This is a genomic window from Collinsella aerofaciens, from assembly GCF_015557435.1.
Lineage (GTDB): Bacteria > Actinomycetota > Coriobacteriia > Coriobacteriales > Coriobacteriaceae > Collinsella > Collinsella aerofaciens_Z.
In genome coordinates, this window is record NZ_JADNOH010000063.1 from 1 (window position 1) to 43,902 (window position 43,902).

Sequence of the window (43,902 nt, forward strand, 5' to 3'; positions counted from 1 at the left end):
GGAGGCCACTTAATGTGGCCTCCGTCGTGAGCAGGACTGTAGAGCAGGAAACTTAACCCCCGCCCCGGAGCCCAGCGGGCAACCCCTCCCTTGTACTTTATCAAGGTAGAGTGTATTATTCTGAACGTTACATGACTCACTTTATCTAACTAAAGTGCCATCAAGGGGGATACCATGAATACCGATATGTCTCGTCGTCAGTTTGTTGGTCTAGCCGGCTCGCTTGCCACGGTGCTCGGCCTTGGCCTGGTAGGCTGTGGCGGCAGTGCCGACAAGGGCTCCGCAGCTGGCTCTGCCGCAGCCAAGGACGTGAAGGGCGCTGCGGAGTCCAAGAAGCTCGTGGTGGGCTTTGACAAGTCCTATCCTCCGTATGGTTTTGTGGGCGACGACGGTGAGTACACCGGCTTTGACCTCGACCTTGCTAAGGCTGTTGCCGACAAGCAGGGCTGGGACGTTGAGTACGAGGCTATCGACTGGGACGCCAAGGACACACTGCTCAACTCGGGTGCCATCAACTGCATCTGGAACGGCTTTACCATGGAGGGCCGCGAGGACGACTACACGTTCTCCGAGCCGTATATGCTCAACGAGCAGGTGCTCGTGGTCAAGAAGGACGCGGGCATTAAGAGCTGGGACGACCTTGCCGGCAAGACCGTGATTACCCAGACTGATTCCGCTGCGCAGGATGTGCTCGAGGGCGATCAGAAGGATTTGGCCGCGACGTTTGCCACGCTCGATACCATCGGCGAGTACAACACGGCCTTTATGCAGCTCGAGAGCGGCGCGGTCGATGCCGTGGCTTGCGACCTTTCGATTGCTCAGTATCAGCTTGCCGCCAAGCCCGATGCCTATACGCAGCTTGATGAGCCGCTGTCCAGCGAGCACTATGCCGTCGGCTTTAAGAAGGGCGACACCAAGTCTGCCGACGCCGTGACCGAGTCGCTCAAGGCACTCTACGAGGACGGCACGGTCAAGGACCTGTGCGACAAGTATGAGAGCTATGGACTCTCTTTTGATAATTGGGTGCTTAAGTAATGTCAATTCAGGTCATGATGCAGATGCTTGGCCAGGGGTTCTTGGTCAGCCTGCAGCTATTTGTGCTGACGTTGCTGGGGTCGATTCCGCTGGGAATTCCCGTGGCGTTTATGCGCATGAGCAAAATCGCGCCGCTTCGTTGGATTGCGCGCATCTACATCTCGGTCATGCGCGGCACGCCGCTCATGCTGCAGATGTTTGCCATCTACTTTGCCCCGTACTACGTGTTTGGCATTTCGCTCACTCCCGATTCCAAGTGGACGGCGTGCGTCGTGGCGTTCATCATCAACTACGCCGGCTACTTTGCCGAGATCTATCGCTCGGGCTTGCAGTCGATTCCGCGCGGTCAATATGAGGCCGCCGAGGTGCTGGGCTACTCGCGCATGCAGACGTTTCTGTATATCGTGATGCCGCAGGTCGCCAAGCGCATTTTGCCGGCGATGGGCAACGAGATCATCACGCTGGTCAAGGACACGTCGCTGGCGTTTGCCATTGGCGTGGGTGAGATGTTCTCGACGGCCAAGGCGCTGGTCGCCTCGCAGGTGAGCATGGTGCCGTTTGCGATCGCGGCGCTAATCTACTGGGTCTTTAACTTCGTCGTCGAGATGCTGCTGGGCGCCGCCGAGAAAAAATTGGATTACTACCATGATTAATTCGGTAATGAATATATCGAACGCGCGTAAGGCGTTTGGCGGCAATGAGGTGCTCAAGGATATCTCGCTTGAGGTGAAGCGTGGCGAGGTCGTGGCGATTATCGGGCCTTCGGGTGGCGGCAAGTCCACGCTGCTGCGGTGTGCCACGCTGCTCGAGACACTCGACGGAGGCTCGCTCTCGTTTGGCGACCTTGCCGTTGCGACGGATGCGGGTTCGGGCGCGGTCTATGCGAAGGGCGATGTGCCCAAGCAGGCGCGCTCGCGATTCGGCCTGGTGTTCCAAAATTACAACCTGTTCCCGCACTATACCGTGATGAAAAACATCACCGATGCGCCGATTCGCGTGCTTAAGCGTCCGCGCGAGCAGGCGGAAGTCCGCGCTCACGAGCTGATTGCGCAAATGGGGCTGACGGGCAACGAGAACAAGGTGCCGTGTGAGCTCTCGGGCGGTCAGCAGCAGCGCGTGAGTATTGCCCGCGCCCTAGCGCTCGACCCGGAGATCCTGTTCTTTGACGAGCCGACCTCGGCGCTCGACCCCGAGCTGACGGCCGAGGTGCTGCGTGTCATTAAAGACCTTGCGGCGCAGAACATGACGATGGTGATCGTGACCCACGCAATGCAGTTTGCGCGCGATGTTGCCGACCGCGTGGTCTTTATGGATGGCGGCCGCATTGTCGAGGAGGGTCCTGCCGAGCAGGTTATCGACCATCCGCGTGAGCAGCGCACCCGTGAGTTCTTGAGCCGTATCGAGGGGTAGGCTCAGGTATTTACTCAACTATTAATTGAGGCGAAGCCGCCGCAGGTCTTACGGTCTGTGGCGGCTTTTTGTTTGCATCGACGGGGTTCAATAATCGCCTCACAAGCTTGTCTCTTCCTCTCGCCGCCTGTATTCATACGTGCGCCGAAAGGTATGCATGGACAGCCGCCCGTGAGGGTAGGGTGGTGGCATAGGACATTTGGAGGGTGAGTCGGCTCGGCTGCCGACCATGCTGCTCCCGGGATGGCACCGACCGCGAACTCTCCCCGTTGGCGTCGCGCATTGAGCGCGGCCCTGCAAGGAGGTCATCATGGGTGCTCCCAAGACCGGTAACGTAAGGAACGTGGTGCTCGTAGGCCAAGGCGGGGTGGGCAAGACTTCACTCGCCGAGGCCATGCTCCACCTTTCCGGCAAGACCGCCCGCCTGGGCGGCCACGACGGCACCAAGCCCACGCTCGACTATGACCCCGAAGAGGTCAAGCGTTCATTCTCCATCTCGACGACCATCGCGCCAATCGACTGGAAGGGTGCCCGCATCAACGTGCTCGATGCCCCGTGCTACCCCGATTTTATCGGCGACGCCTTTGCCGCGATGAGCGTCTGCGAGACGGCTCTGTTTGTGGTTGACGCCGAGGCCGGCCCGCAGCCTACGACCGTCAAGCTTTGGTATGCGGCGGAGGATCTGCGTCTGGCGCGTGCGGTGTTCGTGAACCGCTTGTCGCGCTCCGAGGCCAGCTTTACGACCACCATGGACCTGCTGCAGGAGCGCTTTGGCACGCGCCTGGGCGCCGTGACCCTTCCCTGGGGCGAGGGCGAGGACTTTGACGGAATCATCGACCTGGTGCGCATGAAGGCGCGCCATTGCAACGGCGCCGAAGCCGTTGAGTCGGAGATTCCCGAGGAGTATCGTGCCCAGGCGGAGGAAGCCCATGACCATCTGTGCGAGCTGGTGGCCGAGGCTGACGACGAGCTGATGATGAAGTACTTGGAAGGCGAGGAGACGCTAACTCAGGAGGAGCTTGAAGGCCTGCTGTCGAAGGCGATCGCCGAGCGCATCTTTGTGCCGGTCTTTGCGGGCGATTGCATTAAGGAGCAGGGCGTCAACTCGCTGATGGACGACATCGCGACGTACTTCCCAGCGCCGACCGACTATGGCGAGATGCCGCTTATCGACGGCGATTCGCTCAAGATTTCGAGCGACGATGACCGCCCGGTGGCGTTTGTGTTTAAGACGCTGGCCGATCCGCAGCAGGGTCGCATCAGCTTTATCAAGGTGCTGACGGGCACGCTTGAGCCGGGCCTTGAGCTGATCAACGCGCGTACCCGCAAGAGCGATCGTCTGGCTCACCTGTATGTGATGTGCGGCCGCGACATGACCGAGGTCGGTCACGCCTATGCCGGCGACATTATCGTGGCGCCCAAACTGGCTGCCGAGACGGGCGATACGCTCTCCATTACCGGTAAGGTCGAGGCTGCGGCGTTTAAGTTCCCCAACTCGCAGTACCGCATTGCCATCGAGGCCGAGAATCGCGGCGACGAAGAGAAGCTCTACACGTTTATCGAGAAGGCCTGCAGGGCCGATCCGACCATGAGCATCGACCGCGACGAGGAGACCGGCCAGACCATTATCTCCGCCGTTGGTGAGGCGCAGGTTTCGGTGCTGCTCAACCGTCTGGAGGACCGCACCAAGGTCGTGGCCAAAAGCGTGCCGATCCGCATTCCGTATCGCGAGACCATCCGCCGCACGGCGAGTGCCCAGGGCCGCCACAAGAAGCAGACTGGCGGTGCCGGTCAGTATGGCGACTGCTGGCTGCGCGTTGAGCCGCTCATTGGGCCCGACGGCACGAGCGACGGCTACGAGTTTGTGGACGAGGTCGTGGGTGGCCGCATCCCGCGCTCGCTCATCCCCGCCGTGGACAAGGGCGTCCAGGAGACCATGAAGGACGGTATTATTGCCGGCTATCCGCTCACGGGCATTCGCGTGGCTGTGTACGACGGCTCGTATCACAGCGTCGACTCCAACGAGATGGCGTTCCGCGCGGCGGCTCGCATCGGCCTGCGCAAGGCATGCGCCGATGCCGACCCGGTGGTGCTGGAGCCCATCGAGGAAATCACGGTGACTATCCCCGAGAGCTACGCCGGCGCCGTGATGGGCGACATCTCGGCATCGCGCGGTCGCGTGACGGGCATGGAGACCGATGAGCGCGGCGACACCGTGGTCATCGCCCAGGCGCCGCTGGCCGAGTTGACGGATTACTCGACGCGCCTGCGCTCTATCACGCGCGGCACGGGTGACTTTACCATGAAGCCCGCTGGCTATGAGCAGGTTCCCTATGACGTTCAGGCCAAGCTGGTCGAGCGCTATGAGGAGGGTCGCGCCAAGTAGCGTGCGATTTTGCCTGCAATGTAGGTGCTGACGAAAGGGCCGCCTTGGGTAACAGGGGCGGCCCTTTTTGGTCCCCGGTGGGTTGCAAATCGGTTCTTGTCGTGGCTTGGGGCTAGTTCCCCGAGGCCTGGTTGCGGCCGGTGACGTAGTCGATCTGAACGTGCGGCTGTAGGTTATAGCAGTACACGTGGAAGCACAGGGTCTTGCCGTGGTCTTCGACCGATTGCGCCTCAAGGCGCACACCGCGGCAGACAAGTTCCTCTTCGTTATACATGGGCGTGACGCGGTAGAGCACATGGTTGCCCGTGTCGCGGATGTAGCCGAGAATCTGCTCCTCAAACGGCAGCATGCCCGTTTCGTTGAGATAGCGCGTGCCGGTGAGGAGATTTTTGCGGTTGGCGTTTTCGCCGCAGAGCGACCAGGCGATAAGGTGGCAGCGGTTGTAGAGGCTCTGGCCCGGAATAAAGTCGTAGCGCTGCTGGTGCCAACCGGCAGGATGGATACGCGAGATATCGCCGCGCTCGCCTTGACCGAGTGATTCGGGGCCCACGCAGGCGAGTGCTTTGCGGGTGCGGCCCAGGCTGTCGAGCTTGGAGAACTTCTTAAAGCAGCCCTCTTCTGTAGCGCGCTCGTATTCATCGAGCGTGAATGATGGTGTGCCGAGCGGGTGGGTGCTATCGGCGCGAAGGGCAACGTAGGGGTTGCCGGCGTAGTCGGGAATGCTGCTGAGATAAACACCGCGGGCGCGGTTGAGGTTGGGGTTTTCCACCTCGTCGATGGGGGCGGTGGAGCTGTCCTCGGCAACGTTATCGTTGGTGTTGGTCGCGGCGGATTCAGGGCCATCGCCAGAGTCGTGGCTATTTTGAGAGTCCGAGGAACTCGCTGTTCCCGATTCGAGCCGGGCGACCAGGTCCGCCTCGTCGTCGGTGCGGCTGGGGCTCTCGTTTTGTTTTTCGGCCAGAGCCGCCGCCTGTTCATCGCTTTGCGGCGACAGCAGCTTGGGAGCTCCGTCGAGCGATCCCGTAAACAGCGCAAACCCCAGCACCACGGCGGTGCCGATGGAAAGTACTTGCTTGTAGGTGGACTTGCGCGACATTGAGGCTCCTGGATGGACGGTTGGGAATCTACCAGTCTAGCAGGTGCCGTCGCGGGTCATTCGATCGAACAAATACTTAAGATTTGGGACAAACACTTCTGATAACTTTGCCCCAAATAAAGTTGCGGTGGAATAGTTCCTGTTTGGCCGTAAAAAGCCGTTAAACAGGAACTATTTCACCGCAACTTAGGGATGTTGGGGGTGCTGGTGGGCTTGTTCTGTGGGCTAGATTGAGGTGGAGTCGAGCCAGTTGAGCTTGCACTCGAGAATGCGCTGCTCGCCGGGTTCGCTGCTTCCGTCAAGTAGGGCGAGCAACATCTCGGCTGCTTCGCGACCTTCTTGGTCGACGGGCTCGATGATGGTGGAGACGGTCGGTGTGGTGAGATTAGTCCAGTCTTCGCAGTTGAGTCCCAAAAGACCGATTTGCTGCGGAAGTAGATGGGCCATGGGCTGAAGCGCCTTGTAGACGCGGGGGAGCGCCCATTGGTTTTGGACAAAGACGAGCGTACGCTTGGCGGGATTGAACTTAAATTTAAAGTATTCGGTGAGCTCGTTGATTGACGGCTTGTTGTGATCGATGGGAATCGCTTTGTAGAGCTGCCCATTCGCTGCCAGTGCCTCGGCATACCCCTGAAAACGCTCCATGCGGGTGCGCATCTCGGTCATGTTGGCGGCAATGGAAAAGAAATCTTCGTAGCCGGCGTCGAGGAGTGCCTGTGTGGCGTTGTACACGCCGTCGTAAAGGTTGGTTTTGATCCAGCTGGTACCTGGGCTATAGATGGCCGCATCGAAAAAGACGACCGGCTTGCCGGCGCGTCTAATGCGGTCGTGCACAGCTTTGAAATTTGCCGTGGGTTGGATGATAAAGCCATCGACGCCCAGCGAGAGCATCTTGTCGACGTACATGAGCTCGGTCTCGGGGTTAAAGTTGCTCGTGCAAACGACCGTCTGGTAGCCCGCGGGGAGCATGACCTGCTCCATGCCATTGAGAACGAGCCCCGCCCATTTGTTGGTGTTATCCAAAATGATGATGGCGATGACGTGGGTTTGTTTGCCGGTGAGCGTTTGCGCCTGGGCATTGGGAACGTATCCGAGTTCCTTAATGACGCGCGCAATCTTTGCCTGCGTCTTTTCGCTAAGTTTTTCTCGTTTGTCGTTGAGGTAATACGAGACGCTTGCCGTCGAGGTTCCCGCCTCTCGAGCGACGTCTGCGATCGTAACGCGCTGTTTTGCCACAGCGACTCCTTCCGACAGATGAGCATTTTCCAACATGATGACTTTGAGTCTTGGTGAGGGATACGCTTCGGTGAGCGACCCTTTCCTTTCATATGAGTATGCAACAAATGAGGTATACGGGTGGGGTCGAAATTTGTGACCGGCATGCGCATCTGCCGTCTACCGAGAAAATCAAATACTTCTTGACTTTTGAAATCGAGGGTAAAATCGCAGGATTTATTTTTGGTTAAACGCATAACCAAATTGCATAACCAACGCTCTGACCTGCGCGTTTACCGAAATAAGCTGGCATTAAGAAAAACGAGCACCTATATTGGTCTTGTCGAAAAGACAGCAAGTCCAAACGGCAGGGGATGCTCCGGAGGCCTCCGCAAACGGTGTCTTGCGCACGCAACTCTATGAAAAGAGGGAAGCAATGAAGATCGTAGGCGTTGCCGCCTGTACTGTGGGTATCGCCCACACGTATATGGCCCAGAAGGCGATTCAGGATGAATGCGCCGCCCGTGGCATCGAGTGCAAGGTCGAGGCTCAGGGTGGCCTGGGTATCGAGAATGAGCTCACGCAGGAAGACGTGGACTCCGCCGACCTAGTCCTGGAGTCCGTCGACGTGGGTGTCGAGAACGAGGACCGTTTTGAGCAGAAGATGGCCGAGGGCAAGTTCCTCAAGGTCGGTACTTCCGATGTGATCGCCGATCCGGTCAAGATCATCGACCAGGCTGTTGAGATTATCAAGGCGACGGGTGGCGCCGTTGACGCGCCCAAGGCCGAGGCCAAGGCAGAGAAGAAGGCCGTCTCCGCTGCCCCGCAGGCCCCGACACCGGCGTCCAAGCAGTCTATCTTTGCCGATCCTGGCAAGACGCTGCTCAATGCATTCAATACCGGCGTTTCCTATTTTATCCCCATTGTCGTTATCGGTGGCGTGTTCCTCGCCTTCTCGTTGGCATCCGGTACCGCCGGCGCCAACGGCATGGAGGTTACGAACCCGCTGATGGTGAGTCTTAACACCATCGGCATGGCTGGCATCTCCATGATGATCCCGGTGCTTGCGGCATACATCGCCTACTCGATGGCTGGCAAGCCCGCGCTCGCCCCCGGTTTTGTCCTGGGCTACCTGGTCAACAACGCCGTCGTTACCCCGAGTGGCAACAGCGTCTCGACCGGTTTCTTGGGCGCCATGATCATGGCGGTCATCTGCGGCTACTTTGTCCGCTGGATGAAAACCTGGAAGGTCAACAACACCATCCAGACCATCATGCCCATCCTGATCATCCCGATTCTGACCTCGCTCGTCCTGGGCATGGCCTACATCTACATCCTGGCCACGCCGCTTGGCTTTGTGATGGATTGGCTCACCAACGTGCTCGGTAGCCTGCAGGGCGGCTCCGCGGTTGTCCTGGGCCTGGTCATTGGCGTTATGACCGCTTTCGATATGGGTGGCCCCATCAACAAGACCGCCTCGACCTTTACCATGGCCATCATGGCCTCTGGCATCTATGGCCCCAACGGCATGTTCCGCGTCGCCGTCGCCATTCCCCCGATCGCCTGCGGCCTTGCTGCGCTCATCGCCAAGAACAAGTTCGATGACGCCGATCGCCAGATGGGTATCTCCGCGCTGTTCATGGGCTGCATCGGTATTACCGAGGGCGCTATTCCCTTCGCGGTCAAGGACCTTGGCCACACCCTGCCCGGCATCTGCATCGGCTCTGCCGTGGGCGCGGCGCTTGCCGCCTTCCAGGGTATCGACTGCTACGTTCCGCACGGTGGCTTTATCGTCGCCCTGGCCACGAACAATGTCGCGCTGTTCTGCCTGGACATCGTGATCGGCTCCGTGGTCGCCGCTGCAATCCTGATTGCCATGAAGCCCACGCTCGATAAGCAGGCCAAGTAAACCTTTAAGGACTCCGGTTGTGCGGAGGGATGGATTTGACTCCGCGCAACCGGCCCTAAACAACGAAATCCATACGTACTGAAAGGGTCCGAACCTGGACCCCAGGGAACTTTTGTCAAAAATCCTTAGGAGAAGGAGAACAAAATGTCCAACCTCACCATCCGCCAGGCCGTTCAGGGCATGCTCAAGCTGCAGGACAGCGGCGACCACGCAACTATGGTCGGCATTGGCCCCATGAGCCCCAATCTGATCCAGGCCGTGTTCGAGCTTGCCCGCGACGAGGACTTCCCGCCCATGTTCATCGCCAGCCGCAACCAGGTCGATATGGACGAGATGGGCGCCGGCTACGTCAACGGTTGGGACCAGACGCGCTTTGCCGCCGACATCAAGAAGGTTGCCGACGAGGTTGGCTACACCGGTCCGTACTACCTGTGCCGCGATCACGGCGGTCCGTGGCAGCGCGACGAGGAGCGTAACGCCCACCTGCCCGAGGACGAGGCCATGGAGCTCGCCCGCAAGTCCTTTGTCGCCGACATGGAGGCGGGCTTTGACCTGCTGATGGTCGACCCCACCAAGGACCCCTATCAGATCGGCAAGGTTATTCCGCTCGACGTGGTGCTTCGCCGCACGATTGATCTTATCGACTACCTTGAGCAGTACCGTCGCGAGCATAACCTGCCCGAGGTTGCCTATGAGGTCGGTACCGAGGAGACCAATGGCGGCTTGACCTCTACCGATAAGTACGAGGAGTTCATTTCTCAGCTGCAGCCCGAGCTCGAGAAGCGCGGCTGCCCCATGCCCACCTTTATCGTCGGCCAGACCGGTACGCTCACCCGTTGGACCGAGCAGGTCGGCCATTACAACTTCAAGAATGCCCGCGAGCTCGCCGACATGGCTAAGCGCTACGGCGTGGGCCTGAAGGAGCACAACGCCGACTATCTGGACGACGCGACGCTGCTCGAGCACATCCCGGCTCACGTGACGGCCTCCAATGTCGCCCCTCAGTACGGCACCGAGGAGACCCGCGCCTACCTCAAGCTCTGCGCTACCGAGCAGATTCTGGTCGACAACGGCCTGTGCGACGATCCCTCCGACTTGTATCACACGCTGCTGGTCAAGGCTATCAAGACCGAGCGCTGGCGCAAGTGGATGACCGGCGACGACGTTAACCTGCAGGTTGATGACATCCTGGCTGACGACGAGCTCAGCCTGAAGATTCTGGATGTCTCCGGCCACTACGCCTTCAACGATCCCGAGGTCAAGGAGCAGGTCGAGAAGCTTTACCGCAACCTCGCCGCTCAGGACATCGACGGCAAGCGCTTTGTGATCGAGCACATCAAGCGCCCGATCAAGCAGTACGTCGTCGGTCTTAACCTCAAGGGCGTCACGAGCCGCATCGAGGCCGCTCTTGCCGAGTAAGTAGCTTTTCCTACGCGACGCCGGGCCTGGGGCATGTCCCAGCTGCAGGCCCGGCACATGGGACAAAGGGGCAGTCCCTTTGTCCCATTCTTTTGAGTTTTAGCTTCCTTTGAAGGGGTTCACCATGAAGTTCTTTATCGATACCGCCAACCTGGACGAGATCGCCGAGGCCAAGAGCTGGGGTTGCCTGGCCGGTGTTACCACCAACCCGTCCCTGTACGCCAAGACCGGCGGCAAGCTTGCCGACTTTGAGCCTCATATGCTCAAGATCGCCGAGCTCTGCGAGGGTCTGCCCGTTTCCGCCGAGTCTACCGCTACCACGGCCGAGGGCATGATCGAGGAGGGCAAGCGCCTTGCCGCCCTCGCCCCCAACATCGTGGTCAAGCTTCCCGTGTGCGAAGCCGGCCTTGCCGCCTGCCGTGCGCTGGCCGATGCCGGCGTGCGCGTCAACATGACGCTCGTCTTTTCGCCGACGCAGGCCCTTATGGCCGCCAACGCCGGCGCTCGCTACATCAGCCCGTTCGTCGGTCGTTTCGACGACATCGCCGAGGACGGTATCTCGCAGCTCGACAACGTCGTGACCTGCATTAAGAACTACGACTGGACGGGCAAGAACGTCGACGACACCGTCGAGATCATCACCGCTTCGGTTCGTACGCCCAACCACGTGACCCAGGCAGCGCTGCTTGGCGCCGACATCGCGACCGTGCCCATGGCAGCCCTTAAGAAGTGCCTGCACCATCCCCTGACCGATCAGGGCCTCGCGAGCTTCGAGGCCGACTGGCAGAAGGTCGTCAGCGCCCAGTAACGATGGTTTCGCCTGCCCGGCATTTGTCCATGCTGGGCAGGCGCGCTCAAGAGAGGAAATCCCCATGACCAATCAGGAGCTGGCGAAGGTTGCCAACGAGGTCAGGAAGGGTGTCGTGACGGCGGTCCATGCGGCCAAGTCGGGACATCCGGGCGGATCGCTTGGCGCTGCCGACATCATGACCTACCTCTACTTTGCGGAGATGGATGTCGACCCGGCGGATCCACACCGCGCCGACCGCGATCGCTTCGTGCTTTCTAAGGGCCACTGCGCCCCCGCCCTCTACGCCGTGCTTGCCGAGCGCGGGTTCTTTGGCAAGGAAGAGCTCGAGACGCTCCGCCATATCGGCAGCCGTCTGCAGGGTCACCCCAATATGAACGACACTCCGGGCGTCGACATGTCCACCGGCTCGCTCGGGCAGGGCATTTCCGCTGCGGTTGGAATGGCCCTTGCCGCCAAGCACTGGGGCGACAGTTACCGTGTCTACACGCTGCTGGGCGACGGCGAGTGCGAGGAAGGGCAGGTGTGGGAAGCGGCCATGTTTGCCGGTAACCATGCGCTCGACAACCTTGTGGCGGTCGTCGACCACAACGGCTTGCAGATTGACGGAACGATCGACGAGGTTAACTCGGCAATGCCGCTCGCAGATAAGTTCCGCGCCTTTAAGTGGCACGTGATCGAGCTGGCCGACGGCAACGACATGGAGCAGGTTGCGGCTGCTTTCGCCGAGGCTCGCGAGGTGAGTGGCGCACCTGTGGCCATCATCGCCGAGACGGTGAAGGGCAAGGGCGTCTCCTTTATGGAGAACCAGGTGGGCTGGCATGGCAAGGCGCCCAATGACGAGCAGTTCGAGCAGGCTATGGCCGAGCTCACGGCAGCAGGGGAGGAGCTCTAATGGCAGAGGTCAAAAAAGTCGCCACGCGCGTAAGCTACGGCGAGGCGCTTGTCGAGCTGGGCAACGAGCGCGATGACTTCGTGGTTCTCGATGCCGACCTGGCGGCCGCCACGCAGACCGGCAAGTTTAAGGCCGCCCATCCTGAGCGCTTCTATGATGCCGGTATCGCCGAGAGCAACCTGATGGGCCTTGCCGCCGGCATCGCGACTACGGGCCGCGTTGCCTTCGCGAGCACCTTTGCCATGTTTGCCGCTGGTCGCGCCTACGAGCAGGTTCGCAACTCCATCGGCTACCCGCATCTCAACGTCAAGATCGGCGCTACCCACGCGGGCATTTCGGTGGGCGAGGACGGCGCCACGCACCAGTGCTGCGAAGACATTGCGCTCATGCGCACGATTCCGGGCATGACGGTGATTGTTCCCGCCGACGATGTCGAGGCCCGCGCCTGCGTGCGCGCCGCCTATGAGTTTGAGGGGCCGGTCTACATGCGCTTCGGCCGCCTGGCGACGCCGGTCATCAACGACCGCGAGGACTATGAGTTCAAGATCGGTCGCGGCGTAGTCGTGCGCGAGGGGTCCGATGTGACCATCGTCGCCTGCGGCCTTATGGTCGCCGAGGCGCTCGCTGCCGCCGAGGCGCTCGCGGCAGATGGCATCGATGCCGAGGTCATTAACATGCACACAATCAAGCCGCTCGACGAACGCCTGGTTGTCGCCAGCGTAAGGAAGACCGGTCGCGTGGTCACCGCCGAGGAGCATTCGATTATCGGCGGTCTTGGCGAGGCCGTTGCCTCGGTGCTTGCCGAGCAGCATCCGGTGCCGATGCGTCGCGTCGGAGTGCGCGATGTGTACGGCGAGTCCGGCCCCGCGGTCGATTTGCTGCACAAGTACGGTTTGGATGCCGATGGCATCGAAGCCGCGGTCAGGTCCGTGCTGTAAGGAGGGTTTTCCATGGGATTTGTATCTGCTAACCAAGTGACGATTGGCTACGCTGCCGCCTCGCGCGAGGACGCGTTGCATTATCTGTCCGAGCAAGCTGTTGAGCTTGGTTTTGCCGACGACGCGTCTGCTGTAGAGGCGGCTTTTATTGCTCGCGAAAACGAGGCCGAGACTGGCCTCGTCGCCGGGTTTGCTGTTCCGCATGCCAAAAGCGACGCGATTCATACGCCGGGCGTGGCCGTGCTCAAGTTGGCCGAGCCTGTTGAGTGGCCAAGCTTTGATGGTGTGCCCGTTGATGTTGCGCTCGCGCTGTATGTTCCTGCGGGCGAGGCTGGAACCACGCATCTGCGTCTGCTTTCCAAGGCTGCCGTGATGCTGATGGACGCTGGTTTCCGCGACAAAGTGCGCGAAAGCACCGACCCCGCAGAGATTGCCGAGCTTATCAACGCCGGACTCGAGGGCTAGAACGGGTTCTCCGTTCCATTAATCGATCCTTCTCCAAGGAAAAGGGCCGCGACGCTTCATGCCGTCGCGGCCCTGTTTGCGTTTGCCCAAATAAACCTGCCAAAATAAACGTATGGGTTACGCCGTTTTACAAACGGCGTAACTGCTTGGCGCTGCGCAGACTCCGGGCACGGCAATCTGACGTTCAACTTCACGGGCGCGACCAAAAGGTCAGCGCCCGCTTGTTTCACGTCACCTTGCCGCACCCGGAGCCTGCTCGCTCACTTATGCTCAACCTGAATTAGCTGATTTAGGACGGGGCTTTTTTGACTAGTTGGGCAACTAGGCTGGAGCAAATAGTCAAAAAGTCCCGTCCAAAAAGACCGATCTGGTGTCGCGCCACAAAAACGGCCTATCTACTACGTTTGACCCGCACCGGTCGACCATGGCCGTGTTTTCTGAAAATCGGTAAGCCGTCTACCTGCGGTTTTAATTTCGTGTTTTTCGGCATGGTCGAGGGTGGCCAGCGAAACGTAGTAAATAGGTCCATTTCGTGGCGAGCAGTTCGATTCACGGTTCAAGGCAACCGGCTTCGAATGATCATTTGGAAGTTGCGGTGGAATAGTTCCTGGTTAGCGCAAAAAGCCGTTATTCAGGAACTATTTCGCCGCAACTTATTGGGGCGTTGCCTATTGATTCATCGCGCCGTGGATGTAGGGGGTGACCTCGGGGGAGATGTGGGCGCAGCCCAGCTCTCGCAGCGCGGATTCGATGGCGGCGGGCAGCGGGGTCTTGCCTTCGTCGTTGACCGCGGCGCCGCCGAGGGCGGCAATCTTGGCGACGTCGGACGGGGCGGCCTCGATATGCATGCAGCCGCCGACCAGGCGCGCGCGGACCTGCGAAAGGTCAAGATCGTGCAGGTAATCCTCGCAGGCGCGAATCAAGTCGACCTTTTCGCGCGTAAGCTCCTCGCCCGTGGGAATGCGCGTGGCAAGGCAGGCGCCGGCAGGCAGATTCCAAACGGGGTAGCCCCATGCGCGCAGCAGCTCGCGCTCCTCGTTCTTGGTAAAGCCGACCTCCATAAGGGGTGAGCGCACGCCGAGCTCCTCGGCGGCGCGCATGCCGGGGCGGTAATCGCCACGGTCGCTTGCGTTGCTGCCGTCGATGACGGTGGGGAAACCCAGTGACTTGGCGTGGTTGACGATGGCGGTGAAGCCGGCGCGCTTGCAGTGATAGCAGCGGTCGGCGTCGTTGCAGGCAACCTGCGGAAGTTGGAGCTGGTCAACCGAAAGATTAAGCACCGGAAGCTTAAAATGCGGGCCCTCATCGGCTTGTCCGTCAACAGATCGCTCAAACGAAGCCTGCTCGGGCGTGCCGATGAACGGCGTGGTGAGATGGACGAGAAGGGTGTTAGCGGGCATGATGCGGGAGCAAACGGCAGCCAAAAAGCTGCTGTCGACGCCGCCGGAAAAGCCGATGGCGACGCGTCCATATGCCAAAAGCAGCTCTTCGAGTGCTGCGAGTTTGTTCTGAAGCTCCTCTGCGGGTGCGGTGGTGTCTGAAAGCATGAAACGTTCCTTACAGTTAAAAGCTCGGACGAAACTATAATCCTACCGAGCCGCTCGCCATAAGACATCTATCTATGTAACGAAAGTGCAATATGTATATACGTTATATACAAGTTTGTAAAGTGCGGTAGAGTAGCGGCAATGCAAGCCGATGGGGGGACCGAAATGATCAAGGCTGTCATTTTTGATATGGACGGAACGCTCGTGGACACCGAGCGCTTGGGTATTAAGGCGTGGAAAGCGGGTGCCGTTGAGCTGGGACTCGCGATTGATGAGGCGCTGATTCATCAGTTTATTGGTCGCACGCTGCCCGATGTCATGGGCATTCTCGAGGAGCATTACGGCAGCCACGAAACTGCCGACGCGCTCTATGTTCGCCACAAGGAGATTCGCGACGAGATGGTCAAGACCGAGCTGGAGCTTAAGGCCGGCGCTGCCGAGTGCCTGGACGATCTTTTGGCTGCGGGCTATCACGTGGGCCTTGCGACGTCTTCGCGCCACGTTACCGCCGAGCGCAACCTTAAGGCGTTCGGTCTCTTTGACAAGTTTGAGACCGTGACTTGCGGCGAGGACGTCGTGCACGGCAAGCCCGATCCCGAGATGTATCTGCTTGCCTGCAAGCGCGCGGGCTTTGCCCCCGAGGAGTGCGCCGTGGTCGAGGATTCGCGCAACGGCTGCGTCTCGGGTATCACGGCGGGCTGCCATGTCTTTGCCGTGCCCGATATCGTCCCGCTGCCGCAGGACGTGGTGGACGGTTGCGACGCCGTGCTCGACACGCTGTTCGATCTGACGGCGGCGGTCAAGGCCGTGCGCTAGCGCTGGCATACCATCTATTTCAATTTCATTTTAAAAGGCGGTCGTCCGCGTTATGCGGGCGGCCGCCTCTCTGTCTGTGTGGAAGATTCTGACCCAGAACTACCGTTCACCGGCTAGAAACAACCGCTCGCCGGACTGAAATTGACTCATATTGAAATTGAAACGATTCAAATAATAATGAAAACCGTAAATGAACCGCTTCAAAAAGGGGAAAGCACATGGAGAGTCGCATCGAGTCCAAGCATTACGCAGCGGTCGATATCGGTGCTTCGAGCGGTCGTGTTCTTGCCGGCTGGGTCGAGGACGGCAAGATGTCCTACCAGGAGGTCTACCGCTTCGTTAACGAGCAAAAGCGCGTTAACGGACACGATTGCTGGGATGTCGAGGCCCTGTTCGACCACGTTGTCGCAGGCCTGCGTGCCGTTAAGGACCAGACCGGACAGGCTCCTGCCACTATCGGTATCGATACCTGGGGCGTCGACTTTGTGCTGCTCGACGAGCATAACGAGATCGTCGGCGACACGGTCGCTTACCGCGACGCTCGTACCGACGGCATCTACGAGGTCGCCGACCAGATCATGGACCCGGCTGAGGTCTATGCCCGCACCGGTATTCAGCGCCAGCCCTTCAACACGCTCTATCAGCTGCTTGCCCTTAAGAATGAGCATTCCGAGCAGCTCGAGGCCGCCCGCACCTTCCTGATGATTCCGGATTACCTCAACTGGCGCCTGACCGGCATCAAGGCCAACGAGTACACCAACGCGAGCACCACCGGCATGCTCGATGCCGAGAGGTGCACGTGGGACACCGAGATTCTTGCGCGCTTTGGCATTCCCCAGGGCATCTTCCTGGAGCCTACCATGCCCGGCGCGGTGCTCGGCGAGATCACGGCCGACATTTCCGAGAAGATCGGCTACTCCGCAACCGTCGTGCTGCCCGCCACGCACGACACCGGTTCCGCCTTTTTGGCCGTGCCAGCCAAGGACGACAACGCCGTCTATATCTCGAGCGGCACGTGGAGCCTGCTGGGCGTCGAGAACCAGCACGCCATTACCAATGAGCTCGCCCACAAGCAGAACTTCACCAACGAGGGTGGCTATCTCAAGCGCTACCGCTTCCTCAAGAACATCATGGGCTTGTGGATGAACCAGTCCGTCCGTCGCGAGGTCAACGGCGTCGACTACGTCGAGGGCAAGACCTCGCACAAGGCGCTCATGGACCACAAGGTCGGTTTTGACGAGCTCCGCACGCTCTGCCGCGAGGCCGAGCCCTTCGAGTCCTACGTCGATGTCGACGACGACCGCTTCTTGGCTCCCGATTCCATGATCCAGGAGATCAAGCGCGCTTGCGCCGAGGGCGGAGAGCCTGTCCCGCACACCGTGGGCGAGATTATGCGCACCAATTACTGTAGCCTGTCCCGTTCGTATGCCAAGGCTATCGAAGGCCTGCGCGAGCTTTCGGGTCACGATTACACGAGCATCAATATCGTGGGCGGCGGCTGCCAGGATTACTACCTCAACCAGATGACGGCCGACACCTGCGGGCTTCCCGTGTTCGCCGGCCCCATCGAGGGCACCTGCATCGGCAACTTTATCGTGCAGATGATCGCCGGCGGCGACATTGCCGACCTGGCCGATGCCCGTGCCTGCGTCGCGCGTTCCTTCGATGTCAAGCGCATCGACCCCAAGGGCATCCAGGCCTAACCGAGAGGGGAGATGCGCCCCTCGTCACGTACCTACCCCCAGCCCCGCGGACGGCAATTGACTCCTGCTGTACACGAGCGGCTCTCTCCGATGACATACGGCGCGGAGGCCCTACACGACACCATGCTCCGCGCCGCCGTCAATCGGCTTATCACGTTTTTTCAATTGGGCCCGCGGGCCCCGGAGAGGAGAAAAACAATGGCAATGGAAGATCTGGCGTTCATCAAGGGCTTTTGCCGCCTGTGCGACGATGGCTTTAAGCAGGGCTGGCACGAGCGCAACGGTGGAAACCTCACCTATCGCATGACCGACGAGGAGGTCGCCGAGGCCAAGCCGTTCTTTGAGGAGCCCCGCGAGTGGGTCAAGATGGGCGTGCGCGGCGAGAACCTCGCTGGCCAGTACTTCGTGAGCACCGGCTCGGGCAAGTACATGCGCAACGTCCTGGAGGATCCGCATGCCAACATCGGCATCGTCGAGATCAACGAGACCGGCGACGCGTTCCGCATCGTCTGGGGCCTTGCCAATGGCGCCCGTCCGACCAGTGAGTTCGAGAGCCACTACATGAACCACTGCGTGGCTGCCGCCCGTACCGATGGCGCCGACCGCGTAATCTATCACGCCCACACCCCCGGCATCATCGAGATGTCCTTCGTGGTGCCGCTGGAGGATCGCGCCTTCACGCGCATCCTGTGGCAGATGATGACCGAGTGCGTCGTCGTCTTCCCGGCCGGCGTGGGCGTTGTGCCCTGGATGGTCCCGGGTGGCCCGGCCATCGCCGAGGCGAGCTCTGAGCTCATGAAGACCTACGACACCATCGTCTGGGCTCACCACGGCCTGTTCGCCGCCGGCCCCGACTTCGATACGACCTTTGGCCTGGCGCACACCGTCGAGAAAGCCGCCGAGATCTACCTGGCCGCACGCGCTGCCAACGGTGGCTCGGACGACTTCCTCAACAAGATCAGCGACAAGGGCCTCAAGGACACCTGCCGCGACTTCAACATCAAGATCAACGACGCATTTGTTGACTAACAAGAAAGTGAGACGGCGCATTGGAGGAAATCATGCTCGTTAACACTAAGGCCAAGGTTGGCGTCTTCTCGATTGCCCTGGGTGCCTATCTTCCGCAGTTCCCGCAGCTCGTTCCCAATTTTGAGCAGCAGTACGAGGACTTTAAGGCCACGCTGCCCACGACCGTCGAGCTTATCGACGGCGGTATGGTGACCACCAAGGAGCAGGCTCAGGTCGCGGGCGACAAGTTCCGTGCCGAGGATGTCGACCTGGTCATCCTGCAGATGCTCACCTATGCCACGAGCTACAACGTGCTGCCGGTCGTGCGTGACCTGGACGTGCCCGTCGTCGTGGTCAACGTGCAGAAGAAGGCTCAGCCCGATTACGCCAACACCGACATTCCCACGTGGCTGGGCGACCTGTACGCCTGCGGTGCCCCCGGCGAGGTCGTGGCCGACCTTAACCGCGCCGGCAAGCGTCACGCCGTGGTGACCGGCGTCGTCGAGGGTGGCGACCCGGCTGTGGCCGAGCAGCTCGAGCAGTGGTGCCGTGCCGCTCAGGTGCGTCGTCGCCTGCGCCGCACCAACATCGCCCAGATCGGCCGTCCGTACCCGGGCATGATGGACCTCTACATCGACGAGACCAACCTCTACAACCGTCTGGGCCTCTACACCAAGCAGTTCGACTGGGAGAAGATGTGGGCCATCGCCGACAGCATCGACGACCAGACTGCCGTGGACGCCAAGGCCGCCGAGATTCTCGACACCTTTGACGTCGAGGGCGGTGCCAAGGTTTCCGACGAACCCATCCAGGAGATGGCCAAGTACGTTGTCGCCTTTGAGCAGTGGGTCAAGGACGAGGAGATCGGCCTGGTCGCCAGCCACTACGACGGCTATGCCAAGGGTCAGGCCGGCGTGCTCGACTCCATGCTCATCCCGGCGTTCTCCATGCTTATCAAGCAGGGCACGAGCTGCGCGGTCGAGGGCGATATGAAGGTCGCCATCGCCATGAGCATCCTCAAGACCATCTCTGGCACCGGCCAGCTCTCCGAGATGTACTCCATCGACTTCCCCGAGGACATCGTCATCATCGGCCACTCCGGCTCCGGCGATGCCGACATCTCGACCGCCAAGAAGCCGGCGCTCAGGGTTGTCCCCGTGTTCCACGGCAAGACCGGCGGCGGCTACCTCACCCAGTTCTACCCCGGCCACGGCACCATCACCTTCCTGGGCATTACGCAGGATGGCGACGGCAACTTTAAGTTCGTGGTTGCCGAGGGCGAGAACGTCGACGGCCCGATCTTCACGTTCGGCGACACCAACATGCGCATGAAGTTCTCGATCGGCGCCCGTGAGTTCATGGACCGCTGGAACGAGACTGGCCCGACCCACCACATGGCCGCCTGCCTGGGCAGCCAGACCGACACGATCCTCAAGGGCGCCAAGATTCTGAACGTGCCGTGCGAAGTTGTCTGCAGGTAATGGCTCAGCCGTTCGCGGGCTGAAAACAACCGTTCGCGGAGTCGTTTGAAACGTTTCATTGCAAGCGGCGGAATTCGAGTATCATAGCAATTAAGAAAAGCTGCGCCGGAGACAAGGCGTCAGTGGGATTGTTATTCCAGACGGAAGCATGACCGGCACACAGTGTGACAGCACGCTGTGTGCCGGTCTTTTTTGTTTTCGCCGCGGCTATTCTGAGTACGGCGTGGTGCACAACGTCGTGCCGAACAGGGCAAAAGGCAGCCCGAAGAACAGGAGGAGTCATGATCGAGCTCATCGAATGCATCGAAACCCTATCGGGTGGCGAGGCCAATATCAGCGCCCTCAAAGCCACTGAGGACGGCGTTCGCGTGACGGTCAAGGACCGCAGTGCGGTCAAGCTCCAAGATATCCGCGCTCTTCCGGGCGTTGCTTCGGCAATCTTTACGTCTTCTGTCCTGAAATGCACGTTTACCCAAGAAAAGGGAGGGCACATGGGCCAGTACCATGAGCTTGCCGGCGAGATTCTCAAGAACGTCGGCGGTATCGAGAACGTCAAGAGCGTTCGCCATTGCATCACGCGTCTCCGCTTCGTCCTCAAGGACGAGAAGATCGCCAATGACGACGTCATCTCCAACCTCGATGGTGTTATCCAGGTCATGAAGGCCGGCGGCCAGTATCAGGTCGTTATCGGAGCCGCCGTGGATGATGTCTACGAAGAGCTCGTCTCCGGCTACAAGGTGCCCGGTGTGGGCGCTGTCGCCGCAGGTGATGAGCCTGAGGAAGCCGAGGACGGCAAGAACAAGAACGTCTTCAACATGCTGATGGACACCGTCTCGGGTAGCATGGCTCCTACGCTCATGCCGCTCGCCGCGGCCGGTATGATCAAGGGCCTGCTTGCCCTTTGCATCGCCATGGGCTGGCTCGCCGCCGACAGCGGTACCTATATGATCTGGTACTCCATCGCTGACGGCTTCTTCTACTTCCTGCCCATCATCCTGGGCTACACCGCCGCCAAGAAGTTTGGCTGCAACGAGTTTTTGGGTATGGCTCTCGGCGCGGCGCTCGTGTATCCGGCCATGGTCAACCTGAGCGCCTCGGCAGAGGTTATGGGCACGCTCTTCGAGGGTACCGCGTTCCAGATGAGCTACTACAACACGTTCCTGGGCATTCCAGTCATCCTTCCCGCGTCCGGCTACACCTCGAGCGTCATCCCGATTCTTATCGCCGTCTGGGCGGCTTCCAAGCTCGAGCGCAGTCTTAACAAGGTCATTCCGCAGCTCATCCGTTCCATGTCCGTGCCGTTCCTGTGCTTTGCCGTCATGGCCCCCGCGACCTATCTGATCATCGGCCCTGTCGCCTCCATGATCTCGGGCGTGCTGACCCTCATCACCGAAACGCTCATCAATATCCCCGTCGTTGGCGGTGCCGTGGTCGGTATGGTCGTCGGTGGCGCGTTCTCCACGCTCGTCATGTTCGGCCTGCACTGGGCCATCATCCCCATCATGCTCAACAACATCGCCATGCTAGGTTACGACCCGCTTATGGCGGCCGGTTCCATCGGTGGCTTCGTAGGTGTGTCCCAGGGCTTGGCGGTCATCCTCCGCACCAAGAGCGACAAGACCCGCAACGTCGCCATCCCGGCTACGATCTCGCAGTTCTTCGGCGTCGGCGAGCCGCTGCTCTACGGCATCCAGCTTCCCAGCAAGTTCCTGTTTGTCCAGAACATCGTGTTCTCTGCAATCGCCGGTCTGGTGATGGGTGCCCTTAACGTCCACGCCTACAGCATGGGCAGCGCCGGACTCTTCGGTATCCCCACGTTCATGGACCCCACCGGTGCCGACACGAGCAATATCGTGTTCTACCTGGGCACGCTTGCCGTGATCATGGTCATCGCCTTTGTCTTCACCATGGCTACCTATCATGACGACGGCAGCTACCTGGGCAAGTCCCGCAACAAAGAGCAGGCCTAAGCAACTGCGCTTTTCATAGTTCCCAGCCAGTGCGGCGATCCAACGTGGCGGGTCGCCGCACCGTAACTTCCCGAAAGGTCGGATCCATGCAGCCTGATTTGTTCGACGCCCGTTGGATTTCGGGTGAGCCGTTTGTCTATGAGCCGGCGGAATCGTATTACGACGAGTGTCACCGCAACCATGTCGTGCGCGGCACGTTCGATCTTGAGCTGGTGCCCGCGTCGGCGGTGCTCACGATCGCCGTCTTGGGCTACGCGCGCGTGCGCATCAACGGCGTCAGGATGGATGCATCGGAGCTTTTGGGATGGTGGACCAACTACACCAAGGTGGTCTATTCGCACAGCCTCGAGGTGGCGGACAAGCTGGTCGTCGGCACCAATACGATCGAGATCGAGCTGGGCAACGGATTCTTCAATCCCTCGCCGTTGACGCTCTTTGGCAAGTATAACCTGCGCGAACGTCTGGTCGAGGTCGGGACCCCGCGCGCTGCGTGCGCGATTGTGGCGGCCGGCGGCCGCGTGCTCGCCAAGACCGACGCGTCTTGGACGGCGCATACAGGCGAGCTGCTGTTCAACAACGTGTATCTGGGCGAGGTGCGCGACTTGCGGCCGGTGCCCGGGGATGCGTTGCCGGTGACGGTTTATGACGAGGTGCGGGCTATCGAGCCCTCGCCGGTCGCGCCGTGCGTGCGCGACACGGTAGTGGAGCCCAAACGGATTTTCGAGCACGAGGACGCCGTCATCATCGACTTTGGCGAGGTCGTTGCCGGATTCATGAAGCTGAGTGTGGAAGCAGACGAGGGGCGGCGCATCGAGCTTGTCTATGCCGAGACGTGGCGCGACGGGGGTCCGTATGCGGGCACGGCAGTGGCGGGTTATGCCGGCATGGAGACGCCGCGCGGCGTGTGCCCGGGTGGCCCTGGTGCTCCGGAGCCTGCGGTACAGCGCGACGTCGTTGTGTGTCACGCGGGTGAAAACGTGTTTGAAAACGAGTTTTGTTGGCATTCGTTTAGATATGTGACGTTAACCGGATGCGATGTCGCGGCGATTCGCTCGGCCAGGGCGACGTATGTCCATACCGACCTCAAGCGCTGCGGTAAGCTATCGCTCGGCAATGACGCCTTCGAGCGACTTCACGACGCCGCCATTCGCACCAAGCTCAACAATAATCACGGTGTGTTCGAGGATTGTGCGCGCGAGCGTTTTGGCTACGGCGGCGACATGATCGCGCTTGCGGCCTCGCAGATGTTCTCGTTCGATGTCTCCGGCCTTCTCGATAAGACGCTCGCGGACTTCAACCGCGACCAGACCGAGTGCGGCGGTTTTCCCGAAACGGCTCCCTTCATGGGTATCGGATCCAATGGTCCTGCCTATGGAGAGGGTCCGCTCATGTGGCAATTTGCCCATCCGTACCTGGCGATTCAAGCCGACCGTATCTACGGGCGTCGCGATTTACTCGAGCGTGAGTGGCCGGCGATCGAGCGTTTTGGCGACTATCTGATGGGTTTCGATCCGGCGGAGCTGGCACCGCACTGCCTGGGTGACCACGGCAGCATGATTGCGAAGGGTTTCTCGAACGGTTCTCCCGATAAGGAGTTTGTCGGCTGGTGTGCGATTCTCTGGGGTTTGCGTTTGACGAGCGAGGCTGCGGGGCGTAAGGGCGCGGACGGCGTGCGTTTTGAGCGTGCTGCGGAACAACTGCGCGCCGAGATCATTCGGCGCTTTCGACATGCCGACGGGTCATTTGGCGACGGAACGCAGACGTCCTGGGCGTTTGCCGCGGCACTTGAGCTTGGCGATCAGCTCGAACTTGTCGAGCGACTGGCGCGGGCGGTCGATGCCGAGCGGGTGCTAACGACCGGCATCTTCGGCACGGCTTTCGCCTTTGACCTGCTGTCGCGCTGCGGCCGCAACGCCGTGCTCGAGCGCTGGTTGCTGCGTGAGCAGGGGCCGAGCTTGCTCAGTATGCTCGCTGACGGCAACAGGGCGCTTATCGAGATGTTCGACGATCCGCTGGCCTCGTACGACCACGCTATGTTTTCGAGTTACGACCAGTGGTTCTACGAGGGGCTCGGCGGCATTCACGTGAGCCGTGATGCGCGGGGGTGCGATGGCGTTACGGTGCGTCCGTATCTGTCGCATGCGACCGATACGTTCTTGTGCTCCTGGCAGACGGTGCGCGGCGAGATCCGCGTTGCTTGGGAGCGCACGGGCGCTGGGGTCGCGATTGATGTAACGGTGCCGGAGGACATCGAAGCCACGGTGGAGGCGCCGCTCGAGGGCACCTTGCTTGAGCGTGTGACCGATGGCTCGACAACGCATATGGTTGTTGAGCAGCTCGTTCGTTAGAAATCCTGGGGGGAGGGACTCATGAAATACCCGCATCTGTTTTCGCCCATCAAACTGGGTGATGTGCTCGTGCAAAACCGCATCGTCGCCAATCCTATGAGCGAGCATTTTGAGGACCGTTGTCTGGGCGGCGCCGGTATCGTCATCTGCGGGCATACCATCGTGGAGCCCGGGCGCTCCTCGTGGATGAGTGCCGACGAGCCGTACGTCTTTTCCAAATACGCTCGCGAGGAGGCTGTCCGTCGTGCTCGCATGGCGCGCCAGGCGGGCGCCGTCGCGAGCATCGAGCTTGCGCATGCCGGACTTTACGCCCGCACGATCGACTACGCCATGGGGCCGGACGCCTTTGTGCGTGAGGATGGCGTTGAGGTTCGCGCGATGACGCCCGACATGATGGGGCGCACGGCTGCCTGTTGGGCGCAAGCGTGTGTCGATGCTCGCCGCGCCGGCTTTGACATGGTGTTTTTGCACTTTGGACACGGTTGGCTTATTGACCAGTTCTTGAGCCCCCTATTCAACCATCGCACCGATGCATATGGCGGCTCTATCGAGAATCGTATGCGGTTTCCGTTGCAGGTGTTGCGGGCGTGTCGCGATGCTGTGGGACCGCGCTTTCCCATGGAGATGCGCATCTCGGCGGATGAATGTATGCCGGGAGGCATCGAGCTTACGGATGTCATCGCGTTTTGCCGTGAGGCTGAACGGTATGTGACGAGTATCCAAGTCTCGTGCGGGCTCGATATCGAGCATGAGGCCAACGTCCATACCTCTGCCACCAACCTCGATCCGCACTTACTTAACGCGCATCTTGCTCGTGCCATCAAGGCGGAGATTTCGGTACCGGTGACGCTCGTAGGCTCCGTCGAGACGCCGGAGGAGGCCGAGCGCGCGATCGCCGAGGGCACGTGCGACATGGTGGCGCTTGCCCGCGCGCTCGCCGCCGATCCGATGTGGCCGGCTAAGGCCCGCGCGGGCCGTGCGGCGGATATCGTGCCGTGCCTGCGCTGTCTGCAGTGCTATCACATCTCGACCGATCGTTGGAACGTGGGGTGCAGCGTCAACCCGCGTTTTGCCAACGAGAATTTTATTCCGCGTGAGGTAGAACCCGCGTCTCGACGCAAACGGGTGCTGGTCGTGGGTGCGGGTCCTGCCGGTTGTATGGCGGCGATTGTGGCACGCGAGCGCGGCCATGAGGTGGTTCTCACGGAACGCAGCGGTTCCGTTGGCGGGGCAGTCAGGCTTATCGCACAAGAAGCGCATAAGGAGGATGCGGCTCGCTACCTGCAGTATTTGCGGCATCGTATTGACACGCTCCGGCAGGGGGATGGGTTCGAACTCAGACTTGGTTACGCTGTCGATACGGATATGGTGCGCGCGATGGCGCCCGACGCCCTTATCGTAGCTATCGGTGCCGAGCCTTTCGTGCCGCCTGTTTCCGGGCTTGATCGGGCTACCGGCTTCGCGAGCGCCATCGAGCACCCGGACGCGTTGGGCCAGCGCGTGGTGATTGTGGGCGGTGGCACGATCGGTGCAGAGCTCGCGCTCGAACTAGCCGAGACGGGCCGCGATGTCACGGTCGTCGAGATGGGCGATACGCTGGCAGCGCAGGGTAACTCGCTCTTTCGCATCGTCTTGCGCCAGATGTTCGAAAAGCACGGTGAGAACCTCCATGTTATGCTTAACACGATGTGTCTCGCTGCTGGGGAAGGTGTCGTGTGGGTGTCGGGGCCTGATGGCGGAAAGCGCGAGCTTGCGTGCGATGACGTGGTCGTGGCGTCGGGTGTACGCTCGCGGACGGTGGAGGCCGAGTCGTTTGTGGGGCTCGCGCCCCAGACGTTCATCGTCGGTGACTGTCGCCGTGCGCGCATTATCAAAGACGCCGTGTTCGAGGGCTATAGTGCCGCTGCGCATCTGTAGCTGTCATAGAGCGCTTCTATTAGGAAGGTTGTTTGGCGATGTGGGTCTTAAAGAAGATCAACAACAACTGCGCGCTTGCCCGCGATGCGGATGGACAGGATCTTGTCGTCTTTGGCAAAGGTATCGCATACCGCCGACCGCCCTACGAGCTCAAGGACCTGTCGGTGGTCGAGCGTACGTTCTACGGCGTGGGCGGTGCGTCGATCGCTGCGCTCAAAGATATCCCCGAGGATGTCCTGTTGCTTGCGGCGGATATCATCGACTATGCAAGCGAGCGGCTTGATGTCGAGTTCAATCCCAACGCCCCTGTGACGCTGGCCGATCATATAAACTTTGCCGTGCAGCGCGTGAGACAAAGCGTGGTGATCGAGACGCCGCTTTCGTTTGACGTGATGCGCTTGTATCCGCATGAGGTTGCAGTGGCCAAGCGTGCGGTGACACTTACCAAAAGCAGGCTGGGCGTGGAGCTGCCTCCGGCGGAAGTTACCAATATCGCGCTGCACTTGATTGACGGTGAGGCCGAACAGAGCAACATGCAGGCGACGGTCGAGGCGACGCGTGTGCTCGAGGAGGTCACGCGAATCGTCTGCGAGCATATCGGAGACGTTGATACGGGCTCTTTCACCTACGCGCGTTTCGCAATGCACGTGCGGTTTCTGCTCGATCGCGTCAAAGCCGGCGGTGAGGTGGACGAGGGTTTTGGCACGATGCTCCCTGTGATGAAGGATGCCTATCCCGAAGCTTATGCGTGTGCGGCGGACATCCTTGCGTATTTCCTAGGGTCGCACGGTTGGGAATGCAGCGAGAACGAAACGCTGTATCTGCTTATGCATGTACAGCGCCTGCGCGCTAGTATCGATGGCTAAAAAGGTGTCGGTCTACCTGCGCATACACGATATGGGGAGTTATATCGGTTCCCGTTTACACGAAATGGGAAGTTACGGATTGGGCACTCGTCTTCGTCGAAGTTCAACTTTGTACGAGGCTCGTCTGACGTTTGTTAGCAAAACCGCTGGCGGAAAGCCCGGCAGACCGATCGGTCTGCCGGGCTTTCCGCATAAAGTCGAACCGCAGCGGGCACAGTCACGCTACAAGTACGCGCCGAGGTTGATCGCGGTAGCGTCGGTTTGGGTGTTTGCCTGGGTGCTGGCGCGCTCCAGCAGGAACGGGCGTACGAGCTCTTGGCGGTTGATGTCCTCGACGGCTGTGACCGCGGTGACGGTGCGCGCGGCGGATCCGATGCGGATGTGCTTGGTTTTTGCCGGCGCCTTGTTTTCGATCTGCTCCATGAGCAGTTGAACGCCCTTGCGGCCGATTTCGTAGCCCGGGGGCGCCACGGTGGTGAGCGGAACCGCTCCACTCCAGGCGAGCGGGTTGCCGTCGCAGCCGGCCACGCGGACCTGCCCGGGGACGGAAATGCCCTTGTCGACCAGCGCCGAGATGACGCCCGAGGCCAACACATCGGTCAGACCGACGACAAAATCGGGGCGCTCGGCGGCGGGGCGCTCGGCGATTTGGCTGCCGATGCCATAGCCGTCTGCCGCGGTATTCCATTCGCCGGCGTCGATGACTTCGATCTTGATATCGGGGCGCAAGGCAAGGGCCTTGTGAATGCCAAGCACGCGTAGGGTGAGCTGCATAAATGCTGCTCGACCCACAACGACAATATGGCGTGCGCCGCGGGCGATGGCGAGCTCGGCGATGATGCGGCCCTGGGCTTCGTTATCGGCCGCCACGTAGTAGCCGGGCTCGGAGCAGTGGATGTCCAGGTGGACGATGGGCACGGGCATCTTGGCCATGGCCGGGCGCCAGTCGGGGGATGCCATGGGCTGAACCATGACGCCGGACATCTGCGTGCCCATAAAGTAGCGCAGGTAATGATCCTCGAGAATATCGTCGTTGTCGGCATTGGCGATGAGCAGATCGTAGCCGTGCTTGCGGGCCTCGTTGTGGGCGCCGCTGGCAATTTGGAGTGAGAAGCCGTGGTCGAGGCGGGGGAGGACCAGGCCAAAGGACTTGGTGGTGCCGCCGGCCAGCTGACGGGCGCTTTGGTTGGGCAGGTAGCCCAGACGATTGATGGTCTCGTTGATGAGTTTGAGGGTCTCGGGGCGCAGCTTTTCGGGATGGTTGAGCGCGTTGGAAACCGTGCCCAACGAAACCCCGGCCTCGCGCGCGACGTCGCTGATTTTAACCTTTGCCATAGCGGCCCCTTTGATGCGTTTCAAGTACAAGCCTGATTGTAGCATCGTCCGCCCCCGGGGCGTCAAAACCTGCCAATTAGGGACAGGTTTATTTTGGCAGGTTTTATCTGGGGAAACGCCGCCGTCCAAACCACCACGAAGGGGACAGGCACCTTTGTGGTGGTTTGGACGTGTGTGCATCGGGTGGTATCTAAGTTGAGATACCACTTCTGGTATATCAGCTTGCGTTTGCGTGAGTACAATACTCGAACGTTGTACGTCTCAGCGCCCCTTGTGCGTGGACGTCTTGCAGTCACGCGGACGAAGGGATTTATCCTATGTGCGGAATTGTCGGCTACACCGGCTCTGATATTGCAAAGAACATCCTGGTCACGGGTCTTAAGCGTATGGAGTATCGCGGCTATGACTCCTCGGGTGTCGCGCTCGAGGTGGGCGAGGGCGCCGCGGCGCACCTCGACGTCATTCGCCGCGTGGGCAAAGTTGCGGGCCTGGAGAGTGAGCTTTCCAACATCGACAGCGACGCTGCCTGCGGCATCGGCCACACCCGCTGGGCCACTCATGGCAAGCCTTCGGTCGTTAACGCCCATCCCCACACCAGCTGCGACGGTCGTATCGCCATCGTTCACAACGGCATCATCGAGAACTTCGCCGAGCTGCGCGAAGAGCTGGAGGGCCGCGGCCACCACTTTAAGAGCGAGACCGATACCGAGGTCTTCGCGCATCTGATCGAAGAGGCTTATGCCGAGACGCACGACCTGATGGCCTCCGTGCGCGAGGCCTGCACCCACGTGGTCGGTGCCTATGGTCTGGCCGCCGTGTGCGCTGACGAGCCCGGCGTGATCGCCGTGGCCCGCAAGGATTCCCCGATCGTAGTCGGCGTGGGCGAAACCGGCTCCTATGTTGCTTCCGATGTCATCGCGCTCATCGACGCCACCCGCGATGTCGTGGTGCTCGAGGACGGTCAGTTTGCTAAGCTCACGCCCGCAGGCGTCGAGTACACCGACGAGGCCGGCAACGTTATCGAGCCCAAGGTCACCCACATCGACTGGGACCTGGACATGGCAGAAAAGGGCGGTTATCCCGACTTTATGCTCAAGGAGATTCACGAGCAGCCGCGCGTCGTGCGCGACACGCTGGTTGGTCGCATGACGCCGGCCGGCGAGCTCGATATCGACGAGCTGGGCCTTTCGCTCGAGGAACTCAACGACATCGACCGCGTCTACGTGATCGCTTGCGGCACCAGCTATCACGCTGGCCTCATTGCCAAGAATCTCATTGAGGGCTGGGCTCGCATCCCCACCGAGGTGGAGGCGGCCAGCGAGTTCCGCTATCGCAACCCCATCATCACGCCGACGACGCTCGTCGTGGCCGTGTCCCAGTCGGGCGAGACGGCCGACACTCTCGCCGCTATCCGCGACGCGCGCATCAAGGGCGCCAAGGTCTTCGGCATCACCAACGTGGTGGGCAGCCCCGTGGCGCGTGAGAGCGACGGCGTCATCTACACCAAGGCCAACAAGGAGATCGCGGTCGCCTCGACCAAGAGCTTCATCGGCCAGGTTGTGAGCCTGACGCTGCTGGCCCTGCTGCTGGCGCAGGTCAAGTACCGCCTGACCACCAAACAGGCACGCATGCTGTTCCGCGAGCTTTCCGATACTGCCGAGCAGATCCAGTGGATTTTGGACACGCAGACCGATGCCGTGCATGAGGCTGCCCTGCTGTGCAAGGATGCGCAGTCGGCGCTGTTCGTGGGCCGCGGCATGGGTGCCGCTATTTCCTACGAGGGTGCGCTCAAGCTCAAGGAGGTCAGCTACCTGCACGCCGAGGCCTACGCCGCCGGCGAGATGAAGCACGGCCCCATTGCCCTGATCGACCCGGGCTTCCCTGTCATCGCTGTGGCCACCAAGAGTGCCACCTACGACAAGACCGTGTCGAACCTTATGGAGTGCAAGGCGCGCGGTGCCAAGGTCATCGTCGTTGCCACCGAGGGCGACGAGGAGATCAACAAGATTGCCGACTGCATCATCCGCGTGCCGGCAGTCCGCGACGTGTTCAGCCCCATCACGGCGAGTGTCCCGCTGCAGCTGCTCGCCCGCGAGGTCGCCATCCTGCGCGGCTGCGACGTCGACCAGCCCCGCAACCTGGCGAAAAGCGTTACTGTCGAGTAATCGAGTTCCGTCATCCTAACAACTAAGGCCCGGCTCCGTTGCAGCGGAGCCGGGCCTTGTTGCATTTGCCCAGATAAAATCTGCCAAAATGAACCTGTCCCTTTTTGGCAGGTTAGCGGAGCTTGCTGGTCTCGAAGTACTCGGGGAACTGGTCCAGAACCTCGGTTTGGTTGCGGAACATCATGTGCAGGTGCTTGCTGACCAAAAAGCTCGCTTCGATGGGGTCGCGACCGGCGATGGCGCGGCGAATCTGCTTGTGCTCGTTCACGATGTCCTGATTGTCGAGAACCTGCGTGGCGGCGCGCAGCCAGCGGAAGCGCTCCAGGTCGGCATTGGTCTCTTCGAGCCACGACCACACGGTGCTGCGACATGCGATGCTAAAAATCATGTGATGCATGAGGTTGTCGCTCAAAAAGAAGCCGATGCGATCCTCTTCGGCCATGGCTTTTTCCTGCAGCACGATGGCGCGGTCGAGCTGCTCGATGCCGGCCGACGTGGCTCGCGCACAGCACTCCACGATCACCTGCTTTTCCAGATGCTCGCGGATGTAACAGGCACTCTCGGCAAGGGTGAGGTTGATGGGCGAGACATAGGTGCCGCTCTGGGGCACGGTGCGCACCAGACCTTCCTGCGCCAAACGAACCAAAGCCTCGCGCACAGGGGTGCGCCCCATATCTAGGTCGTCGCAAAGTTGCTTGACGCCCAGCTTTTCGCCCGGCTTGTAGTCCAGGTAGACGATTTTGCGTCGAATGGTGTGGTAGGACTGGTCCTGTAGGCTCGTTTCCTGCTCGCCGACGTGCATCGATTCTTCCATAGCGCCTCGCAACTGTTCTATCAAACTCATATGTCAGTTGTTAATTATGCCGCGAATCAGCTCTCCGCGGTGGGCAATTCGGCTGTTGCCTGAGAACTATTGCGGCATCTTAGTCTGTGTTTGCGCAAGGCTGTGCTCAATGTTGCCGTATCATAAGCCGTCGCAAACGTGAAATAGAAAGAAGGAATCCCATATGCAACTGGCAAATATCGTTCGCGAGCGCTGGAAAGGCGTCTTGTTCTGCCTGATCATTGCCATTCCCGCGACGTTGCTCGGCAAACAAATTGAGGTGGTCGGCGGTCCGGTATTTGCCATCCTCTTTGGCATGGTCCTGGCGCTCGTCTTTCCCAGGAAGCGTCGCGAACAGCTCGCCGCCGGCGTCACCTATACGTCCAAAAAAGTCTTGCAGTACGCGGTTATCCTGCTTGGCTTTGGCATGAACCTCTCCCAGATTCTGTCCAAGGGCGCCCAGTCGCTGCCGATTATCGTGGCGACGATCTCGACCTCGCTTGTCATCGCCTTTGTGCTCTGCCGCGTCATGAACGTACCGGGTAAGATCGCGACGCTTGTGGGTGTGGGTTCGTCGATTTGCGGCGGTTCGGCCATCGCTGCGACCGCGCCCGTCATCGATGCCGACGATCGCGAGATTGCCCAGGCCATTTCGGTCATCTTCCTGTTTAACGTTATCGCGGCGCTCGTGTTTCCGACGCTCGGCGGCATGCTCGGGCTGACCAACGAGGGCTTTGGCCTGTTTGCCGGCACCGCCATCAACGACACCTCGTCGGTAACGGCTGCGGCGAGCGCCTGGGACAGCATGCATCCCGGCGCCAATGTGCTCGAGAGCGCCACAGTGGTCAAGCTCACCAGGACGCTGGCCATTATTCCCATCACGCTGGTCCTCGCATGCTGGCAGATGCATCTGGCACGCAAGGCCGGCGGTGACGCCAAAAGCACGTTCTCGCTTAAACGTGCGTTTCCCATGTTTGTGCTGTTCTTTGTGCTGGCGAGCGTGATCACCACGGTGCTTCAGCTTCCCGCGTCCATCACGGCGCCCATCAAGGAGCTGTCGAAGTTCTTTATTGTGATGGCCATGGCGGCTATTGGTTTTAATACCGATATCGTCGAGCTGGTCAAAAAGGGCGGCAAGCCCATCGCGTTGGGCTTTTGCTGCTGGATTGGCATTGCGTGCATGAGTTTGGGAATGCAGCACGTGCTGGGAATCTGGTAGAGAAGTAGCTTATTCGCGTGCTGGCTGCCGGTGAGCGCAAGCCTTCGGTGGAGCGATAGGAGCTCTTGCGGGTATGGCTTGTCCGCAGGTTTATAAGTCCCGAAGAGCTCTTATCGCCCCGCCAGGATGGCGATGCGGGGCAACACCTATACTCGCAGGACGGCGCTTTCTGCCCTATAGTGTTTGGTGAGCAATATCGTTCAATTTTGAAACACTCGGTCGTGCGACCGTCGGCGGTTGCACGTCGCCGCGGACAGGGGCAAATCATGGATAGCAATGCTAAGCTGAACATCTTGACCGATGCCCTAGCTGCTGCCGGGGCCTCGGCATTGGCAATCGATGCGCGTGGGGACGTCGCGATCTCGACCATGAATGACGCGGCGCTTGAGCGGGATGTGGCGGCTTTTGTCGCTGAGCGTCTCGACCGTATAGGAGACGGCGCGCGTCTGGTTATGGGGCGTGAGGGTACGCGCCTGAGCCTGACCGTTCGCCCCACCGACAAAGAGGGCGGGAGGCTTTGGGTCGTTGTGGTCCGCGAGGTGCGCGGTGCCGCGGCGCATGCGGGCATCGAGTGGCTCAACGCCGACGAAGTTGAGGTCCGCTATGAATCGAGCGCGTACGGCATCGTTGAGGGGGCGGCCTCGGTGGCTGTACCGGTTACCGAGAGCTATGCGCGCGGCGTGCCCCTTATGCTCGAGGGCGAGCTGGGAGCGGGTCAGGTCGAGATTGCCAAGCGCCTCTATCTGGATGGCCCTTTTGTCGATCAGCCCTTTGTTTCCGTCGCGCTCGATGAACTCACCGATCGCGGTTGGCGCCATGTGCTCAAAAGCTCCGAATCGCCGCTGTTCCAAACGGGGCTGACCCTTTGCATTGAGGGCTGGAATGCGGTTGGCCCCCAGCGCCTCCGCGAGCTGGTCTCCACGATGACCGACACCGCGTTGGCGACGCGCTGCCATGTGGTGCTGACGGCGAATGACATGCCGGGCGGCGGCGAAAGTGATCAAGCCGCCTTTGTGACCGAGCGCTTCGCCTGTGCGGTGAGCGTCGCGCCGGCAATCGCCGAGCAGGGAGCCGCGTCGACGAAGGTCGCGCGCTATTTGGAATATCTCGCTGATGCATTTGGGACGGCAGCGCCCACGCTGTCTGCCGCGGCGACGAAGACGCTCGATGCTTACCGCTGGCCGCGCAACTATCTGCAGCTCCGCGAGGTCTCGGAACGACTGTATATATTGGTGGGGACGGGCACGGTGGACCGCGCTGTGGCGGAGGAAGTGTTCGCCCAAGAGGACGTGATTAAGACCGCAACCTTTGGCGCCCCGACGCTTGAAAGTGACCTGTATATCCTGCGACCGCTGGCCGATACCGAGCGAGATATCGCGCATCTGGTTGTAGACCATCTCCACGGCAACCGAACCCGTGCGGCGGAGGTGCTGGGCATAAGCCGTACAACGCTGTGGCGCTTGCTGAAGGACGATGACCGTTGAGCGAGGCGCCCGTGACCGCACGCGACGCGTGTGCTACAGTCCAAAGCGTTATTGTTTCGATTTGGTTACGGCGTGCGAGGGCATATGGCTGAGACTTCAAAACCGAGCCGCAGAAGGCGGAGTGCCGCGCCGGTCAACCGACGCACAACATCGGTGACGTGGGGCAAACACGCCTCGGGGTTTGATAGCTCGTTCAAGCGCACTAAATACGGCTATCCTTCGGCAAGCGCCCGCTTGGCAATGCAGGCAGAGTCCTCGCTGTGGGGCCGCAAACGCGTGGTGGGCTCAAAGCTCAAGCACGACGGAACGCTCGGCTACATCAGCCGCGGGGCGGCTCGCCGCAGCGGGCTCAATCCCGCCGGCTGGCATCGCTACGTGCCGATCGTGGCCGCCGTTGCAGTGATCGTCATCGCGCTCGCTGCGCTCGGATATGCCGGCGGTGGCGCCAACTTGGACGCAATGTTTAAATCGCCCGAGCTCGCGCATGTAGGTACAGAAGTTGTCGAGGGCGCTCAGGCCCAGACGAGCGTCGCGCCCCAGCGCGGTATCGTTGCGGCGGCCTCCACCATCGCCGATGTGCAAAAGGACGAAGACAAGCAAGGCGACGACGTCGATGCGAATCAGACGAGCGAAACGGCAATAACTCCATCGGCGGGATAAGTTGCGAGTGGGGCAGCTAATTTGGGACGGGGCTTTTTTAGCTGCCCAAGACAGTGGCTCATTCGATGTCAGTCGCCAAAAGCGAGCGAGCCGCATTTGCGCCAAGGTGACGTGAAATGAGAGGGCGCTGACCTTCTGGTCGCGCCCTCGAAATTGAACGTCAGATTGGCGTGAATGCGGCCCGCGCAGCGTCAACGAGCCCGCCGTTCGGTAGAATGGCGGAACTAATTACCTTACGTAGACCACGTTGTCGCGGCGGGGTTTGGGCTCGGGCAGCGTGTCCTCGGCATAGCCCAGAATGCAGTGACCGACACCGCGCAGGCTGCCGTCGGCGGGTAGACCCCAACTGGCCAGTAGCTCCAGGCCCTCGGGCGAATCGAAAACCTCGTGGGCGCGATGAATCCAGCACGAATCAACGCCCAGCGCATAGGCAGCGTTGAGCAGGTTGCCCATGGCGAGCGAGCCGTCTTCCAGATGTGTGGGCACGCTGCGGTCAACCAGCACCACCACAACGGTCTTGGCGCCATAGAAGGGGTCGCTGTTGCTGCCCATGACTTGCGCGTTGAGCTGCGAGAGACGCTCGACGGTCGCGGGGTCGGTGACGGCGACAAACGTCACCGGCTGGCGGCCCATGCCGCTCGGTGCATATTGGCCGGCTTCGATAATACGTGCAAGTTTTTCGGCCTCGACGGGACGATCGCTGTAGTTGCGGCAGCTGCGGCGGTGAATGAGTGCTTCGATAGTCTCCATGGTGTCTCCTTGCGGTGGCGTTGCAGATGCCCCGTTCATACCCGTCGGGCTCAAACGATAGACGGTCAATTGCCCGGCCAAAAGGATAGATTCCAATTGGGAAAGTAGGTTTGCATAAAAGTACCTTCAGAATGTGACAAACAAATGGGATGGTTAAACGTTTTATCCCGTCTACCCTGCGGTTTTTTACCACTTGCCTAAATGACGAACGCATAACCTCTGATAAGGGTTTTACTAAAGGAGTACCAACGTTTATCAATGCGCCGTGGTGGCGCCGGGCCAGGAGGTAACATCATGTTCCAGGCTGGAGATGTCGTCGAGACCGATTTCGTAGGATTTCTGAAGCTGCTGCGTTCCAAGACGCGCGCTTTCGTGTCGATCAACGATCACGAGTACTACATCACGCACACCGATGGCTATTGGCGTGTTCAGGATTGCGAGGCCCTCAACGACAAGGGCCACTTTACTGACTGTTCTGAGTTGGTCAACACGGTCTGCGAGGTCGTCGAGCTGCCGTGGATTGCCGGCAAGAGCCTGCATGACAGCTTCTCGGGCGCTACGGTCTATGAGGCCGTCGCCGCTTAACAGGCAATAAAACCCGATTTTCACGTGACCGCTGGCGCCGCCCCCGCGCCGGCGGTCTTTTTCTGCCGATAGGCCATAAAAATGCACGCATTTGCGGAGAGCCTGTTGACGATAGTCAAAACTCGGACTAATCTAGAGACACATAATTGGTCAAAAATCGGACAATTGAATGGTGGGATAGATGAATAGTGCGGTTACGCTGGTCGACTTCGATCGGTTGCTCAATGGACTCGACCATATCTATTCGGAGTTCTCGCGCGCCTGCGGCCTTTCGGACTGCGCCTACTGGATGCTCGTCGACACGAGTGCAGCGGGCGGAAGCGTTGCCGTGAGTCGGCTGACGAGTGAATGGTTCTACAGCAAACAGACCATCAATTCGGCGATTAAAACGCTTAGGGCGCGAGGGCTTGCGACGTTGGAGTTTGCCGAGGGCAGTCGTAAAAACAAGGTTGTACGACTGACCGAAGAAGGCGTGCGGTTTGCCAAGCGCTACGCGTTGCCGGCGCAAAAAGCCGAGCAACAGGCATTCGAGGCGCTCGAGCCGTGGGAACAGTGCGAGATCATGCGCTTGGTCGGTAAGTTCTCCCATGTTCTTAACGAAGAGTGCGAGGCATTTAAACGGCAAGTGGCCGCCGAGAACGAGACTGACGATAAGGGCGAGGGGGACGCATGCGACTCTTAATGAGGTTTATGAGGCCGTACCGCGGTCTGATTGCGGTGACGCTGTTTGCGGTGCTGATAGATAACGTCGGTACGCTGTTGGTTCCCACGATGCTGGCGAACATGGTCAACACCGGTATTACCACGGGTGATGTCGACTATATATTACGCAACGGCCTGTACATGCTTATCGCGACCGGCATGGCCAGCGGCGGCACGGTGCTGGGCTGCTATCTTTCGGCGCGCCTGGCCGCCAACGTGGCCTGCGATATCCGCAATGCCGTGTACGACAAGTCGCTCGAGCTGTCCGCCAGCGACTTTGAGCGCTTTGGCACGGGTTCGATGATCACGCGCTCGCTCAACGACATCAACGTGATTCAGCAAGCTGTCCTTCAGACGATTCAGCTGGTGCTGCCGGTGCCGTTCTTGGCCGTGGCAGGCATCATTTTTGCTTGGTTCATCGATCCCGCCATGGGTACGCTGCTGGGCGTGATGGTTGCGATCGTGCTGGTGGCGGCGGTCTTTACCGTTGCCAACGCCGCGCCGATCTTTATGCGCCTGCAGAGCTTTATCGACCGCATGAACGTGGTGCTGCGCGAGAACATCGTGGGCGTGCGCGTCATCCGCGCATTTAACAAGGAGCGCCACGAGGAGCAGCGCCTGGACGAGGTGTTTAGCGATTACGCGGCCAATGCCATCAAGGTCAACCACCTGTTTGTGGGTCTCGACAGCTCCAGCTTCTTTTTGATGAATATCGCCGAGGTGGCGGTGCTGTGGGTGGGCGGCGACCGCGTGGGCGTCCACGCCATGCAAATCGGTAGCATCTCGGCCGTGCTGGAGTACGCGATCCTGATCCTGTTCTTTGTGATGACGGCGCAGATGGTGATTCTGACGCTCCCACGCGCCGCCGCATGCCTGAACCGTGCGCAGCAGGTGTTGGAGATTGAGCCGAGCATCGTGGACGGCAAGCGCACGCTGGACACGTGCGCGGCGGAGTCTGTTGACGGTGCCGACGCGGTGGCCGTGTTCGACCACATGTCGTTCCGTTTTGACGATGCCGACGAGGATACCCTGTGCGACCTGAGCTTTGCCTGTCGCCGTAGCCAGACCACGGCGATTGTAGGCTCGACGGGTTCGGGCAAGTCGACGGTGGCCAAGCTCTTGCTTCGCTTCCACGATGCCACGAAGGGCGCCATTCGCCTGAATGGCATCGATCTGCGCGACCTTTCGCAAGACGACATCCGCGGGCGTATCGCCTATGTGCCGCAGAAGGCATGGCTGTTCTCGGGTACGGTGGCGAGCAACCTGCGCTTTGGCAACGAAGACGCGACTGAGGCTGACATGCTCCATGCGCTGGAGGTTGCCCAGAGCACCTTTGTGCTCGACCAGCCCCAGGGGCTCGATACGCCGGTGGCCCAGGGCGGCACGAACTTCTCGGGTGGTCAGCGCCAGCGCCTGGCGATTGCCCGCGCACTCATGAAGCATGCCGATCTATATATCTTCGACGACAGTTTTTCGGCCCTGGACTTTAAGACCGATGCGGCACTGCGCCATGCGCTGCAGGACGAGACGTGCGATGCCGCGGTGCTCATCATCGCCCAGCGCATCTCGACTATTTTGCATGCCGATCAGATCGTGGTGCTCAAAGACGGCGAGATCGTGGGCCTAGGCACGCACGACGAGCTCATGGAAACCTGCGAGGTGTACCGCGCAATCGCGGAATCGCAGATGAAGGGAGGTGAGTAGCATGACCGAGGAGCTCAAGAAGCAGGGCATCGTCGATGGCGCTGCGGTTGTAGAGACAGTCGAGGAGACGGGCGTCGCGCCCGACCTGGACGAAGCCGCCAAGGCGGCGGAGCGCGAGGCTCGCCGCCAAGCGCTCTACGAGGAAAACGAACGTGCCGAGGACGAGCGCGCCCGCGCCGAGGCAGAGCGTATGCGCGACGTGGACGACGAAGACGAGGACGAGACGCCTCGGGATACCTGGGCGACGGTGCGCCGCCTGTGGAGTGAGGCTGCCGGCGACCATTGGCGCTTCTATATCGTGTTCGCGAGCATTGTGTTCTATGTCATCTTTAACACCGCCGCGCCGGCATATAGCGCCCGCGTGATCGATGAGCTGTGGGGCCACATTCAGGTGGCGTTTGCCAACGACACCACTTTCAGCATCACCTGGGAGAACTGCGGCAAGACCATTTTCGTCTACTTTATGATCTGGACTGCCGCTGCCTCGTTCTATGCGCTCCAGAGCTTTTTGATGTCGAGCGTCGCTGAGCGTCTCAATCTGCGCCTGCGCAACCGCATCGCGCAAAAGCTCAACCGTCTGCCGCTCGCCTATTTTGACGCGCATCGTCCCGGCGAGGTCGTCAGCCGCGCGACCAACGACCTGGACAAGATGTCCGAGAGCATGCAGCGCGGATTGCTGCAGCTGCTCGTGTCGATCGGCACGGTTGTTGGTGCTGTGAGCGTGATGTTCGTGTTCAGCGTGCAGCTTACGCTCGTCTTTCTGTTCTTTACGGCACTGTCGCTGCTGGTGACGAAGGTCGTCTCGCGCCGCACACACGATGTGACGGGCGAGCGCCAGGAGTGGGTGTCCAAGATTACGAGTGCGGTCGAGGAAGGCTATTCGGGCCGTCTGGTGATCCGCGCGTTTAACCGCGAACGCCAAAGTTCTGCCGAGGTGCACCAGGCCTCGGGCGAGCTGGCACGCGTGAGTGCCAAGGCCGACTTTATGATCAATGCCGTCGGCCCTGCGGTGCGCTTTATCGGCCGTTTGGCGCAGATCGTGATCGCGCTGGTGGGCTGCAGCATGCTGGTTGCCGGTCACATGACCGTCGGCGTGTTCCAGGCGTTCTTCCAGTTTATCTACGAGGCGTCCGAACCCATGACGCAGCTGTCGTTTACCTTCAACTCGCTGCAGAGCGCGTTGGCGAGTGCGGAGCGCGTGTTCGACCTGCTCGATGAGCCCGAGATGGAGGCCGATCCGCTGCCGGACGAGGCCGCCAAGCTGCCGGGTCGCGTTGAGGGTCGCGTCTCCTTTGAGCACGTGCGCTTTGGTTATTCGCCCGACAAGCCGCTTATGCACGACGTGTCGTTTACCGCCGAGCCGGGCCAGAAGATTGCCGTGGTGGGAACCACGGGCGCGGGCAAGACGACGCTCATCAACCTGCTCATGCGCTTCTACGAGATTGACGGCGGGCGTATTACGCTCGACGGCGTGGATACGAGCCGCATGGACCGCGGCGAGCTACGGCAGCAGTTTGGCATGGTGCTGCAGGACGCCTGGCTGTTCGATGGCACGATTGCCGAAAACATCGCCTACGGCTGTCCCGAGGCGACGCGTGAGGAGATCGTGGCGGCTGCGCGCGCCGCGCAGGTCGACTTCTTTGTGCGCACCATGCCGCAGGGCTATGACACGCGCGTGGCCAACGATGCCGAAAGCATCAGCCAGGGCCAGCGTCAGCTGCTGACCATCGCACGCGTGCTGCTCAATAACCCGGCGATTCTCATCCTGGACGAGGCGACCTCAAGCGTGGATACGCGTACCGAGCTTGCCATCGGTCGTGCCATGGACGCGCTCATGCGCGGGCGCACGAGCTTTGTGATCGCGCACCGCCTGTCGACGATCGTGGACGCCGACCTGATCTTGGTCATGGATCACGGCAACATTATCGAGCAGGGCACGCATAAGGAGCTGCTGGCTGCCGAGGGTGCCTACGCCGACCTCTATCTGAGCCAGTTCGCATAATGTGACAAAGGGACAGTCTCTTTGCCACATCACAAATAAGGCGCGCCGGGGATGAATTCCCTGGCGCGCCTTTGCGTTGATGCCGATGTCGTTTTGTGCCGCTTGCGTTCCTAGCGTTCGTCCACGAGCTTGGCGACGAGGGCCTTGAGCTCGGCCACCTCTCGCTCGAGTTCCTTGACGCGGCGGGCATTCTCGGTGATGCCCTGGCGGTTGAGGGCGGACTGCTCGGCGGCGTCATCGGGCATGTACTCGCGATGCTGCTTGGCGTCGAAACTCTCCTCGAACACACGGCAGCCGTTGCGCTTGATGATGCGTCCCGGCACGCCCACGACGGTGCAGTTGTCGGGGACGTCCTTAACGACGACCGAGTTGCCGCCGATCTTGACGTTGTTGCCGATGCAGATGTTGCCGAGCACCTTGGCGCCCGTGCCCACGGTGACGTTATCGCCGAGCGTTGGGTGGCGTTTGCCGGTCTCGTTGCCGGTACCGCCGAGCGTGACGCCCTGGTAGAGCACGCAGTTGTCGCCCACGATGGTGGTCTCGCCGATGACGACGCCCATGGCATGGTCGATAAAGAAGTGCTTGCCGATCTGTGCGGCGGGATGAATCTCGACGCCGGTGATGTGGCGGGTGATTTGCGAGAGCACGCGGGCGAGCGAGCGATGACCGTGCTCCCAGAGCCAGTGCTCGGGTACGTGGTTCCACTTGGCGTGAAGACCGGGGTACGAAAGGAAAATGACCAGGCCGTTTTGCGCGGCGGGGTCCTGCGCCTGGACGGTCTTGATGTCCTCGCGAATGGTATTGATAAAGCTCACCGGCCGCCCTCCCTTAGCGCCATGGCAATGCGATTCAATAAAGTATAGCGATTCGCTAGGGATTAGGAAGAGCAATCTTTCACGGCTTTGCGTGACAGGTGTCAGTTATGCAAACTTGCTGGTAATGGAGTCATGCTTTTGTGCGGTCGTGTGCATGGTCGCGCCACAACCGTATACTGGTCAACTTGGACGTGTCCGCGCCCACAACTGAGAGGTTTTACTTCATGGGTTTCATCAATTTTATCGCCGAGCTGCTCAAAGACCCGCGCACCGCGATTGCTAGCTGGATTGCCGCCGGCCCGCTTATGGCCTACGGCTGCGTGTTCCTGATTATCTTTATCGAGACGGGCGTGGTGTTCTTCCCGTTCCTTCCCGGCGATTCGCTGCTGTTCGCCTCGGGCTTTTTTGCCCACAACGGCGGCTTTAACATCGTGGCTTTGCTGGCCGTTGCATGGGCCGCTGCCATCTTGGGCGATCAGTGCAACTTTATGATCGGCCATTTCTTTGGCAAAAAGATTATCGCTTCGGGCAAGGTCAAGGCCATGACGCCCGAGCGCATCAAAAAGTCCGAGGACTTCTTGGATAAGTGGGGCCACCTGGCCATCTTCCTGGGCCGCTTCTTTCCGTTTATCCGCACCTTTGTGCCCTTTATCGCCGGCATGGGCGGCATGCACTGGCGCAACTTTGTCATTTTTAACGTGCTGGGCGGCATTACCTGGTCGACGCTCTTTACGCTGCTGGGCTACTTCTTTGGCGGCATTCCCTTTGTGCAGGAGCACTTTGAGCTGCTAATCGTTGGCATCGTTGCCGTGTCGATCATCCCGACCGTGGTCGGTTTGGTTAAGGCTAAGCTGGGCAAAAAGAACGCGTAGATCGAGCCGGCGCGTAAGCCGTGCAGTTGAGGCCCGTCACCGCTTACGGTGGCGGGCCTTTTTGCTTCGGTCAAATGAAAATACTTTAGTTAGTTAAAGAAAAGCGTTTTATCCGACGCGCGTGCGGAGTACAATCTCGTGCATGCGAATCGACGTGCCATTGGCTTTGATGTCGCCCGCGTGTCCCGTCCGGCTCTACGCTCCGGGCGTGCGACGTTGCGACGCGGTCGGCCTCGGTCCTTGCGTGCGGGTTCGCGAGTATGCAACTGTGTATGTAAGGAGCGACATATGACTGTCGAGAAGAAGGATATCGATTGGGGTAGCCTCGGCTTTGGCTACATGAAGACCGATTACAGCTACGAGGCCCATTGGAAGGATGGCGAGTGGGACGAGGGCGGCCTGACCACCGACCACACCCTGCATGTCTCCGAGTGCGGTGGCATCTTCCATTACTGCCAGGAGGTCTTTGAGGGCCTGAAGGCCTACACCGCCGAGGATGGCAGCATCGTCTGCTTCCGTCCCGACATGAACGCCGAGCGTATGTACAACTCTGCGCAGCGCCTCGAGATGCCCCCGTTCCCCAAGGACAAGTTCGTTGAGGCCGTCAAGCAGGTCGTTTCTGCCAACGCCGCCTGGGTTCCGCCCTTCGGTTCCGGCGCAACCCTGTACGTGCGTCCGTTTATGATCGGCTCCGGTGACGTGATCGGCGTGGCTCCCGCTCCTGAGTACACGTTCCGTATTCTCGTGACCCCGGTCGGTCCGTACTTTAAGGGTGGTCTCAAGCCCGTCAAGCTGCGCGTTTCCGAGTACGACCGCGCCGCACCGCACGGCACCGGCAACATCAAGGCCGGCCTGAACTACGCCATGTCCCTCAAGCCCACGATGGAGGCCCATCGCGAGGGCTATGCCGAGAACCTGTATCTCGACTCCGAGTCCCGCACCTATGTCGAGGAGACCGGTGGCGCTAACGTCCTGTTCGTGAAGGAGGATGGCACCCTCGTCGTTCCGCAGTCGCACACCGACTCCATCCTGCCCTCCATCACCCGTCGCTCGCTCGTTCAGGTTGCTCAGGACCTGGGCATAACCGTCGACCAGCGCCCCGTCGAGTGGGCCGAGGTCAAGGCCGGCACCTTTGTGGAGTGCGGCCTGTGCGGCACCGCCGCCGTCATCTCCCCGGTGGGCGAGATCGACAATAAGGTTTATGGTGCCGATGAGATCGTGACCTTCCCGGCTGGCTACACCGAGATCGGCCCTGTGATGAAGAAGCTCCGCGAGACCCTGACTGGTATCCAGTCTGGTGCTGTCGAGGATAAGCACAACTGGGTTTACACCGTGGCGTAAGCTGCCATAGCTGTTCGGCCCGAGGGCAACCTTCCTTTCCGGCGCGTCCTCGGGCCTGTGTCACCCTGGCGCTGCCGTACGGGCAATGATTAATCTGAACAAAGATGGTGCGCGGCCTTTTAGGCTGCGCATTTGTTTCAAGACTTTAGTCTGCTGGCCGCGCAGCGGCCAGCTTTAAACCACCCGCTACGCGGGTGGAGACAAACGGCTTTA

Annotated in this window: 35 protein-coding genes; 28 read left to right on the plus strand and 7 right to left on the minus strand. The window is 60.4% G+C overall.

What is annotated here, in order from left to right; all coding sequences use genetic code 11:
- Positions 1-174: 174 nt before the first annotated feature.
- The 4 genes from I2G43_RS05800 to I2G43_RS05815 all read left to right on the plus strand — a co-directional run bounded on the left by I2G43_RS05800 (position 175) and on the right by I2G43_RS05815 (position 4,831).
- Complete coding sequence (locus I2G43_RS05800; RefSeq protein WP_195535434.1) at positions 175-1,035, plus strand: transporter substrate-binding domain-containing protein; 861 nt, start codon at positions 175-177, stop codon at positions 1,033-1,035.
- Positions 1,035-1,688: an amino acid ABC transporter permease gene (locus I2G43_RS05805; protein WP_117806870.1), complete on the plus strand. Its 654-nt coding sequence runs from the start codon at positions 1,035-1,037 to the stop codon at positions 1,686-1,688. The genes I2G43_RS05800 and I2G43_RS05805 overlap by 1 nt, the downstream gene beginning before the upstream one ends.
- Positions 1,681-2,445 carry an amino acid ABC transporter ATP-binding protein gene (locus I2G43_RS05810; RefSeq protein ID WP_324249506.1) on the plus strand — a complete coding sequence of 255 codons (765 nt, stop codon included), beginning with the start codon at positions 1,681-1,683 and terminating at the stop codon, positions 2,443-2,445. The genes I2G43_RS05805 and I2G43_RS05810 overlap by 8 nt, the downstream gene beginning before the upstream one ends.
- Before the next feature lie 310 nt (positions 2,446-2,755).
- Positions 2,756-4,831: an elongation factor G gene (locus I2G43_RS05815; protein WP_195535435.1), complete on the plus strand. Its 2,076-nt coding sequence runs from the start codon at positions 2,756-2,758 to the stop codon at positions 4,829-4,831.
- Positions 4,832-4,943: 112 nt separating this feature from the next.
- On the opposite strand, the gene I2G43_RS05820 is transcribed toward I2G43_RS05815, so the two are convergent.
- Together I2G43_RS05820 and I2G43_RS05825 are read right to left on the minus strand one after the other, a co-directional pair.
- Positions 4,944-5,927: a DNA/RNA non-specific endonuclease gene (locus tag I2G43_RS05820; protein WP_195535436.1), complete on the minus strand. Its 984-nt coding sequence runs from the start codon at positions 5,925-5,927 to the stop codon at positions 4,944-4,946.
- Positions 5,928-6,152: 225 nt separating this feature from the next.
- Complete coding sequence (locus I2G43_RS05825) at positions 6,153-7,163, minus strand: LacI family DNA-binding transcriptional regulator (protein WP_324249507.1); 1,011 nt, start codon at positions 7,161-7,163, stop codon at positions 6,153-6,155.
- 415 nt (positions 7,164-7,578) lie between these two features.
- On the opposite strand from I2G43_RS05825, the gene I2G43_RS05830 reads away from it, so the two are divergent.
- From I2G43_RS05830 to I2G43_RS05855, 6 genes are all read left to right on the plus strand, one after another.
- Positions 7,579-9,051 (plus strand): PTS fructose transporter subunit IIC, encoded by a 1,473-nt coding sequence (locus tag I2G43_RS05830; protein ID WP_195535438.1) that lies wholly within the window; start codon positions 7,579-7,581, stop codon positions 9,049-9,051.
- A 144-nt stretch (positions 9,052-9,195) separates the two neighbouring features.
- Positions 9,196-10,470 (plus strand): class II D-tagatose-bisphosphate aldolase non-catalytic subunit, encoded by a 1,275-nt coding sequence (locus tag I2G43_RS05835; protein ID WP_195535439.1) that lies wholly within the window; start codon positions 9,196-9,198, stop codon positions 10,468-10,470.
- Positions 10,471-10,594: 124 nt separating this feature from the next.
- Positions 10,595-11,278 (plus strand): fructose-6-phosphate aldolase, encoded by a 684-nt coding sequence (gene fsa, locus I2G43_RS05840; protein WP_195535440.1) that lies wholly within the window; start codon positions 10,595-10,597, stop codon positions 11,276-11,278.
- A gap of 64 nt (positions 11,279-11,342) precedes the next feature.
- Positions 11,343-12,173 carry a transketolase gene (locus I2G43_RS05845; protein WP_195535441.1) on the plus strand — a complete coding sequence of 277 codons (831 nt, stop codon included), beginning with the start codon at positions 11,343-11,345 and terminating at the stop codon, positions 12,171-12,173.
- A complete protein-coding gene (locus tag I2G43_RS05850; protein WP_195535442.1) occupies positions 12,173-13,111 on the plus strand; it encodes a transketolase family protein in 939 nt (312 codons plus the stop codon). The genes I2G43_RS05845 and I2G43_RS05850 overlap by 1 nt, the downstream gene beginning before the upstream one ends.
- Positions 13,112-13,123: 12 nt before the next feature.
- Positions 13,124-13,576: a PTS sugar transporter subunit IIA gene (locus tag I2G43_RS05855; RefSeq protein WP_195535443.1), complete on the plus strand. Its 453-nt coding sequence runs from the start codon at positions 13,124-13,126 to the stop codon at positions 13,574-13,576.
- A gap of 668 nt (positions 13,577-14,244) precedes the next feature.
- On the opposite strand, the gene I2G43_RS05860 is transcribed toward I2G43_RS05855, so the two are convergent.
- Positions 14,245-15,123 carry an ATP-dependent sacrificial sulfur transferase LarE gene (locus I2G43_RS05860; RefSeq protein ID WP_195535444.1) on the minus strand — a complete coding sequence of 293 codons (879 nt, stop codon included), beginning with the start codon at positions 15,121-15,123 and terminating at the stop codon, positions 14,245-14,247.
- A 165-nt stretch (positions 15,124-15,288) separates the two neighbouring features.
- Here I2G43_RS05860 and I2G43_RS05865 point away from each other — a divergent pair, with 165 nt between their 5' ends.
- From I2G43_RS05865 to I2G43_RS05900, 8 genes are all read left to right on the plus strand, one after another.
- A complete protein-coding gene (locus I2G43_RS05865; RefSeq protein WP_195535445.1) occupies positions 15,289-15,939 on the plus strand; it encodes an HAD family hydrolase in 651 nt (216 codons plus the stop codon).
- 218 nt (positions 15,940-16,157) lie between these two features.
- Positions 16,158-17,642, plus strand: coding sequence for a rhamnulokinase (locus tag I2G43_RS05870; RefSeq protein ID WP_195535446.1), 1,485 nt, complete (start codon positions 16,158-16,160; stop codon positions 17,640-17,642).
- 198 nt (positions 17,643-17,840) lie between these two features.
- A complete protein-coding gene (gene rhaD / locus I2G43_RS05875; RefSeq protein ID WP_195535447.1) occupies positions 17,841-18,671 on the plus strand; it encodes a rhamnulose-1-phosphate aldolase in 831 nt (276 codons plus the stop codon).
- Between the two features lie 32 nt (positions 18,672-18,703).
- Positions 18,704-20,131, plus strand: coding sequence for an arabinose isomerase (locus tag I2G43_RS05880; RefSeq protein ID WP_195535448.1), 1,428 nt, complete (start codon positions 18,704-18,706; stop codon positions 20,129-20,131).
- 281 nt (positions 20,132-20,412) lie between these two features.
- The gene (locus I2G43_RS05885; protein ID WP_229071622.1) at positions 20,413-22,101 is read left to right on the plus strand and encodes a PTS transporter subunit EIIC; all 1,689 of its coding nucleotides are present in this window, start codon (positions 20,413-20,415) and stop codon (positions 22,099-22,101) included.
- 86 nt (positions 22,102-22,187) lie between these two features.
- On the plus strand, positions 22,188-24,449 hold the full coding sequence (locus tag I2G43_RS05890; RefSeq protein WP_195535449.1) for a family 78 glycoside hydrolase catalytic domain: 2,262 nt from the start codon (positions 22,188-22,190) through the stop codon (positions 24,447-24,449).
- A 21-nt stretch (positions 24,450-24,470) separates the two neighbouring features.
- Positions 24,471-26,366: an FAD-dependent oxidoreductase gene (locus tag I2G43_RS05895; protein ID WP_195535450.1), complete on the plus strand. Its 1,896-nt coding sequence runs from the start codon at positions 24,471-24,473 to the stop codon at positions 26,364-26,366.
- Between the two features lie 38 nt (positions 26,367-26,404).
- Positions 26,405-27,232: a PRD domain-containing protein gene (locus tag I2G43_RS05900; RefSeq protein WP_229071628.1), complete on the plus strand. Its 828-nt coding sequence runs from the start codon at positions 26,405-26,407 to the stop codon at positions 27,230-27,232.
- Positions 27,233-27,454: 222 nt separating this feature from the next.
- On the opposite strand, the gene I2G43_RS05905 is transcribed toward I2G43_RS05900, so the two are convergent.
- Positions 27,455-28,567, minus strand: coding sequence for a LacI family DNA-binding transcriptional regulator (locus I2G43_RS05905; protein WP_229071624.1), 1,113 nt, complete (start codon positions 28,565-28,567; stop codon positions 27,455-27,457).
- Between the two features lie 317 nt (positions 28,568-28,884).
- Between I2G43_RS05905 and glmS the strand changes: the two genes are divergently transcribed.
- Positions 28,885-30,732, plus strand: a complete 1,848-nt coding sequence (gene glmS / locus I2G43_RS05910) for a glutamine--fructose-6-phosphate transaminase (isomerizing) (protein ID WP_195535453.1) — start codon at positions 28,885-28,887, stop codon at positions 30,730-30,732.
- A 112-nt stretch (positions 30,733-30,844) separates the two neighbouring features.
- On the opposite strand, the gene I2G43_RS05915 is transcribed toward glmS, so the two are convergent.
- Positions 30,845-31,546, minus strand: coding sequence for a GntR family transcriptional regulator (locus I2G43_RS05915; protein WP_050766156.1), 702 nt, complete (start codon positions 31,544-31,546; stop codon positions 30,845-30,847).
- Between the two features lie 193 nt (positions 31,547-31,739).
- Between I2G43_RS05915 and I2G43_RS05920 the strand changes: the two genes are divergently transcribed.
- The 3 genes from I2G43_RS05920 (at position 31,740) to I2G43_RS05930 (ending at position 34,918) form a co-directional block, all read left to right on the plus strand.
- On the plus strand, positions 31,740-32,774 hold the full coding sequence (locus tag I2G43_RS05920; protein ID WP_161145214.1) for a YeiH family protein: 1,035 nt from the start codon (positions 31,740-31,742) through the stop codon (positions 32,772-32,774).
- A 266-nt stretch (positions 32,775-33,040) separates the two neighbouring features.
- The gene (locus I2G43_RS05925) at positions 33,041-34,258 is read left to right on the plus strand and encodes a helix-turn-helix domain-containing protein (RefSeq protein WP_161145213.1); all 1,218 of its coding nucleotides are present in this window, start codon (positions 33,041-33,043) and stop codon (positions 34,256-34,258) included.
- A gap of 84 nt (positions 34,259-34,342) precedes the next feature.
- A complete protein-coding gene (locus I2G43_RS05930) occupies positions 34,343-34,918 on the plus strand; it encodes a hypothetical protein (RefSeq protein ID WP_195535454.1) in 576 nt (191 codons plus the stop codon).
- Between the two features lie 228 nt (positions 34,919-35,146).
- Here the strand turns inward: I2G43_RS05930 and I2G43_RS05935 are convergent, their stop codons facing one another.
- Positions 35,147-35,668, minus strand: coding sequence for a nitroreductase family protein (locus I2G43_RS05935; protein WP_138375058.1), 522 nt, complete (start codon positions 35,666-35,668; stop codon positions 35,147-35,149).
- Positions 35,669-35,962: 294 nt separating this feature from the next.
- On the opposite strand from I2G43_RS05935, the gene I2G43_RS05940 reads away from it, so the two are divergent.
- From I2G43_RS05940 to I2G43_RS05955, 4 genes are all read left to right on the plus strand, one after another.
- The gene (locus I2G43_RS05940) at positions 35,963-36,253 is read left to right on the plus strand and encodes a CDP-alcohol phosphatidyltransferase (RefSeq protein ID WP_195535455.1); all 291 of its coding nucleotides are present in this window, start codon (positions 35,963-35,965) and stop codon (positions 36,251-36,253) included.
- Between the two features lie 181 nt (positions 36,254-36,434).
- On the plus strand, positions 36,435-36,935 hold the full coding sequence (locus I2G43_RS05945; RefSeq protein WP_022094370.1) for a MarR family winged helix-turn-helix transcriptional regulator: 501 nt from the start codon (positions 36,435-36,437) through the stop codon (positions 36,933-36,935).
- Positions 36,935-38,659, plus strand: a complete 1,725-nt coding sequence (locus I2G43_RS05950) for an ABC transporter ATP-binding protein (RefSeq protein WP_229071630.1) — start codon at positions 36,935-36,937, stop codon at positions 38,657-38,659. The genes I2G43_RS05945 and I2G43_RS05950 overlap by 1 nt, the downstream gene beginning before the upstream one ends.
- 1 nt (position 38,660) lies before the next feature.
- On the plus strand, positions 38,661-40,661 hold the full coding sequence (locus tag I2G43_RS05955) for an ABC transporter ATP-binding protein (RefSeq protein WP_204986360.1): 2,001 nt from the start codon (positions 38,661-38,663) through the stop codon (positions 40,659-40,661).
- 110 nt (positions 40,662-40,771) lie between these two features.
- Here the strand turns inward: I2G43_RS05955 and cysE are convergent, their stop codons facing one another.
- A complete protein-coding gene (gene cysE, locus I2G43_RS05960; RefSeq protein ID WP_195535457.1) occupies positions 40,772-41,476 on the minus strand; it encodes a serine O-acetyltransferase in 705 nt (234 codons plus the stop codon).
- 224 nt (positions 41,477-41,700) lie between these two features.
- Here cysE and I2G43_RS05965 point away from each other — a divergent pair, with 224 nt between their 5' ends.
- Both I2G43_RS05965 and I2G43_RS05970 read left to right on the plus strand, forming a co-directional pair.
- Positions 41,701-42,348, plus strand: coding sequence for a VTT domain-containing protein (locus I2G43_RS05965; protein ID WP_117800261.1), 648 nt, complete (start codon positions 41,701-41,703; stop codon positions 42,346-42,348).
- 288 nt (positions 42,349-42,636) lie between these two features.
- Entirely contained in the window at positions 42,637-43,689 is a 1,053-nt protein-coding gene (locus tag I2G43_RS05970; protein ID WP_195535458.1) for a branched-chain amino acid aminotransferase, read from the plus strand.
- Positions 43,690-43,902 lie beyond the last annotated feature (213 nt).

Excerpts from the sequence above, each read along its gene's own strand:
- I2G43_RS05850 (WP_195535442.1), top strand. The coding sequence starts at position 12,173 with ATGGCAGAGGTCAAAAAAGTCGCCACGCGCGTAAGCTACGGCGAGGCG.
- I2G43_RS05815 (WP_195535435.1), top strand. The coding sequence starts at position 2,756 with ATGGGTGCTCCCAAGACCGGTAACGTAAGGAACGTGGTGCTCGTAGGC.
- I2G43_RS05865 (WP_195535445.1), top strand. The coding sequence starts at position 15,289 with ATGATCAAGGCTGTCATTTTTGATATGGACGGAACGCTCGTGGACACC.
- I2G43_RS05820 (WP_195535436.1), bottom strand. The coding sequence starts at position 5,927 with ATGTCGCGCAAGTCCACCTACAAGCAAGTACTTTCCATCGGCACCGCC.
- I2G43_RS05940 (WP_195535455.1), top strand. The coding sequence starts at position 35,963 with ATGTTCCAGGCTGGAGATGTCGTCGAGACCGATTTCGTAGGATTTCTG.
- I2G43_RS05915 (WP_050766156.1), bottom strand. The coding sequence starts at position 31,546 with ATGGAAGAATCGATGCACGTCGGCGAGCAGGAAACGAGCCTACAGGAC.
- I2G43_RS05935 (WP_138375058.1), bottom strand. The coding sequence starts at position 35,668 with ATGGAGACTATCGAAGCACTCATTCACCGCCGCAGCTGCCGCAACTAC.
- I2G43_RS05895 (WP_195535450.1), top strand. The coding sequence starts at position 24,471 with ATGAAATACCCGCATCTGTTTTCGCCCATCAAACTGGGTGATGTGCTC.
- I2G43_RS05965 (WP_117800261.1), top strand. The coding sequence starts at position 41,701 with ATGGGTTTCATCAATTTTATCGCCGAGCTGCTCAAAGACCCGCGCACC.
- I2G43_RS05835 (WP_195535439.1), top strand. The coding sequence starts at position 9,196 with ATGTCCAACCTCACCATCCGCCAGGCCGTTCAGGGCATGCTCAAGCTG.
- glmS (WP_195535453.1), top strand. The coding sequence starts at position 28,885 with ATGTGCGGAATTGTCGGCTACACCGGCTCTGATATTGCAAAGAACATC.
- fsa (WP_195535440.1), top strand. The coding sequence starts at position 10,595 with ATGAAGTTCTTTATCGATACCGCCAACCTGGACGAGATCGCCGAGGCC.
- I2G43_RS05945 (WP_022094370.1), top strand. The coding sequence starts at position 36,435 with ATGAATAGTGCGGTTACGCTGGTCGACTTCGATCGGTTGCTCAATGGA.
- rhaD (WP_195535447.1), top strand. The coding sequence starts at position 17,841 with ATGGCAATGGAAGATCTGGCGTTCATCAAGGGCTTTTGCCGCCTGTGC.
- I2G43_RS05880 (WP_195535448.1), top strand. The coding sequence starts at position 18,704 with ATGCTCGTTAACACTAAGGCCAAGGTTGGCGTCTTCTCGATTGCCCTG.
- I2G43_RS05830 (WP_195535438.1), top strand. The coding sequence starts at position 7,579 with ATGAAGATCGTAGGCGTTGCCGCCTGTACTGTGGGTATCGCCCACACG.
- I2G43_RS05925 (WP_161145213.1), top strand. The coding sequence starts at position 33,041 with ATGGATAGCAATGCTAAGCTGAACATCTTGACCGATGCCCTAGCTGCT.
- I2G43_RS05955 (WP_204986360.1), top strand. The coding sequence starts at position 38,661 with ATGACCGAGGAGCTCAAGAAGCAGGGCATCGTCGATGGCGCTGCGGTT.
- I2G43_RS05800 (WP_195535434.1), top strand. The coding sequence starts at position 175 with ATGAATACCGATATGTCTCGTCGTCAGTTTGTTGGTCTAGCCGGCTCG.
- I2G43_RS05805 (WP_117806870.1), top strand. The coding sequence starts at position 1,035 with ATGTCAATTCAGGTCATGATGCAGATGCTTGGCCAGGGGTTCTTGGTC.
- I2G43_RS05860 (WP_195535444.1), bottom strand. The coding sequence starts at position 15,123 with ATGCTTTCAGACACCACCGCACCCGCAGAGGAGCTTCAGAACAAACTC.
- I2G43_RS05905 (WP_229071624.1), bottom strand. The coding sequence starts at position 28,567 with ATGGCAAAGGTTAAAATCAGCGACGTCGCGCGCGAGGCCGGGGTTTCG.
- I2G43_RS05920 (WP_161145214.1), top strand. The coding sequence starts at position 31,740 with ATGCAACTGGCAAATATCGTTCGCGAGCGCTGGAAAGGCGTCTTGTTC.
- I2G43_RS05845 (WP_195535441.1), top strand. The coding sequence starts at position 11,343 with ATGACCAATCAGGAGCTGGCGAAGGTTGCCAACGAGGTCAGGAAGGGT.
- I2G43_RS05970 (WP_195535458.1), top strand. The coding sequence starts at position 42,637 with ATGACTGTCGAGAAGAAGGATATCGATTGGGGTAGCCTCGGCTTTGGC.
- I2G43_RS05950 (WP_229071630.1), top strand. The coding sequence starts at position 36,935 with ATGAGGTTTATGAGGCCGTACCGCGGTCTGATTGCGGTGACGCTGTTT.
- I2G43_RS05885 (WP_229071622.1), top strand. The coding sequence starts at position 20,413 with ATGATCGAGCTCATCGAATGCATCGAAACCCTATCGGGTGGCGAGGCC.
- I2G43_RS05890 (WP_195535449.1), top strand. The coding sequence starts at position 22,188 with ATGCAGCCTGATTTGTTCGACGCCCGTTGGATTTCGGGTGAGCCGTTT.
- I2G43_RS05900 (WP_229071628.1), top strand. The coding sequence starts at position 26,405 with ATGTGGGTCTTAAAGAAGATCAACAACAACTGCGCGCTTGCCCGCGAT.
- I2G43_RS05855 (WP_195535443.1), top strand. The coding sequence starts at position 13,124 with ATGGGATTTGTATCTGCTAACCAAGTGACGATTGGCTACGCTGCCGCC.
- I2G43_RS05870 (WP_195535446.1), top strand. The coding sequence starts at position 16,158 with ATGGAGAGTCGCATCGAGTCCAAGCATTACGCAGCGGTCGATATCGGT.
- I2G43_RS05930 (WP_195535454.1), top strand. The coding sequence starts at position 34,343 with ATGGCTGAGACTTCAAAACCGAGCCGCAGAAGGCGGAGTGCCGCGCCG.
- I2G43_RS05810 (WP_324249506.1), top strand. The coding sequence starts at position 1,681 with ATGATTAATTCGGTAATGAATATATCGAACGCGCGTAAGGCGTTTGGC.